The organism is Nostoc sp. UHCC 0302 (assembly GCF_038096175.1).
Taxonomy (GTDB): Bacteria; Cyanobacteriota; Cyanobacteriia; order Cyanobacteriales; family Nostocaceae; genus UHCC-0302.
The window spans coordinates 1,155,244-1,212,914 of record NZ_CP151099.1 but is presented as its reverse complement, the minus strand read 5'-3'; the positions used below and the strand labels follow the sequence as shown (position 1 = coordinate 1,212,914).

Annotated in this window: 49 protein-coding genes, 1 pseudogene and 2 riboswitches (2 of these 52 only partly in view); of the genes and pseudogenes, 33 read left to right on the top strand and 17 right to left on the bottom strand. The window is 41.4% G+C overall.

The genetic code is table 11. The features are described from left to right. The 3 genes from WKK05_RS05045 to WKK05_RS05035 form a co-directional block, all read right to left on the bottom strand. Positions 1–553, bottom strand: the 5' portion of a protein-coding gene (locus WKK05_RS05045) for a dienelactone hydrolase family protein (protein ID WP_341528683.1). Its footprint begins 302 nt before the window's first position; the window shows 553 of its 855 coding nt (coding positions 1–553); it begins with the start codon at positions 551–553; the stop codon falls past the left edge of the window. A gap of 177 nt (positions 554–730) precedes the next feature. Further along, positions 731–2,932: a hypothetical protein gene (locus WKK05_RS05040; protein ID WP_341528682.1), complete on the bottom strand. Its 2,202-nt coding sequence runs from the start codon at positions 2,930–2,932 to the stop codon at positions 731–733. 426 nt (positions 2,933–3,358) lie between these two features. Continuing rightward, the gene (locus tag WKK05_RS05035; protein ID WP_341528681.1) at positions 3,359–3,985 is read right to left on the bottom strand and encodes a class I SAM-dependent methyltransferase; all 627 of its coding nucleotides are present in this window, start codon (positions 3,983–3,985) and stop codon (positions 3,359–3,361) included. Between the two features lie 93 nt (positions 3,986–4,078). Between WKK05_RS05035 and hemH the strand changes: the two genes are divergently transcribed. Continuing rightward, on the top strand, positions 4,079–5,245 hold the full coding sequence (gene hemH / locus WKK05_RS05030) for a ferrochelatase (RefSeq protein ID WP_341528680.1): 1,167 nt from the start codon (positions 4,079–4,081) through the stop codon (positions 5,243–5,245). 102 nt (positions 5,246–5,347) lie between these two features. Here the strand turns inward: hemH and WKK05_RS05025 are convergent, their stop codons facing one another. The 5 genes from WKK05_RS05025 to WKK05_RS05005 all read right to left on the bottom strand — a co-directional run bounded on the left by WKK05_RS05025 (position 5,348) and on the right by WKK05_RS05005 (position 12,284). Further along, positions 5,348–5,905: a DUF4126 domain-containing protein gene (locus WKK05_RS05025; RefSeq protein ID WP_341528679.1), complete on the bottom strand. Its 558-nt coding sequence runs from the start codon at positions 5,903–5,905 to the stop codon at positions 5,348–5,350. A 202-nt stretch (positions 5,906–6,107) separates the two neighbouring features. After that, on the bottom strand, positions 6,108–7,403 hold the full coding sequence (purB, locus tag WKK05_RS05020; RefSeq protein ID WP_341528678.1) for an adenylosuccinate lyase: 1,296 nt from the start codon (positions 7,401–7,403) through the stop codon (positions 6,108–6,110). Between the two features lie 40 nt (positions 7,404–7,443). Next, the gene (locus WKK05_RS05015) at positions 7,444–8,004 is read right to left on the bottom strand and encodes a YetF domain-containing protein (RefSeq protein ID WP_341528677.1); all 561 of its coding nucleotides are present in this window, start codon (positions 8,002–8,004) and stop codon (positions 7,444–7,446) included. 223 nt (positions 8,005–8,227) lie between these two features. Beyond that, positions 8,228–9,241: a YihY/virulence factor BrkB family protein gene (locus tag WKK05_RS05010; RefSeq protein WP_341531022.1), complete on the bottom strand. Its 1,014-nt coding sequence runs from the start codon at positions 9,239–9,241 to the stop codon at positions 8,228–8,230. Between the two features lie 196 nt (positions 9,242–9,437). Next, the gene (locus tag WKK05_RS05005; protein ID WP_341528676.1) at positions 9,438–12,284 is read right to left on the bottom strand and encodes a CHAT domain-containing protein; all 2,847 of its coding nucleotides are present in this window, start codon (positions 12,282–12,284) and stop codon (positions 9,438–9,440) included. 158 nt (positions 12,285–12,442) lie between these two features. Here WKK05_RS05005 and WKK05_RS05000 point away from each other — a divergent pair, with 158 nt between their 5' ends. The 4 genes from WKK05_RS05000 to WKK05_RS04985 all read left to right on the top strand — a co-directional run bounded on the left by WKK05_RS05000 (position 12,443) and on the right by WKK05_RS04985 (position 16,314). Further along, positions 12,443–12,694 (top strand): hypothetical protein, encoded by a 252-nt coding sequence (locus WKK05_RS05000; protein ID WP_341528675.1) that lies wholly within the window; start codon positions 12,443–12,445, stop codon positions 12,692–12,694. A 101-nt stretch (positions 12,695–12,795) separates the two neighbouring features. Beyond that, a complete protein-coding gene (locus WKK05_RS04995) occupies positions 12,796–13,575 on the top strand; it encodes a DUF928 domain-containing protein (protein WP_341528674.1) in 780 nt (259 codons plus the stop codon). A gap of 15 nt (positions 13,576–13,590) precedes the next feature. Beyond that, a complete protein-coding gene (locus tag WKK05_RS04990; RefSeq protein ID WP_341528673.1) occupies positions 13,591–15,783 on the top strand; it encodes an adenylate/guanylate cyclase domain-containing protein in 2,193 nt (730 codons plus the stop codon). Between the two features lie 231 nt (positions 15,784–16,014). Then, positions 16,015–16,314 carry a hypothetical protein gene (locus WKK05_RS04985; RefSeq protein ID WP_341528672.1) on the top strand — a complete coding sequence of 100 codons (300 nt, stop codon included), beginning with the start codon at positions 16,015–16,017 and terminating at the stop codon, positions 16,312–16,314. Between the two features lie 252 nt (positions 16,315–16,566). On the opposite strand, the gene aroA is transcribed toward WKK05_RS04985, so the two are convergent. Continuing rightward, positions 16,567–17,850: a 3-phosphoshikimate 1-carboxyvinyltransferase gene (aroA, locus tag WKK05_RS04980; protein ID WP_341528671.1), complete on the bottom strand. Its 1,284-nt coding sequence runs from the start codon at positions 17,848–17,850 to the stop codon at positions 16,567–16,569. A gap of 502 nt (positions 17,851–18,352) precedes the next feature. Beyond that, positions 18,353–19,315: a 50S ribosomal protein L11 methyltransferase gene (locus tag WKK05_RS04975; RefSeq protein WP_341528670.1), complete on the bottom strand. Its 963-nt coding sequence runs from the start codon at positions 19,313–19,315 to the stop codon at positions 18,353–18,355. Positions 19,316–19,432: 117 nt separating this feature from the next. Between WKK05_RS04975 and WKK05_RS04970 the strand changes: the two genes are divergently transcribed. Beyond that, positions 19,433–19,999 carry an antibiotic biosynthesis monooxygenase gene (locus WKK05_RS04970; protein WP_341528669.1) on the top strand — a complete coding sequence of 189 codons (567 nt, stop codon included), beginning with the start codon at positions 19,433–19,435 and terminating at the stop codon, positions 19,997–19,999. A 62-nt stretch (positions 20,000–20,061) separates the two neighbouring features. On the opposite strand, the gene WKK05_RS04965 is transcribed toward WKK05_RS04970, so the two are convergent. Beyond that, the gene (locus tag WKK05_RS04965; RefSeq protein WP_341528668.1) at positions 20,062–20,304 is read right to left on the bottom strand and encodes a hypothetical protein; all 243 of its coding nucleotides are present in this window, start codon (positions 20,302–20,304) and stop codon (positions 20,062–20,064) included. Positions 20,305–20,603: 299 nt separating this feature from the next. On the opposite strand from WKK05_RS04965, the gene WKK05_RS04960 reads away from it, so the two are divergent. From WKK05_RS04960 to WKK05_RS04945, 4 genes are all read left to right on the top strand, one after another. Continuing rightward, positions 20,604–21,509 carry an AraC family transcriptional regulator gene (locus WKK05_RS04960; RefSeq protein ID WP_341528667.1) on the top strand — a complete coding sequence of 302 codons (906 nt, stop codon included), beginning with the start codon at positions 20,604–20,606 and terminating at the stop codon, positions 21,507–21,509. A 93-nt stretch (positions 21,510–21,602) separates the two neighbouring features. Beyond that, the gene (locus WKK05_RS04955) at positions 21,603–22,034 is read left to right on the top strand and encodes a GFA family protein (RefSeq protein ID WP_341528666.1); all 432 of its coding nucleotides are present in this window, start codon (positions 21,603–21,605) and stop codon (positions 22,032–22,034) included. Between the two features lie 249 nt (positions 22,035–22,283). Then, positions 22,284–24,722 carry a glycoside hydrolase family 31 protein gene (locus tag WKK05_RS04950; RefSeq protein WP_341528665.1) on the top strand — a complete coding sequence of 813 codons (2,439 nt, stop codon included), beginning with the start codon at positions 22,284–22,286 and terminating at the stop codon, positions 24,720–24,722. Positions 24,723–24,797: 75 nt separating this feature from the next. Further along, a riboswitch (cyclic di-AMP (ydaO/yuaA leader) is annotated at positions 24,798–25,036 on the top strand. Positions 25,037–25,196: 160 nt separating this feature from the next. Then, positions 25,197–26,474, top strand: a complete 1,278-nt coding sequence (locus WKK05_RS04945) for a glycosyltransferase (RefSeq protein WP_341528664.1) — start codon at positions 25,197–25,199, stop codon at positions 26,472–26,474. A gap of 86 nt (positions 26,475–26,560) precedes the next feature. Here the strand turns inward: WKK05_RS04945 and WKK05_RS04940 are convergent, their stop codons facing one another. Both WKK05_RS04940 and WKK05_RS04935 read right to left on the bottom strand, forming a co-directional pair. Further along, a complete protein-coding gene (locus WKK05_RS04940) occupies positions 26,561–28,975 on the bottom strand; it encodes a filamentous hemagglutinin N-terminal domain-containing protein (RefSeq protein WP_341528663.1) in 2,415 nt (804 codons plus the stop codon). 246 nt (positions 28,976–29,221) lie between these two features. Next, the gene (locus WKK05_RS04935; RefSeq protein ID WP_341528662.1) at positions 29,222–29,512 is read right to left on the bottom strand and encodes a hypothetical protein; all 291 of its coding nucleotides are present in this window, start codon (positions 29,510–29,512) and stop codon (positions 29,222–29,224) included. 411 nt (positions 29,513–29,923) lie between these two features. On the opposite strand from WKK05_RS04935, the gene WKK05_RS04930 reads away from it, so the two are divergent. The 4 genes from WKK05_RS04930 (at position 29,924) to WKK05_RS04915 (ending at position 35,179) form a co-directional block, all read left to right on the top strand. Next, positions 29,924–32,503 (top strand): adenylate/guanylate cyclase domain-containing protein, encoded by a 2,580-nt coding sequence (locus WKK05_RS04930; protein ID WP_341528661.1) that lies wholly within the window; start codon positions 29,924–29,926, stop codon positions 32,501–32,503. Positions 32,504–32,896: 393 nt separating this feature from the next. Continuing rightward, positions 32,897–33,133, top strand: a complete 237-nt coding sequence (locus WKK05_RS04925; RefSeq protein WP_341528660.1) for a hypothetical protein — start codon at positions 32,897–32,899, stop codon at positions 33,131–33,133. A 48-nt stretch (positions 33,134–33,181) separates the two neighbouring features. After that, a complete protein-coding gene (locus WKK05_RS04920; protein ID WP_341528659.1) occupies positions 33,182–33,619 on the top strand; it encodes a nitrogen fixation protein in 438 nt (145 codons plus the stop codon). Positions 33,620–34,699: 1,080 nt separating this feature from the next. Then, positions 34,700–35,179 carry a helix-turn-helix domain-containing protein gene (locus WKK05_RS04915; RefSeq protein WP_341528658.1) on the top strand — a complete coding sequence of 160 codons (480 nt, stop codon included), beginning with the start codon at positions 34,700–34,702 and terminating at the stop codon, positions 35,177–35,179. A 319-nt stretch (positions 35,180–35,498) separates the two neighbouring features. Here the strand turns inward: WKK05_RS04915 and ppsA are convergent, their stop codons facing one another. Together ppsA and WKK05_RS04905 are read right to left on the bottom strand one after the other, a co-directional pair. Then, positions 35,499–38,102, bottom strand: coding sequence for a phosphoenolpyruvate synthase (gene ppsA, locus WKK05_RS04910; RefSeq protein WP_341528657.1), 2,604 nt, complete (start codon positions 38,100–38,102; stop codon positions 35,499–35,501). A gap of 55 nt (positions 38,103–38,157) precedes the next feature. Further along, entirely contained in the window at positions 38,158–38,610 is a 453-nt protein-coding gene (locus WKK05_RS04905; RefSeq protein ID WP_341528656.1) for a DUF4188 domain-containing protein, read from the bottom strand. A gap of 875 nt (positions 38,611–39,485) precedes the next feature. Between WKK05_RS04905 and WKK05_RS04900 the strand changes: the two genes are divergently transcribed. From WKK05_RS04900 to WKK05_RS04890, 3 genes are all read left to right on the top strand, one after another. Continuing rightward, positions 39,486–40,493, top strand: coding sequence for a hypothetical protein (locus tag WKK05_RS04900; protein WP_341528655.1), 1,008 nt, complete (start codon positions 39,486–39,488; stop codon positions 40,491–40,493). Positions 40,494–40,664: 171 nt separating this feature from the next. Continuing rightward, a complete protein-coding gene (locus WKK05_RS04895) occupies positions 40,665–41,651 on the top strand; it encodes a hypothetical protein (protein ID WP_341528654.1) in 987 nt (328 codons plus the stop codon). Between the two features lie 75 nt (positions 41,652–41,726). Further along, positions 41,727–42,242, top strand: a complete 516-nt coding sequence (locus tag WKK05_RS04890) for a hypothetical protein (RefSeq protein ID WP_341528653.1) — start codon at positions 41,727–41,729, stop codon at positions 42,240–42,242. Here the strand turns inward: WKK05_RS04890 and WKK05_RS04885 are convergent. Next, positions 42,201–43,538 carry a voltage-gated chloride channel family protein gene (locus WKK05_RS04885; protein WP_341528652.1) on the bottom strand — a complete coding sequence of 446 codons (1,338 nt, stop codon included), beginning with the start codon at positions 43,536–43,538 and terminating at the stop codon, positions 42,201–42,203. The genes WKK05_RS04890 and WKK05_RS04885 overlap by 42 nt on opposite strands. A 95-nt stretch (positions 43,539–43,633) precedes the next feature. Then, a riboswitch (Fluoride riboswitch) is annotated at positions 43,634–43,720 on the bottom strand. Between the two features lie 119 nt (positions 43,721–43,839). Between WKK05_RS04885 and crcB the strand changes: the two genes are divergently transcribed. From crcB to WKK05_RS04815, 14 genes and pseudogenes are all read left to right on the top strand, one after another. Next, the gene (gene crcB, locus WKK05_RS04880) at positions 43,840–44,247 is read left to right on the top strand and encodes a fluoride efflux transporter CrcB (RefSeq protein ID WP_341528651.1); all 408 of its coding nucleotides are present in this window, start codon (positions 43,840–43,842) and stop codon (positions 44,245–44,247) included. A gap of 83 nt (positions 44,248–44,330) precedes the next feature. Continuing rightward, positions 44,331–44,585 (top strand): chemotaxis protein CheW, encoded by a 255-nt coding sequence (locus tag WKK05_RS04875; protein WP_341528650.1) that lies wholly within the window; start codon positions 44,331–44,333, stop codon positions 44,583–44,585. 19 nt (positions 44,586–44,604) lie between these two features. Then, positions 44,605–45,504, top strand: a pseudogene (locus WKK05_RS04870) (methyl-accepting chemotaxis protein); the annotation flags it as partial. Between the two features lie 7 nt (positions 45,505–45,511). Beyond that, a complete protein-coding gene (locus tag WKK05_RS04865) occupies positions 45,512–46,792 on the top strand; it encodes a CheR family methyltransferase (RefSeq protein ID WP_341528649.1) in 1,281 nt (426 codons plus the stop codon). A gap of 15 nt (positions 46,793–46,807) precedes the next feature. Beyond that, on the top strand, positions 46,808–48,280 hold the full coding sequence (locus WKK05_RS04860) for a methyl-accepting chemotaxis protein (protein WP_341528648.1): 1,473 nt from the start codon (positions 46,808–46,810) through the stop codon (positions 48,278–48,280). Between the two features lie 28 nt (positions 48,281–48,308). Then, positions 48,309–50,117: a hybrid sensor histidine kinase/response regulator gene (locus WKK05_RS04855; protein ID WP_341528647.1), complete on the top strand. Its 1,809-nt coding sequence runs from the start codon at positions 48,309–48,311 to the stop codon at positions 50,115–50,117. Positions 50,118–50,229: 112 nt separating this feature from the next. Continuing rightward, positions 50,230–51,303: a chemotaxis response regulator protein-glutamate methylesterase gene (locus tag WKK05_RS04850; protein ID WP_341528646.1), complete on the top strand. Its 1,074-nt coding sequence runs from the start codon at positions 50,230–50,232 to the stop codon at positions 51,301–51,303. Positions 51,304–51,540: 237 nt separating this feature from the next. Continuing rightward, complete coding sequence (locus WKK05_RS04845) at positions 51,541–52,053, top strand: hypothetical protein (protein ID WP_341528645.1); 513 nt, start codon at positions 51,541–51,543, stop codon at positions 52,051–52,053. Between the two features lie 186 nt (positions 52,054–52,239). Beyond that, positions 52,240–52,440: a hypothetical protein gene (locus tag WKK05_RS04840; RefSeq protein WP_341528644.1), complete on the top strand. Its 201-nt coding sequence runs from the start codon at positions 52,240–52,242 to the stop codon at positions 52,438–52,440. After that, positions 52,433–52,633 carry a hypothetical protein gene (locus WKK05_RS04835; RefSeq protein ID WP_341528643.1) on the top strand — a complete coding sequence of 67 codons (201 nt, stop codon included), beginning with the start codon at positions 52,433–52,435 and terminating at the stop codon, positions 52,631–52,633. The genes WKK05_RS04840 and WKK05_RS04835 overlap by 8 nt, the downstream gene beginning before the upstream one ends. A gap of 290 nt (positions 52,634–52,923) precedes the next feature. Then, positions 52,924–53,874: a lysylphosphatidylglycerol synthase domain-containing protein gene (locus WKK05_RS04830; protein ID WP_341528642.1), complete on the top strand. Its 951-nt coding sequence runs from the start codon at positions 52,924–52,926 to the stop codon at positions 53,872–53,874. A 439-nt stretch (positions 53,875–54,313) separates the two neighbouring features. Continuing rightward, a complete protein-coding gene (locus tag WKK05_RS04825; RefSeq protein WP_341528641.1) occupies positions 54,314–54,466 on the top strand; it encodes a lmo0937 family membrane protein in 153 nt (50 codons plus the stop codon). Between the two features lie 320 nt (positions 54,467–54,786). Then, positions 54,787–55,062: an HU family DNA-binding protein gene (locus WKK05_RS04820; protein ID WP_341528632.1), complete on the top strand. Its 276-nt coding sequence runs from the start codon at positions 54,787–54,789 to the stop codon at positions 55,060–55,062. A 175-nt stretch (positions 55,063–55,237) separates the two neighbouring features. Next, positions 55,238–55,393, top strand: coding sequence for a hypothetical protein (locus WKK05_RS04815; RefSeq protein WP_341528640.1), 156 nt, complete (start codon positions 55,238–55,240; stop codon positions 55,391–55,393). A 113-nt stretch (positions 55,394–55,506) separates the two neighbouring features. Here WKK05_RS04815 and WKK05_RS04810 read toward each other — a convergent pair whose 3' ends face one another. Continuing rightward, entirely contained in the window at positions 55,507–55,677 is a 171-nt protein-coding gene (locus WKK05_RS04810; protein WP_341528639.1) for a hypothetical protein, read from the bottom strand. A 250-nt stretch (positions 55,678–55,927) separates the two neighbouring features. Between WKK05_RS04810 and WKK05_RS04805 the strand changes: the two genes are divergently transcribed. After that, complete coding sequence (locus WKK05_RS04805; protein ID WP_341528638.1) at positions 55,928–57,241, top strand: ABC transporter substrate-binding protein; 1,314 nt, start codon at positions 55,928–55,930, stop codon at positions 57,239–57,241. 69 nt (positions 57,242–57,310) lie between these two features. After that, positions 57,311–57,671, top strand: partial view of a sugar ABC transporter permease gene (locus tag WKK05_RS04800; protein ID WP_341528637.1) — the beginning only. Its footprint extends 551 nt past the window's final position; only the first 361 of its 912 coding nucleotides appear in the window; its start codon is at positions 57,311–57,313; its stop codon lies off the right edge, out of view.

Below are 57,671 nucleotides of genomic sequence, written 5' to 3'. Positions count from 1 at the left end.
CGCCCACTAATCGCCCGTACCATGCCACGCCTGCCTTCACGTTGGGATTGTGTGCTGCGTACAGCCAAGTGATGCGCCCACCCCAGCAGAAGCCAGTTATTGCCAATTTATCGGCATTACCATTAGCTGATTTTACACCCCAGTTGACTGTAGCATCAAGATCAGATAGCACTTGAGCATCAGGTACTTTGGCTACTACTGAGCGAATTTCGTCAATATTACTTAACTTGGAGACATCGCCCTGACGGATAAATAATTGAGGTGCGATCGCTAAATATCCCAACTTGGCAAAGCGACGACAGATATCCTGAATATGCTCGTGTACACCAAAAATTTCCTGAATAACTAAGACAATTGGGAAATCTCTACCCTTTGCAGGAACTGCTCTGTAAGCAGGAATTTCACCATCTGTAACAGGAATTTTTACTGCACCTGCTACTAAACCCTTAGCATCAGTGGTAATGACTGCGGCAGAAATAGGTTGCACAGCTAGAGTAAAACCTGTTGCTAAAGTGGCAGTTGCGATAAAATTGCGACGCGTTATTTCTTTCATGATCTTTATCTTCAGCTATCTAGCCTTAATCTTACTGTTTCAGGAAAATTGCTTCTAAATTATTGATAACTAAGTCAATACTGACTTTTTGTATTGATAGAAAATTTTCTTTCTTAACTTTAAAATCCTCAATTTTGGGTATGAAGCGTTACTCCAAAAGCTCACCTGAGCTGTTTTTTAATTTTGGGCTAAAATCAATAGTTCCTGAAAATTAATTGCCATTAGTCTAACATCATTAGGAGCAAATGTAGTGTTATGTTTATTCCAGTCTTTATATCTAAAAATAATTTTATTCAATCCTACAGTCCCTTGGAATTTAAAGCTATGCTCAACCTGATCTCCCACTTCATAAGAATTTTTATTTATTGCGACTCCATTAATCTCTACATCTACATTTTGAGAAGCAATTAAGTTGATAAACTTGAAATTAAGTTTTAAAGGTTGAGATTTTGCTAATTGAAAACTAATTACAGTTTCTGGGCCTAACGCCCAACGCCAGCTATTAGATTTATTATCTTTTTCAATGTCACTTAATCCCTGGAGTGCTAAACTACGAGGTGAGTTGATTTTTATCAAATTAGATTCAGATAAATCTAGCAGAGGTTCAAACTTCAGGCTAGCACCTAATGTTAAGTTAACTTGATTTCTTAAATTAGATGGTTTTGGAATAAATTGTACTCTTCCTGCTGAAGGTACTACTGTTTCTATAACCGGAGTACCAAAACTTTTGTAGAACTTAGCAATACAATCCTCCGGTAAAAAATTTACATAAAGATTTATGCCAGCAAAGTCATTAAATTTATAAAAATCTGTAAGGAAAGACCATTCTTCTGTTTTGAAACAACGCGTTTGACGGCTCGCTTTAAAAATATCTCTGCTATCAGGGAAAAATAGCTTATCCCAACCAGCTTGAAGATATGGTTCTATTTGAGAAGGATGTAAACGTCCAAAGTACTGTCCCATCACTTTCTTTTCATGAAATCTCCTGAGAGAGAAAACTCCGGAATTTAGATGATAGTATGGGCAAAGGCTTGCAGAGCCTACTCCATTACCACCTGCTACACAGAATGGCCAATCTAATACAGCTTCTCCTGGCTGTTTCTTAATATAGTTCATATAAGTAAAAAAAGTTTTATCAAATAAGAAGTTTTTGTCTATTGAATAAGGATTATAGTTCAGCTTAATAGAGTAAGCAGTATAAACTTCAGTGCAAGCCAAACAGACTAAGAGTACTGAAACTAGCTTTCTTTGATGCTCGTGTAATCCATTTAAATTAACTTCCAGAGCAAAAAGACCAAGTATCACTGGATAAATAGAACTAATCGGTTTTCTATTAAAAGCAAGCCAGGGAAATATATTAAGTGTAGGGAAGTTGATGGGATGATAGAAAACAAAAATTATAAATATTAGAATTAATGGTAAATAGATAATAATTTTTTTATGTGCTTTCCATAAACCCATAGTAGCCACAATGAGTAAAAACCAGCCAGGGCTTCCAGCACCTATATTTTCTGGTATGTCACCGAATAATTGTTTGAAATCAATATTTGCTGGATTAAATTGTGGGAAAAAAGGTATAAATAATCTTAAAGGGTGAACCCATAAATATCCACTACTAATTCCTGTAAAGTCAAAATTTTTAGTTTCTCTCCTAATCTGTAAAATTAAAGGTATATAAATATATGCCGCAATAGTAGTTAAGATAATTAGGAAAAATGATATACGCGGATACATCCAAAATTCTTTTTTATATCTTTTAAGAATTAACAATAAGTGGTTAAAAACTAATTTACTTTTGAAGTATCTGTAGCAAACTACCACTGTAATAAAAAGGGTGGAAACTGTAAAAGAAGTTAGGGAAAAGCCAGCTATATATCCCAAATCTTGACCAAGAGATAGAACAAGCAAGCAAACTCTTACTAAAATTAGTCTTATAGATAAAAACTCTCCTAAACAAACTCTCTTAACTATTAGAAAGTCAGCTATAAAACTAAGTGTAGTCCAGTGAAGTACAGCTTTACTAATATGCACTGGATATTCTAGTACTGCATAGAAATTACCGTAGGTAACTAAATATCCAAAGCTCATAGCACGAGCATAACCATAATCTCGAAAGAGTAATATAAAGCTTCCAAATGCTGTAACTAATATAGTGAGCAGATAGTAAATTTTTAACCAAGGGCCGCTAGAAAATGAATGTAGGATAGCGTACAAAATATCTCTTTCAAGCGCCCAAGGTTGAAATACACTATTTGTTCCATAAGGGTATAAAACTTGATTATTATTTAAATTTAGTTTAGGAAGTGGTGAAAAACTAAGATTTTTATTTACATAAAATCCTATATATTCCCAAATATCTACATCGCTACCACCAGCCAAAGGTTCGGTTAGATTATTAATAAATAGCAAGCCAAAAATGCAAGTACTAATTATAAATAATAATACTAGAGCTATAAACTTGGCTTTAGTATACGAACATATCTTCATTAATTAATTTTTTATTTAAGTGGCTTTAATCATTAAAACATAGTTAGAAACGCTATAAAAACTCAAATATTCAAAAGATTTGTGTGATGTTGAGGCGAGATATAATAATGGACATAGCCGAAACTCTCATTTTTATCAGATATTTTTAGTCTCGGCGTTTTTTTGTGACTTTTTTGCTGATTCTCAATCTAACTTAGTCATCGCAACACCTGCTCGGTTTCTCATGTTTCATATCTAGCAAGCTTTTTGCCGTTTTCTAACTTTCGAACTCACGTGATTTTAGTCAAAAATCTTTTTAATTTTACCTTTTGGTGCGATTTATCTCTTCCTCGCTTGGATTACCTGCAAACTACCACCTGCATACAAAGTTGGCTCGCTCGCATCAAACCCAGTCTCACGCAGCAACAAAGTCAAGTCAGTTTTCAGTAACTGCCAAGCTGTCTCAGTCTCAAACAACAGTAAAAACAGTGTTATCCCAGGCCAAAATATCGGATTCGTAGGAGTGTGGAAATCTACCAGCGTGAACACTCCTCCTGACTTCAATACCCGATAAACCTCTTGAATAATTTTCCGCAATTGCTCAGGTTGCATCTCGTGCAGTGCAGTACTGGTATGCACCACATCAAATAGATTATCTGCAAAGGGCATATCCTCCGCAAAAGCTTCTACATAAGAAGCAGTAGGCACATTCTGCCGCGCCCGTCGCAAAGACAAAGGTGAAGCGTCTAAGCCTGTAACATTTTGTGAATGTTTTACCAAAAATTGCGTTGCTTGACCACTACCACAACATAAATCCAAAACCTGAGTATCTGAGTCAATTGTTAACCCTTGTAAAGCTAATTGCCGGAAACGCCCTTCACCGCCTACACTCAAGGCTGCTAAACGCGAGATACTATCATAAAGCCACTGATAGCGGTAACTCCAATCCCTTAAAATTGTTGCCATTCAACTTTTCCTTGCTGTTAAGCTTTATATTTAATAAAGATATATTGTTAACATTAGTAAAAAACCTGAAAAGATTGGGGGAAAGTAACTGCTATGGGTCGTGTAGGCGTCTTATTACTCAATCTCGGTGGCCCTGATAAATTAGAAGATGTCGGGCCGTTTTTGTATAACCTATTTTCCGATCCGGAAATCATTCGCCTACCGTTTCGCTGGTTGCAACGACCTTTAGCTTGGTTCATTGCCTCGCGGCGAACCAAAATATCTCAAGAAAACTATAAACAAATTGGTGGTGGTTCTCCATTAAGGCGAATTACGGAAGCCCAAGGGGAAGCTCTGAAAGAACAACTGGGTTATTTGGGGCAAGAAGCAAATATCTATGTAGGAATGCGTTATTGGCATCCCTATACCGAAGAGGCGATCGCACAGCTGACTCAAGATAATATAGAACACTTAGTAATTTTACCACTGTATCCCCAGTTTTCCATCAGTACCAGTGGTTCTAGCTTCCGGCTGTTAGAAAAACTTTGGCAAGAAGATCCAAAACTTCAGCGAATTGATTACACCGTCATTCCTTCCTGGTACAAACAATCAGGTTATCTCCAGGCAATGGCGGAACTCATAGCTCAAGAACTAGATCAATTTCCCAATCCTAATGAGGTTCATATCTTTTTCAGCGCTCATGGCGTTCCTAAAAGCTATGTTGAAGAGGCAGGCGACCCCTACCAGCAAGAAATTGAGGAATGTACTGCTTTGATTATGCAGACCCTCAATCGAAGCAATACTCACACACTGGCTTACCAAAGTCGCGTCGGGCCTGTAGAATGGTTGCAACCCTATACAGAAGATGCGCTCAAAGAATTAGGCGCAAAAGGTGTGAAAGATTTGGTAGTCGTGCCGATCAGTTTTGTTTCAGAACACATCGAGACACTACAAGAAATTGATATTGAATACCGGGAAGTCGCCGAAGAATCGGGAATTCATAACTTTCGCCGCGTACCTGCTCCCAATACCCATCCGGTATTTATTAAAGCATTAGCAGACTTAGTGATTGATGCACTGCAAAAACCCAGTTTCAAGCTTTCGCAAGCTGCCCAAATCAAAAAAATGGTGAAAATGTATCCGCAAGAAGGTTGGCAGTGGGGTTTGACTACTAGTGCTGAAGTATGGAATGGTCGTATTGCCATGCTGGGTTTCATTGCCTTAATCATCGAGATCATTACCGGGCATGGCTTATTGCATATGATTGGACTTTTGCAGTAGAGGGTATTGTGTACTGGGGACTGGGGGCTGGGTATTGGTCAGGAGTCAAGGGTCAATAGTTATTATTCTTCCTTATTTCCTTGTCCTCCTAATCCCCAGTCCCTAATCCCTAGTCCCCAGTCCTTGTCCCTTCCAATACCAGTCATACCATTGCTTAGCACTACGAAGTGCAAACCATAAGAGGACTAAAGCAATCAATCCTCCTTGCCAAGGAGCATCGAAGGCAAACAGCACGAGAGCAACACCCAAAGTATCTTGAAGGAAGACTGCCCACAAGGGTAAACCACGCAAGCGATAGAACCAACCAACTTGAACTAGCTGGAGTACTAAAGCTAACAAACCACCAATTAAAGCAATGAGCCAGTTTGGTGTTGCTGTTGCCGAAGCTACTGCTAAGCCCATGATTGCCCCTACAAGGGGAGACAATAACAACTGAACTACTTGTAGTACTCTTTGTCCTGTAAGCTTTTTTGAAGCAAATAGTTCAACTAGCGACCAGATGGTAAGTAAGCCTAACAAGACTGGCGGAGAAATGTGCGATAAAATTGGCACTTGTGACCAAAAATGACTGCCCTGCAAGAGTCCAATTATCAGCAGAGGTATGCCGATTCTCATTCCTGCTGCCGCTGAGGCAGAAAGCGTGGCTAAGATTTCAATCATCTGGGCGCTCAAAGGGCTAATAAATAAGCCAGGATTTGTTATTTATACTACCCATTGCTGCCGATAATTCCAGCACTTCTTTTTAGGGAGTGGGGAGTGGGGATTGGGGATTGGGGAGTGGGGAGTGGGGACAAGGGGGACAAGGGAGAGAAGAATGACCAATGACAAATGACAAATGACCAATGACCAATGACAATTAGAACTAAATTCCTAACCTCTGGTAAACTGCTTCTAGATGCTTAAGATGCTGCTGGGGGTCAAAAGATATTTCAAGTTCTGCTGGAGACAACTTTTGAGTAACACGCGGGTCGTTGCTAATCAATTCCTGGAAGTTGCCTTCTGGCTTATTCCAAGCAGCATGAGCACTTTCTTGGACGATCGCATAAGCTTCTTCGCGTTTGAGTCCTTTATCTATCAACGCTAGTAGCACTTTCTGGCTAAAGACAACGCCGCCATAGCAGTTGAGATTTCGTTCCATGTTCTCAGGATAAACTAGCAGGTTTTTCACCAAGTCGGTTATTTCTACAAGCATGAAGTGCGTCAAAATGCAAGCATCTGGCAAAACTACCCGTTCTACAGAACTGTGAGAAATGTCTCTTTCATGCCACAGGGCAACGTTTTCTAAAGCTGCGCCTGCATGACTTCTGACGAGTCGCGCCATTCCTGTTAGTCGTTCGGAACGGATGGGGTTACGCTTGTGCGGCATGGCACTAGAGCCTTTTTGACCTTTGGCGAAGAATTCTTCGACTTCGAGAACGTCTGTTTTTTGGAGATTGCGAATTTCGACAGCAAAACGTTCAATAGATGCGGCTATTAAAGCTAATTGCTGCACATAGTCGGCATGACGATCGCGGGAAATAACTTGTGTTGAGGCTGTATCAGGTTTAAGTCCGAGTTTTTGGCAAGCGATCGCTTCTACGCGTGGTTCAATATTGGCATAGGTTCCCACTGCACCAGAAATTTTCCCGACAGCGATGGTTTCCCGAAGAATTCTTAAACGTTCTTGATGGCGCAATACTTCCGCTAACCATCCAGCTAGCTTAAAACCAAAGGTAATGGGTTCAGCGTGGATACCATGCGATCGACCAATCATCACCGTATGACGATGTTCCTTTGCCTTTTGGCGAATTGCCTGAATCAAATCTTCCAGATGTTGCCACAACACATCTAAACTGGCAACTAATTGCAATGCTAAAGCCGTATCCAAGACATCCGAACTTGTTAAACCCAGGTGAATATAACGTCCAGCATCACCCACGTATTCGTTAACATTGGTTAAAAAGGCGATGACATCGTGGCGGACTTCAGCCTCAATTTCCAATACCCGTTTCGGGTCAAAATCTGCCTTTGCCTTAATTTCTTCAACCGCCTCAGACGGAATGTAACCTAATTCAGCTTGAGCCTCACAAACAGCAATTTCTACTTGCAGCCAAGTTTTTAGCTTATAGGTTTCACTCCACAGATTACCCATTTCGGGTAGAGTATAACGCTCAATCACAGTTTGGCACAGAATACAACCGTCATATTTTACAGTTTAATTAGTGTAGATCGCTTTTTAACTCTATTTTTGACTCAGCTTTTTGCTCAGCATTGGAAGTACTTTTTGAGTCTAAGGTGATGATACTAATGCTACCATCAGCCTCCATATATGCCAGTTTCACATCAGTGATAAATTCTACACCTTGCTGACGTAACTTACTCATCAACTCTTCTTGTGTGATCAACTCCTGTTGCAGATGGCGCTGAATCATCCGACCATTTTTTACCAACAGCAACGGCGGCGGATTAAGAAAGCGCTGGAACTGAGGAAGTTTATAACCCAACCAATTGAGCAAGTAGCTCCAAAAAATGACAGTTCCTACCAGGATAGCCCCTTCAGTAATCGATGTATAGTGACTTGCCATAGCGTTTTGGGCGGCTTCCGCAAATAGCACAACCACAAGTAAATCGGTAATTCCTAAAGTTCCTAGTTGCCGGCTTGGAAGGAAGCGTAACACTGAGAACAGTGCTAAGTAGACCAGCGATCCACGTATAATTAACTCAAAGACGCTGATACTAGGAATAAAAATTGCCTGCCAATCGATAAAAAACCATTCCATTAGCGATAATTTCTCCCTATTTCAGGCTTAAGCTTTATTTATAAAACTTGAAAAATCTGATTTTCCTTTTGATTTACAGCAACTTTAATTAATTTGATAGCAAATCTTAGATGGTGCGGCACTTGGCGACAACACACCCTACAAATATGTTTACACTAAAATTTTTCGTTTTATTTCATTTTCAAATATTACTTGGAATGGATAAATTGTCAGCATTGAGTAATTAAAACCGCTGATTTTTTTTCTGTTTTAAGCGCTTGGGCTTTCTAAAATACTGAATAAAGCGATTCATTAAGTTAGAAGAACGCTTTTTCTTCGTAGGCGGTTGCTCAGTCTGATTAGTGCTATTGAGTTTTGCATTATTAGCAAGAGGTATGGCATTTTTATCTGGAACTATACCGCTGCCGTATTTTCTGGCATAAACTTGAGTAAATTCAGCACCAAAAAAGAGAATCTGGGCGGCATAGTTAACCCAAGCTAAAATCACGACTAATGAACCAGCAGCACCGTAGGCTGAACCAAAACTGCCATTACCTAAATATTGTCCTAATAAAAACCTACCTATTGAAAACAAAAATGAGGTGAGAATAGCTCCAATTAAAACATCACTCCAAGTAATTTTGACATCTGGCAGTACTTTGAATATTAAACCAAACAGTACGGTAGTGATGCTAAAAGAGATGATGAAACTGACCAGTTGCCAGAGAAAATCAACGCCCGGTAGCAGATTACTAAAGTATGTAACTATTGCTGACAACGCTGTACTAATTACTAGAGAAACTAAAAGTAGAAACCCAATACCTAGCACCATCGCAAAAGACAGAAAGCGTTGGCGGACGATGTTGTTGACGCCACGTCCTGGTTTCGGTTTCACCTCCCAGATTGTGTTGAGGGAATCTTGCAACTCGGTAAATAATCCAGTAGCACCTAATAGTAAAAGTGCAAGACTAATAAGTGAGGCGATCGCACCTGTTTGGGGTTTGTTAGCGTTGGTAATCGCCGTTTGGATCAATTCTGCTCCATCTCTGCCAACTAAACCTTGAATTTGTTGGACAATTTGACCTCTTGCCGCCTCTTCTCCAAATACTGCGCCGGCGATCGCAATTACAATAATTAGCAACGGCGCTATCGAAAAAATCGTGTAATAAGCTAACGCCGCCGCTAACCGTGAAGCTTTATCTTCACTCCATTCTTTAAATGTTTCTTGAAACAACTCCAAAATCGCCTGCAAATTCATCCCATCAGTCTCCTTATCAGAGGAGAACGCTAATTTACCTGATATATTTGATACTGATTTACTATGTAAAAGCATCTTCCCAAGGGTATTTGTCAAGCATCCTTGAGACAGAATTTAACGGAGTATTTAATTTGTTTGACGGGATTGTCTGCAAATAATGACTTTTTAGTAAGCTAAACAATTGAGATTAAATTTTTTACCTCCATTCACCTTGTAAAGTGAAAGCAGCCCAGTAATAAGGTGCAGCATATTCTTGAGTACGCCATATTTCTAATTGTGCTGCCCGCAACGCTGCGGCAGGCTTTAATCCTGCTTTTAGCATTTTGTTGTAAAAAACCTTCATTAGTTCCGATGTTGCTTTGTCATCGACACTCCACAGACTCACCACAACTCGCGGACTACCTGCATACATAAACCCCCTCGTTAACCCCACTAATCCTTCTCCTTTGACTTCCTCACCCAGTCCGGTTTGACAGGCGCTTAGTACCACTAGTTCTGCTTGGAGGTTGAGGTTAAAAATATCGTGCAAACGCAAAAAGCCATTTTGCGGCATTCCCTTGTCGTCGAATAGTGATAACACTACTCCTGATAATTCTGGATGCTTGCTATTAAGAATGCCATGAGTGGCAAAATGGATGATACGATATTGACTTAAATCTTTGCTACTGGCTGTAGTGCGACTAGCAGTAAAGTCAAAAGCTTGTTTGCGATCGCTCGGTGATACAAGAGAAAGAATTTGCTCGGCTTCTTGGCGCGTAAAGGGTAAACGCTCAAAATTAATGTTGGAATCTTTAGCGGATCTTGTTAAAGTCAGGCTATCTAAATTGCTTCCTGATTCAGGTGCGCGAGATACTTGTACTTTACCTTGGAGTCGCTCATCATCACTACTAAAAATTGCATCTGCTAACACAACTAATGTTTTCGGCGCAGATTTGCGTTCTTTGTGTTCACGTCTAAGAATAGCTACTGTAGAGGCTGAGGGTAAAGTAATTATTTCATGGTTGAGCAGTAATGGTTCATAGTTGCTTCCCTGCGAAATAGATGTAGTTAATGCAGCAAATGGCACATACTGCAAAGCACCATCGCTGACGATTACTAAACGTTTCTTGCCTAATTGTTGGGCTACTGGTGCGAGTATTAACTGAGATAGAGCATTTATAGATGGGCTATTTTTGAGATATGGCGTGGTTATAGCTTGACGGAACTTTTGGACGCTAGCTTCAATGTCTGCACGCTTAGGCAATTCATAACTAGTAATGCTCTTATTTGTAACTGCCCAAAGATAACTGTGCTTTTCTCCCAGAGAATATTCTAAAAGCAAGGTATTTTCATCAAGGACTTGCTGCTGAATTTGTGCCATTGAAAGAGGTTGAGGTTGAGTTAGTGATGCATAACGTGGACTAGTGGCGCGAATCTTTGATTGGATTTGCTGATACTGTTCTAGAATTGCCTCATTTTCTTTTTCTAAAACTTGCACTTGCGCTTCAGTATATTTGCCACCCAATAACTGTATGCGACGTTTTTCTAAAGTATCAAGTTGTTGCTGTAAGTTGCGCTCTTGCGAAAGTAACTTTGGTTCGACACCTTGACGAATATCGGCGTTAGCTTCTGTGAGCAGTTCCAAAAGACTACGGGCGCGGGCGCGTTCGCTGGTTTGCAATGCTAACCCATCATATCCTTGAGATGGTTGCTGTTTGTGCAGCTGCATCAGCAAATCGATATAGAACTGGTAATAATTCTGCACTGTCGCAAAATAGGAAGCGCGAAGTTCCTGAGAATCAATTTTAGTACGTAGGTCTTCAACAATGTTGATTACTGTTTTGATCTGAGTTAGGGCTGCATTAAGATTGCCTTGATTGCGTTGAACAGAGGCGATGTTATGAAGAGTTTGAGCTTCTCCTCCTCTGTTCCCTAACTTTTGATATAAAGGCAGAGATTGCTGGAAGAAATCTAGTGCCTTTTGATGTTCTGCCAAATTTAAGTAAACTCTACCAATGTTATTGAGGTTAGCAGCTAACCCTAATTTATTTTCCACAGATTGAAATAGAGGTAAGGATTGGTGGAAAAAATCCAGTGCCTTTTGGTGTTCTCCTAAATTTAAGTAAACTGTAGCAATATTGTTAAGGATACGAGCTTCCCCTAATTTATCTCCTATCTGTCGTCTAAGAATCAGGGATTGTTGAAAATAAGAGAGTGCCTTTTGCTGTTCTCCTAAATCTAAGTAGACTGTACCAATATTGTTGAGGGCGCGAGATTCTGCTGACTTGTCTCGCAGTTGTTGATGTAAAACCAAGGATTGCTGGAAATAATCTAATGCTTTTTGTTGTCCTCCCAAATCTAAGTAGACATTACCAATATTATTAAGAGTACGAGCTTCTCCTAGTTTGTCTCCTACTTGCTGTCTAAGTAACAAAGATTGTTGGAAATAATCTAATGCTTTTTGCGGTTCTCCTGAATCTAAGTAGACATTGCCAATGTTGTTGAGAGTAATAGCTTCCCCTGCTTTATCTCCCATTTTTCGCTTGAGTACCAAAGCTTGGTGAAAAAAATCTAGTGCTTTTTGGGGTTCTCCTATATCTGAGTAGACATTGCCAATGTTGTTCAGGGTAATAGTTTCTCCTGTTTTATCTCCTATTTGTCGCCTGAGTAATAAGGCTTGATTTAAATAAGAGAGTGCTTTTTGCTGTTGCCCTAAATCTGAGTAAATTTTACCAATGTGAGCAAGGGTAAAAGCTTCTGATTTCTGGTCGCCTATTTGACGATATAGTGAAAGTGCTTCTGTAAATTTGGCGATCGCTTGCGTTAAAGATTCTGCTGTTCCTTGCTCATATAGTTGCTTTGCCTGCTGATATACTTGTTCAGCAGCACTAGTTGCATCTGGCGAAGTTGTCTGTGTTAACTGTGCAATATTTCCCGAATACTGTTGAGCATTTACCACACTCGATTTTGAAAAGAACAAGATGCTGGCAAAGACAACAGTACGAGCCGCTACAAATGGAAGAAATTGCCATTGTATTGAATCATTTATCTTCCATTTACTCATAAAGACACCTTTATTCTCTCGCGATTTAATAACTTCTTAGATTTAGAATTCCCAGAAGCAAGAGAAAAACTGCGCCAATTACATCCTTGTCTACTGTGAGTAAAAGGAGCTATTGGCTTTGCCATTTTCCTTTGAGCGATCGCCCAATTTGAAAATGGGTGTACAAATATAAAGGTATAAGAGATATTGCTGTTTTATACATGACGGTAAAAGCTTATGCCAATGCATCGCTTGGTTATGCCAAAACATCGTTTGGTTATGCCAAAACATCGTTTGGTTATGCCAAAACATCGTTTGGTTATGCCAAAACATCGTTTGGTTATGCCAAAACATTGCTTGGTTATGCCAAAACATCATTTGGTTATGCCAAAACATCGTTTGGTTATGCCAATGCATCAGTTTGTGGTTGAGTGCAAAATCTAGTCTTGCTTTTGGGAACACTTGATTTAGACAGTTAAAATCTTGACTGCCTATCATTGCCAGGCTAGAACCAATACACTCCCAGATCCAAATGAAATTGCTTCAGCCATCTTTATATCTTGCAACCTTATCCTTGAGTTTAGCTCTTGTTCCGCTGAGTGCTGTTACAGCACAGGTAGACAGTCACTCATCTCAGACGATCAAAACTTGGCAAATTAGTCAAACATTTAAGCCACCAAAGCGGGGAAATCCTCCTGCAAGTGCTGGTGGTTCAACTCGCGGTTCTTCTTGCTTACCAAGGAACAAAGCTATAACCCCTTTAATACCTGCAAATAAATTAGGGCTGACATTTGCTCAATATCCAACATTTTTCTGGTACGTACCTAGAATTACAGTCAAAACAGCCAAATTTCTAATTCTGACAAATAAAGATCAGGCAGTATTTTATGAAACATCTTTGACGCTGCCGAATAAACCTGGAATTATTAGCTTGACACTTCCTAAAAATACACCTCCGCTTGCAGTAGGTAAAACATATCACTGGTATCTAACAATTGTTTGCGATGCTGAAGACTCCAGCGAAAATCCTAGTGTAGATGGCTGGGTAGAACGCACTCAACCAGAATTATCTTTATCCCAAGCACTAAAAAAGGCAGATTTGCAGAAGTTACCCACTATCTATGCAGAAGCTGGAATCTGGCATGAAGCGCTAACTTCTCTGGTGCAGCTACGCCGTACAGAGCCAAATAATATAAAAGTCAGACTTGATTGGAGACAATTTTTTAAATCAGTTGGTTTGAGTGCGATCGCCTCAGAGCCATTGCTCGATTGCTGCACATTTGAGAATTCATCACTACAAAAGATGCGATGAATCGCGTCTCTATTTATGAAACCGCAAATCTGGAAATGGCGGGGTATTATATTTGCAGTTCCTAATATTACAGTTTTAGTAATTGCATTACGCTTGAGTGGACTGCTGCAATTATTGGAATTGGCAGCGCTAGATCAATTTTTTCTTTTCCGTCCACCAGAACCAATTGATAGCCGCATTGTCATTGTTGAGATTAATGAGGCAGATATCCGCAAGCAAGGACAGTGGCCTATGTCTGATAAGTCACTCGCTAGCTTATTAAAGAAAATCAAACAGCAGCAACCAAAGGCGATCGGTTTAGATATCTATCGTGATTTACCCATAAATCCCGGTCATCAAGACCTAGTTAAGGTGTTTGAATCTACTCCTAATTTAATTGGAGTGCAAAAATTTTCTGATACTATTGATAGTTCTGCGGTTGATGCACCTCCAGCTTTAAAACAACGTCATCAAGTTGGGGCAAATGACATACCTTTAGATGGGGATGGCAAAATTCGCCGCGGATTGCTATACGTAAATTTAAAGAATGACGAAGTTATCGAAAGCTTTGGCTTAAAACTGGCATTACTATACTTGAAACCTCAAGGTATTATTGAACAGCCAGCAAAAAATAACTCAAATTACTTGCAGTTAGGTCGCGGTGTTTTCCCTACTTTTGAAGCTAATGATGGGGGTTACGTCCGAGCCGATGCTGGTAGCTATCAAGTACTGTTAAACTACCGAGGCAGAATACAGCAGTTTAGCAAAGTTTCTCTAACAACTGTGCAAGAAGGTCGTATCCCAGCAGATTTTATGCGAGGTAAGGTAGTACTAATTGGTGCAACCGCTGAGAGTTTGAAGGATCTGTTTTTTACGCCTTATAGCAGTAATGTATTTTCTGAGCCAGAACGGATGGCGGGTGTAACAATTCATGCCAATTTAATTAGTCAAATTTTGAGCGCAGCTTTAGATGGTCGTCCACCAATTAAAACTTTACCTGAGTCACTAGAATGGCTATTGATTTTGGGCTGGTCAATCATTGGTGCTACCTTGTGTTGGCAACAACGCCATAGCAGCAACCAGAAGACTTTAATGGTTGTCAGTCTGGCGGGTGGCGGTTTACTTAGTGGCAGTTTTCTAGCGTTTCTTGGCGGTTGGTGGATTCCCGTTGTACCTTCACTACTGGCATTTGCAGGATCAGCGATCGCACTCACTCAGTATATTGCCCAGAGTGCTGCCGAAATGCGAAAAACCTTCGGTCGCTATCTCACTGATGAAGTAGTCGCCAATATCCTAGAAACTCCTTCTGGGTTAAAGCTAGGAGGAGAACGCAGAAAAGTCACAATTCTTGTGTCTGATTTAAGAGGGTTTTCTGCTATTTCTGAACAGTTACCACCTGAGCAAGTAGTGAAAATTCTCAATCTTTATTTGAGTGCCATGACAGATGAAATTAATCGCTATAAAGGCACGATTAATGAGTTTATGGGTGATGGTATACTAGTAATGTTTGGTGCGCCTATAAGCCGCGAAGATGATTCTCAAAGAGCGATCGCTTGTGCTGTGGCGATGCAATTAGCAATGCAGCAGGTGAATGAACAAAATCAGCAAATGAATCTACCAATCCTAGAAATGGGAATTGGAATCAATACAGGCGAAGTTGTTGCGGGAAACGTTGGTTCTCAAAAACGCGCTCAATACACAGTTATCGGTAGTCATGTAAATCTGGCTTCTCGAATTGAGTCCTATACTGTAGGAGGACAGATTTTGATTTCCGAAAATACCTGTAAAGATGCCAATATTGATATCAAGATTACTGGACAACAACAAATAGAACCCAAGGGAATGAAAGACCCTGTGACAATTTATGAAATTCGTGGCATTGGCGGTAAATATAACTTGTTCTTGCCTGAAGATAATGATTTGATGATTAGCTTGAATCAAGTAATACCTGTAGAGTACACCGTTTTACAAGGAAAACACGCTGTTGGAACAGTATATCAAGGGGAATTGATTAGCCTCTTAGAGAAAGGAGCGCAACTGCGAGTGTTAGATTCCTTAGAACTTTTGAGTAATCTTAAACTCAAGTTATTGATACCGGAACTGACAATAGAAGATGCATACTTCTATGCCAAGGTGATGAAACAATCGCAAGTTGACGAGCATGATTTTCTGATTCGTTTTACAGCGATTTCTCCAAAAGCGATCGCAGTTCTCAAAGCACTTCGCTAATCTGGATATTACACCGAATCTCTATGCAATAGGTCTATTAATTTATCTTCGTGAACTAATTGATACTTTCTAAATATTCACCTGATCCTCGCCTGCAAACGGTTATAGTTTAAATTTACTAATTTTCTTATATATCTATATACCAACATTCTATCTGTATTTACACTGTTGCATCTGCTATATATCCTTGCGTATTATGTAACACCATACCTTTTTATTATCTTAGCCACTGTGAAATCTATTCTACAGACCTATTTAGAACAAGACATCTGGATACTAATACGAGATAAGTGGTATTTCGCTACAGTTATTGGAGTTTGGGATGATTTGTTATGGTTTAAACACAGAACTTACAACAAAGAAACAGAGGAAGATACTCTATGGGAAATGGTTACAAAAATCAATGAAGTAATTGCTATTGATAAAGTTAAGTCTGTTGTTAGTAGAAAACCAGACGTATTTATTTCCCGATTGCTAGAGGCTGATAAAGGTACAAATAGTCTTCATCCAGACCATGACCATGACAATTAATTAACGTGAGTTCGACAAACCTCTCCCTGCCTTGAACTAAAGTTCAAGTCTGTCCCTCTCCGATTCGGAGAGGGACGGTTTTGCGTAGTAAAACCAGGGAGAGGTTTCTTTATTAAGCTAATTAGGTGCTTACTACATGAGCTATCGAACTCACTTTAATTAGCTAAATAGTCAAAATTCAGGAGTTAGGGTAGACACGCTAACTCCTGTAGAGACGCGATTCATCGCGTCTCTACTCCTAACTCCCGCAAATTACTGTTCTAACATTTTAAAGAATCGGGTAAAGTAATCAGGAAAAGTCTTTGCTGTGCAACCTGGGTCTTTAATCACAATCCCTGGAACTTTTAAACCAGTGACAGCAAACGCCATCGCCATTCGATGATCATGATAGGTTTCAATCGCAGCTGGAGTAATCGGACTAGGCTCAATCTTCAGTCCATCTGCAAATTCCTCAACCTTGACTCCTAAGCGACGCAACTCGGTAACAACGGCGTGAATGCGTTCGGTTTCTTTATATCGAATATGTTCTACATTACGAATAGTAATTGGTGAATTGGCAAAAGGTGCGATCGCTCCTAATGTTTGCACTAAATCTGATATATCATTCATATCAATATCAATACCTTGCAATTGCTTCGGGCCGATGACTTCGGTATAAGTGTCAGAATCATTAATCTGACAACCCATCTGTTCTAAAACATTTAGCCAAAGAATATCACCTTGACAGGATTGTTTGGTCAAATGGTTAACCCGAACCCGTCCACCTGTGACAGCCGCGGCTGCAAAAAAATAAGAGGCATTTGACGCATCGGGTTCTATTGTGTAATTTCGACCTTGATATAACTGACCCGATTTAATCTGAAATTGATTCTCTTTAGTTTCAATCACCTCCACGCCAAAATCTGCCATTAAGCTACAGGTCATTTTGACGTAAGATTGGGAAACTAGCGTACCCTCAACCTCAACAAGTGTGTCTTGTTGAGCATAAGGAGCAATCATCAGCAATGCCGAAAGTTGCTGACTCGTTTGGTTCGCCTTCAAGCGAAAATTTCCACCGGAGAATTGCTGACTGTAGACGGTGTAAGGCATAAAGCCTGGGTTCCCATCAAAGTTAACAGTCGCTCCGCCTGCTTGCAGTACATTGAGCAAATCGCCCATTGGTCGTTCCCGCATTCGGGGAACACCATCTAAACGATATTCGCCGCCATTCCCCAACGCTACCAGTGCGGAGATAAACCGTGCTGTAGTCCCTGATAAACCCACAAATAAATCTGCCTGCTTAGCTGGAATATCACCACCCTTTCCCGCTACCTGGATTTGAGCCTGATTAGGATTGAGTGTAATGGGAATGCCTAATTGCTCTATACATTTGGCAAAATACTCGCTATCTTCACTAAATAAAGCATTTTCTAAAATCGAGTCGCCTTGTGCTAAGGCAGCAACTAACAATGCTCGATTCGTAATACTTTTAGAACCGGGAATTTCCACCGTGGCATCCACTGGGCGATTCACAGTAGGGATTGCAATGGTATCCACGTTAAACCTCTACACTAGTGACCACCTACAGTTTACATAAAAATAATTCATAATTCGTAACGATGCTCCGCCTTGCTACGCTAACGTAATTCGTAATTAAATCCTGTTTTACATGAGGATTTAGACCCCGACTGAAACAAAATCACATACATACAGCAGAATTCAGAATTCAGGTGGTCGCACCTCGGCTACGCTCGGTGGTCGCCGAGCGTAGCCGAGGTGAGTCAGAAGGAAAACAAGCTTTCTACCTAACTTTACTTCGACTACTTCGGCTGCGCCCTTCGGCTACGCTCAGGACAGGCTCAGTACAAGTACGCTCAGTAACCATGAGACCTATATCGTGTACTTCATCAACTTGAAATCTGCTGTATATACCCCAGATTCCGCAGGTTAGTTAGTAAATGATATTTGGTTGTAGTTTGATTTTGTTGGGTACTGCGATCGCCAATGATTTATTTATAATAGTGCGTGGCAACTCGAAGAATTGATCAAAGCGAGTTAATTACTTACGATGAGCAAGGGCAACCCACTCGTTCAATCGTTCACAATCGACAAACTCAAATCCTGCCTCTGTTAAAGCCCTGTTAACATCTTCCTCATGATCAGTGGTAAAACCAGATGTAATCAGTAGTCCTGATTGTGGGTTAGTTTGACGCAGCGCCTTTTGGTAGTCATTAGCGAGGGCAGTATGCATCCGTGCCAGGATATTGGCGACTACGACGTCAAATTTCTCTATAGCTTCAATTTTTGGCACATTGTTGATGCTATCTCCACCCATCCAATGCCCTAATTCGCTGCCACATCCCAAACTGCCTTCCATGACTGTTACTTGCTGCTCTACTTTGTTAAGATGTACAGCGTCTTGAGCTGCTTGCACAGCAATGCTGTCATTGTCTAGTGCTAAAACAGTTGCACCTAATTTTGCGATCGCCACACTCAGAATACCTGAACCTGCTCCTAAGTCGAGAACATTCATCTTAGGGACAATATGCCGCTCAATTAGTTGTAGGCTGAGAATGGTTGCTGGGTGGAGACCACTACCAAAAGAGAGACTAGTCTTGAGTCTCAAAATTATTTCATCTGCTGCTTGAGACTGATAAAGTACATCAGGAGCTAGCACAACGAAACGTTTTCCTATTCGATGAGCAACAGGGTTAAGTACATCTGCGTTTGTGAGTTTCTCTTCAACCACAGTTGTTTGAATTTCTGTTGTTAGTCCTGTACGGTACAAGGGTGATAGTAGATTAACGATTTTTTCTACACGCAGCCGCGAATGCACATCGTAGGCTAGATACAAGCGAATCGTAAAACTCCAGGGGGGATGTGCTATGTCCTCAGCATCTAAGTTCTGTGCAGCATATTTTGTAATATGAATATCATCAATATTAATAGTTTCAGCAACCAGCGTCCGAACCCAATCAACCGCCTCGTGTGTTGTGTCAAGGCTCAATTCTATCCACGGCATATTTTCTTCCTTTGGTGCTGTCTAATTCACTTCTGGCTTTGCGCGTACACCTGTTAGAATGGCGCATTTATCCTAAATGGTAGTATTTTTATGCCTTAAGCTTTAACAACTAAATTAATGAATAATCCTGAAGTTAACTCTGAGCATCATGTCACGGCTGTGATTACCCATTTAATTAAACCAGGTAGGGAAGAGGGATATGAAGAATGGATGAAAGGAATTATCCCAGTCGCCAAAACATTTAAAGGACATTTAGGAGTCAACATCTTGCGACCGCAGAAGGGACTGCATCCAGAGTATATTATAATTCTGCATTTTGACCATCACCAGCATTTACAAGCTTGGTTAGATTCAGATGTGCGTCGCGAGTGGATTGAACGAGTTAAACCCTTGATTCAAGCATCGGAAGATGTACAAATTCTTACAGGTTTAGAAACTTGGTTTAGACTGCCAAGGCGATCGTCACAATCGCCACCGAAACGTTACAAAATGGTGTTACTCACTTGGTTAGCTGTATTCGTGACATTATCAACGGTGAGATATATTTTAGCTCCCTTACTTGCGCCTCTTCCTTGGTTACTCGCGCAATTGATTACTGTTGGCATCGTCGTGTGTTTACTCACTTACATTGTCATGCCTCAGTTGACTCGGTTGTTCTACAAATGGTTGTACCCAAACTCCTAAACAACGTTATGCCGATTCAATGGGGAACAAGGAAAGGGTGAGGGGAAAAGGTTCTTCCTGGATTACTGAATTAGTGTTCTAGCCGATGCATTGGCATAATGAGGCGATGCATTGGCATAACGGGTGATGCATTGGCATAACGAGGTGATGTATTGGCATAACGGGTGATGCATTGGCATAACGAGGTGATGTATTGGCATAATGAGGCGATGCGTTGGCATAACGAGGTGACGCATTGGCATAACGAGGTGACGCATTGGCATAACGAGGCGATGTATTGGCATAACGAAGCGATGCATTGGCATAACGAGGCGATGTATTAACAATGCAGCCGGAATGAAAAAATTTCACAGCCATGCATAAACCAAAAATATCCCCTGTACTCTTCCACCTCTTCAGCGCCTACACTAATTTTCTAGCCGAAATACATAAAATCAGATAAATTATGTATTGTTCCCAAAAATGGCAATTACAATAGGTTTCATTTATTTAGACCAGATTTTTGCATCTTTGTAACGGTATGCGCTAAAAAAAATTCATTTACCTGAAAATAGCTGTAAGTCTGGTGCATCTGCTTAGATTTTTCATAAGGTAAGTAAGAGTCATGTCAAAGACAGACCACCATCAATCCTGTGCTGTAGAAACAGCAATATTAAAAAGCTTTAATCGTCAATCTTTACTCTGCAATGACAATTCGGGTTGGAATGGTATCCGCTTCCAGTTCACTCATAGTAGAAGCGCCAGTGCATTACCAGAAGAGATTATCTTTCCAGAGAATGCGATTCATATTTATACAGAGATGCCGTCTGAGTATGCTGTGGAAGCGCGAATTAATGGACGATTGCAAAAAAGCTCTCTTGTCACAGGCCATAGCCTGATTATTCCACGTGGTACAGCTTATTGGCAATCAGATACCCAGAAAAGCAAAGGCATTACCTTGGGTTTTAACTCCGATTTTCTTGCCCGCACTCTCTCGGCGGAATCGATTGACATAGGTTGTCTAGAACTGCATCCTCAATTTCCAACGTTTGACCCGCTGATTTATCAAATTGGACTGGCGCTGAAAGCTGAACTAGAACAAAATCGGCATTCTAGCCGCTTATATGCAGAATCTGCCGCCACGTTTCTCGTTAACCATCTTTTCCATCGTTACGCTCTTCGTAAACAAAAGCAGCAAATCACAAACAGTGGTTTGCCTAACTACAAATTACAACAAGTTATTGATTACATCCACGCCAATCTTGACTGTAATATTGGCTTGACTGAATTGGCTGATATGGCTCAGATGAGTCTTTCGCATTTCTCTCGATTATTCAAACAATCGACAGGATATTCACCCCATCAATTTGTGATTAAATGCCGGGTTGATCGCGCTAAAGAACTCCTCGTTAAAAGTGACTTATCAATTGCGGATATCACTTATAAAGTTGGCTTTGCCAATCAGGGACATTTAACCAGTCATTTTAAACGCCTGCTGGGAGTCACGCCGAAAGTGGTTCGAGAAAAATAGCAGAAACCTGTAAAAAAAGCAAAAACTTGTAAGACTAAATAAGGTGCGATCGCTACTTTATAAGTTAGAACGCTTCCAAGGATAGATATTTTTATGGCTACAAAATTTACAGGTGGTTGTCTGTGCGGTTCTGTTCGCTACGAGTGTTCAGCCGAACCCTTGGCGATGGGGAATTGCCACTGTCGCGATTGTCAACGGGCCACAGGAAGTGCTTATGCATCCGGGCTTCTCGTGCCGCAGAAGGCAGTCACCATTACCGGAGATGTCAAATACTATGATGTGATTGGCGATAGCGGTAGCACTGTTGGTCGAGGCTTTTGTCCAAACTGCGGTTCCCGATTATTTAGCAAGCCCCCGATTCCTGAACTGATGGGCATTTTAGCAGGGACTCTCGATGATCCCACCTGGTTCAAACCTGCAATGGACTTTTACACAGCTAGCGCCCAGCCGTGGGATTACATGAACCCAGATTTACCCAAATTCGCCAAGATGCCATTGCCGCAGCAAAATAGCAAATCAGAATAAGTTGAAAATCAAATCTATAGACTTATAACCAATTGATTAGTTACTCACAAAAAATCCTGCCCAGGATCAATTCACTTTTTGCCTCAAATTAGCAAATTATTGAAGAGTTAAACTTTTCTTGAAAGTAGACGCCAATAAAGTGGCTTGCCTTTTGCTGTCAAGCATGATCAAAGGATAGGGCAGGATGAAACAGCAAATTTTATCGAGACCCTTTAGTCTACATCTAAATTTGCGTACTGGAGCATAATCATGATAGATAGATTTAAGCAAATCCAATTAAAATTTAAGTATTTAGTTGGTTCATTATTCTATTTGAGCTATGCTCCAAAAGCATTTTTGTACACTCGTAAGCGAGACATCATAGAACGTCAGTTTACACTTGCACCCACTGAAGAAGGTTTTGAAAAACCAGGAAAATTACTTCGTGCTGAACCGAAATCTACAGGTGCTAACTTTTACTTTGAACTTGCAGAATTAGAAGTTTCTTTTCTTGCTGAAGATTTAGTTCGAATTGACTGGAAACCCGGAATCCCGCCAATCCCCTACGGAATTGTTCGCCACGAATGGCAGGAAGTAGAAACTCAATTGGCACAAACTGGTAGTAACTACTCTGTATCAAGTCGTGAGTTAAAAGTAATTATTGAAGTAGATGGTAGCCTGAAATTTTTAGATAATTCTGGGCAAATCCTGCGGGAAGAATTACCACCACAAAGCAAAGGTGAGGGATGGATTCATCAAGCACAACTCAGACCAGAAGAACACATCTACGGACTAGGAGAACGGGCTTCTTCTCTCAACTTACGCGCAGCCAAAGATGAGCAGCAACAAAGTAAAATTTATCGGATGTGGAACTATGACGCTGCTGGCAAATATACTCCTGGTGCTGATCCCATGTATCTCTGCATTCCTGTATATTTGGGGTTTCACTCATCTGGTAGTTATTTAATTTTCTATGAAAATTCTTTTGATGCCAATTTTACTTTTGCTGAAACTGCCACAGCTAACTTTACAGGAGGAGCGCTACGTTACTATTTTATTACTGGCTCACCCGCGCAACTCCTAGAACGCTACACTGAGTTAACTGGACGCGCTCCCTTGCCTCCACGTTGGGCATTAGGTTACCACCAATCTAAATGGGGATATCGTACCGAACAAGCAGTTAGAGAAGAAGCTAAAGCTTTTCAATTTCATAATATACCTTTGAGCGCGATTCATTTAGATATCGATTGTCAAGTTGGCAACAGAGCATTTACAATCGACCCAGAACGCTTTCCCCAATTAGCAAGTTTTACACAAGAACTTGCAGAGTTGGGAGTGCAATTTATCGCAATTCTTAACCCTGGAATTAAGTACAGCCGTGATAGCAACTTATTTCTTGAAGGACAGATATTAGATGGATTTTGCAAACTCCCTAATGGAGAACTAGTAGTTGCACCTGTATGGCCTGGTTGGTGTGTATTCCCTGATTTTACCAATCCCAAGGTTCGCAGATGGTGGAGTCGGCAGTATGCATACTTGCTAGATGTGGGTGTAGCAGGATTTTGGCACGATATGAATGAGCCAGCTGCTTTTATTATTTCAGGCGATCGCTCTTTACCCAAAGTCACCCAACACTTCATGGAAGGCAGAGGCGGGGATCATCGCGAAGCACACAATGTTTACGGTTTACTACAAGCTGAAGCAGGCTACGAAAGTTTGCGTCAATATCGCTCCGAACAGCGTCCTTTCATTGTTTCTCGTGCAGGTTGGGCAGGACTTCAGCGCTATGCTTGGACTTGGACTGGCGACGTTGAATGTAGTTGGCGGGCGTTGCGCCAAACTATATCAACCATAGTAGGGTTAGGGCTTTCCGGCATTCCCTATAGCGGCCCAGACATCGGTGGTTTCCAAGGAAATCCTGGTGGCGAACTTTACCTGCGCTGGTTCCAGATGTCAACCTTTCTCACTTTTTGCCGCACCCACTCTTCCAATAACGTAGAACACCGCACACCGTGGACTTATGGCGAACCTTATCTGAGTATCATTCGTTCATTTCTACAATTACGTTATCGGCTGCTTCCCTACTTTTATACTCTGTCTTGGGAAGCTACACAAAAAGGTTATCCTCCTGTGCGTCCCGTGTTTTGGTCTGCCAGTGATAACGCTGCACTTTGGGATGTCGAAGATGCTTTCTTGTTAGGTGATGCGTTGCTGGTTTGCCCAATTGTTGAAGCAGGGGCAGACTCACGCTCAGTCATTTTACCCCCAGGATGTTGGTATAATTTCTGGGATGATACTGTGATTGAGAATCAGCAACAAGTACATCTGCAAGCACCACTAGACAGGATTCCCTTGTTAGTGAAAGCGGGGAGCATCTTACCAATGGCAGAAGGCAAACAACTAACTCTGCATATATATCCACCTGTACAGGATACCAGTGTGAGTCAGCTGTACAGTGATGCGGGTGATGGTTATGGTGCATCCCGATTGGATCAATTCCAGATCACACAATCGGCAAACGGTTTAGAAATCACTTGGCAGGAACAGGGTGATTATCCTTTTCCTTACACAAGTGTGCAACTACATCTGCATGGCATGAAGCTACAGCAAGCTTGGGTAGACGATGCAGAAGTCTCTTTTGAGGGACAAAAATTGCAGTGCGATCGCTTTGGCAAAGTTCGCCTAGAAGCATTATCAGTAACTGTTTGAAGTGATTGTAATCACACTTTTTTTGTTCATCCGCTTGACTAAGCATAAGAGTATACGTTAATGTATGAACAAATATAAATCAGTCTGCCTAATCCACTATCTACCCTAAACATATTTGTTTACAAGAGTAGCCAGGAGCGGAGGAACCAAGTTTGGGGCGTATCTGGGGAAAAGTAAAGAGTTAGGAGTGAAGAGTTAGAAGTTATTAAATATGTAACTGGCAACTCATAGCTTGCAACTCACAACTTTTTGAAGAAGGACATCTCTCAGTCCTAGCCCGTCAGCTAACTTCGTAGGCATTGAGAGGAGATTGAACGAGCAGCATTCTTACAAGTAATGCCCTGTCCTCGTCAGTGTCCTTGGCTGGTAACTTTACGCTTCGTTGTACCTGCCCTTGGCCTTGAGAAAAGGCTAAAATCACCTTAACTTCTGGCGTCTGAGGCAGGATTAGTTGCCTTGAGGTAAAACTAGACTATGTTCCAGAATGACAGATACCGTATTGCCCTCATTTCAGTTGATGGCGACCCAGCCGCTGAAATTGGACAAGAAGAAGCTGGGGGTCAAAATGTCTATGTGCGTCAAGTAGGATATGCACTAGCGGAACAAGGTTGGCAAGTAGATATGTTCACGCGTCGCAGTAGTCTTGAACAAGCTGCGATCGTTCAACATAATTCAAACTGTCGTACTATTCGGTTAAAAGCTGGGCCAGCTGAATTCATTGGACGAGATAACTTATTTGAGCATTTACCTGAATTCATCACTCACTTTCAGCAATTCCAGCAGCAGCAAGGATTTTGTTATTCCCTAATTCATACTAATTACTGGTTGTCCTCTTGGGTGGGAATGGAATTGAAAAAGCTGCAACCGCTAGTTCAAGTTCATACTTACCACTCTCTAGGAGCAGTTAAATATAGAAGTATTAGTGATGTTCCCTTAATTGCTACCCAACGATTAGCTGTAGAAAAAGCCTGTTTAGAAACAGTAGACCGCGTAGTTGCAACCAGTCCGCAAGAGCAGAAAGATATGCGGATACTTGTTTCCAGCAAGGGACAAATTGAAATGATTCCTTGTGGTACTGATACTGATAAGTTTGGGAAAATTGAGCGGTCTGACGCACGAGAAAAGCTAGGAATTGCCCAAGATGCCAAAATGGTTCTTTACGTTGGTCGTTTTGATCGACGCAAAGGCATTGAAACCTTAGTAAGAGCCGTTGCTAAATCTAGTTTAAGAGGAGAAGCTAACCTCCAGCTAGTGATTGGGGGTGGTAGCCGTCCTGGTCAGAGTGATGGCATAGAACGCGATCGCATTGCCAGTATTGTCGCAGAGCTTGGGCTAGAAGATTGCACCACATTTCCTGGTCGTCTAAATGAGGCTATCCTCCCCTTCTACTACGCTGCTGCCGATGTCTGCGTAGTCCCAAGCCACTACGAACCTTTCGGTTTAGTTGCCATAGAAGCAATGGCTAGTCAAACTCCAGTAGTAGCTAGTAACGTTGGCGGATTGCAATTTACTGTTGTTCCAGAAGTCACTGGCTTACTTGCGCCCCCTAAAGACGAAGTAGCATTTGCTGCTGCCATAGACAGCATTCTCGCTAACCCGACATGGCGAGACCAGTTAGGTAAAGCAGCGCAGCAACGGACAGAAATCGCCTTTAGCTGGTATAGTGTAGCATCCCGATTGACTCAACTATATACTCATCTGCTGGCTCCAGCCGCATCTGTACCGCAGAGCCGAACTCGGATTGCAGCTTAATTTATACACATACTTAGTGTCTTAGTGGTTCAACAAATTTGTTATCGAACCATTAAGACACCAAGACACAGAGAAAACTTAATAGTTCAAGACGATGCTTGAGCTACATCACAATCAGTTGATTGTTGCCAAGAAGTATGGGGCGTGACGCTGGATGCATTAGCTATGAGAACTACCTCTCCCTTAGCATTGACTTCCCAACCGTTAGCTTCCACAATCGCTTCTGGGCTGGCTTGAGTGGGAATATTAGCGTTACTCACATTTTGATTAGAGGCACTTTCATTAACTTTATCGAGAGTAATCCAATCTGCTAGAACAGCATCAGCACTTAGGGGTTCTGTAGGGCTAGAAGGCACACCGCCGCGTCCAGTGATAGTAAAACTATTTTGATTTCGACCTACATTCGCTTTACATACTTGAGCTAGCTTTGGCTGAACCAGTTGAGTGGGCAAGTTGATTAATCTCTCGTTAGGGTTAACATCGGGGGTGGTGATTCTAATTACACCGTTTAGCCCAACCTGAGAACTGGCAGTAATATCACTAAATTGGGTCGGTTTTTTTCGAGGTTGCGTGCCGTAAATCCCAAAAGCTTTGATATCGACATTGCCACCTTTGCCTCCAAAAGCATTAGCGCTGATATCGCTATTTTCATCAGGTACAGCAACAATAAAACCATCAGGGGTATCAATTTTGATATTTCCTCCATTTCCACCACCACTATCATCAGTGCCTGCTGTAGTAGAGATTTGACTTTTATTGCGTAATTGCAGTAAGTTTTCTACTTGTAGTTTAATATTGCCACCATTACCTGATGTGGTTTGAGCAAGCAGTTTTCCTTCTCTATCTAGACGGATTTCGTCGGCTATGATTAACAGGTTGCCTGCATTTCCTCCTTCTAAAGCACTCACCGTTACTTGAGCCTGATCTCGTACATTCAACTGTTCTGTAGTAATAGAAATAGAACCTGCATCTCCACTACCCAAACTTCGCGCAAACAAGCCACTGGTATTGTCACCAACTGGTGCTTTTCCGCTTAGCTCTATGAAGTCAGAAGCATTTATGCTAAGAGTTCCTCCATTGCCTTGGCTACCTGGTTGAGTTCCTGCTACTATCTGCGCTCCATCCTGGACAATTAACTGCCTTGTCTTAATCGTTAAAGAACCTGCATCGTTGCTACCGTAAGTTTGAGCAAACAAACCGCTAGGAAATTTAGGAAGTGGTGAACCGCTCAGTTTTATTAAATCAGCGGTTACTTCTAAATTTCCTCCAATACCTGCGCTACCTTCGCGAGCAGATGCTGCTATGTTTCCCCCATTTTCAACAATTAATCGTCCTGTTTCAATGGTCACGTCGCCTGCCGCACCTTTACTATAAGTCTCAGCAAACAAACCACTTGGTTTAGCATCTGCATTAATTCCGCTCACTTCCACAAAGTCAGTTGCCTTCACCACTAAACTTCCCCCAGTACCCTCTCCGTAGGTGGAAGCATTAACTACTGATCCATCTTGGATGGTTAACTGCTCTGCCTGAATAAAGATTCCTCTGCCGTTTTGACTACCTAAAGTCTGTGCGTCAACTCTTGACCCATCTTTGAGCGCGATGCGTTTACCCTGTATCTGGATATATCCGCCGCCCTCACCTGTGACATCAACTATGGTCTGATTGCTGAATGATACATCTGCTAATGCTACGTTAGTAGGAAAGCTTAAAATCTGGTTGTTGCTATCCGCATTCTCTAGGTTCAGTCCGATTGTTCCTGCTCCCAGTATTCCTCCCAAAGCAATCTGACCATTTGGTGCGTAGAGTTGTATTTGATCACCTCTTCCGCTCAAGCTGACATTGCCGCCCACTAATGCCAAGGTCTTACCTGGTTGCACTTGGAGATATCCTTCCCCATCAGTCTGCCCGTCAATCTTAATCTCTCCACCAGCCCCCCTAAATTGCAACCCAATCGGTACACTCACTGTCAGTAGAGGCGTTGTTGGAGGAGCATTGTCACTAAAAGCACCATCATTAAATTTGATGCCGTTAGCTGTACTAGCCACAAACGAACCACTAACATTTAATGTAGCTTTCGCCCCAAAAACGATCCCGTTGGGATTAATTAAAAACAGATTGGCATAAGAACCAAAAGTTCCGATCTGACCCAGAATGTGAGAGGGCTTACTACCCGTTACCCTAACCAGAATATTTTGAATATCACTGCTAGGATTCAAAAAAAATGCAGATTGTCCTTCACTAACGTTAAATTCCAAAAAACTATGAAACAGATTGTTGCTGCGACGTGTTCCTCCTGTCAACACTTCAGTTGTAGGATCACCGCGGTAATTGTTTATAACTTGAGATTTATTTTCTAATGTGTCATCAGGAGTGATTGCACTTTGAGCAAAGGCAGAATTTACGAAAGGAGAGGTGATACTGAGAGACAATAATGCTCCAGCAGTTGCTAAAGAACTTGCTAAACCTAATTGCCAAGAGCGGCCTTTGCCCCTTTGAGTCATCTTAGAATGTGCCTCTGAATTATGAACTACCAAATTGGGTTCAGAAAAAATTGTACTCACTAATAAATATGAAAAAACCTTATGCGTAAACCTCTCTTTGGTCACAGAGATGAATAACTTTAATTTTCACCTTTCCATACCCCTCTATGGTTTCACTATTTCGAAGTAAATCAAGAGGGGTGGAGGGTTTAAAGGTGGGATAAACTGATGTCTTTATAGAAGCCTAAACTTATTGAATGAACTGGATTAAATCTGGGAAACACTCGAAGAGTTAGATGAATCTTCAGATTTACTAGAGGTTTTTAGTGTGGAGGTCGATACCTTTTTTATGATGTCTGAATTTATCAGACCTGCATTATTGCCACTGGGCTGTGGTAATGGTGGTGGCGGTGGTGGTGGTGGCGGTGGAAGTGGTGGAAAATCACCAAGTGCCTGTAGGGTTAGACCAGAAGTTTGTGTAAATTCTTGCTCTTGGGAAGTTGTGATCGCTTCCTCATTATTCCCTAAATTGTTTGATAGCCCTGATGTGTGAGTCATATGTAAATTTCCCTTTTGCAAAAAACAGCAATTGAGTTCAATATTTGAAAACTCATTACTGAGGATTTACGCAAACAAAAAGCAGTCAATCATCTAGAAACTTTCCAGATGGAATTTTGTGTCCCTGATCTATAACTTCACTTCCTCATCTAGGCTTTACGCAAAAACCGAAAGATTGTTACACAAGTTTATACTGTCTTGAAAATCGGGCATTGGGCATTAGTTATTCTCCCAGTCTCCAGCCCCTTTTTGAAGAAATTGTTACTTTAACTAGAGGATTGGGAAGTATGTATACAGTACCTCCACAAGCGTTGCCAGTCTACTAGGTAATCGTTACAGTGGGTTGGTCATATCTGCGAATCCTAAGTCGCGGGTTAACTAGAGCTAACGCAATTTCAGATTGGATATTCAATGAGACAAGGTAGTTGTGAGGAAACCGCCGATTTGATTATTGGTGTTTGCAACCAAGAAAACCTCGACTTACAAGCAAATTCTGCTCCTGTGGGCGCTCTTGCCAATAGACAAGGAACTATTTCTACGTTTCTTGCTCCCCTGACTCAGGATACTTTTAAGCAGGTTGTTAAAGATGTCGAGCAAAAATTACAGATTGTCCATCAAACCCTGTCGATGCTGGATTCTCATGGGTTTGAAACAATTCTGCAAGAAATGTTGCATTCAATTACCTTAAAAACTGGTGAATTACTAGGAGCAGACCGCACAACAATATTTTTATTGGATGAAGAAAAACAAGAACTCTGGTCAATAGTAGCTGAGGGAGAGGGCGATCGCTCTCTCGAAATTCGCATCCCAGCAAATAAAGGTATTGGTGGTGAAGTCGCCACTTTAAAGCAAGTTATCAATATTCCTTTTGATTTTTATAACGATCCGCGATCGCTTTTTGCCCAAGAACAAGAAAAAAGAACTGGTTATCGTACTTACACCATGCTGGCTTTGCCTCTGTTAAATGAACATGGGCAATTAGTCGCTGTGGTACAATTACTGAATAAATTAAAATCTGCTAATAATTCGGATGCCCCTTTGGCAGAACGCATTGATACCAAAGGCTTTAGTAGGGCTGACGAAGAATTATTTCAAGAATTTGCACCTTCAATTCAACTAATTTTAGAGTCGTCCCGCTCTTTTTATGTAGCAACCCAAAAACAAAGAGCCGTAGCGGCGCTAATGAAAGCGATAAAGTCACTTTCTCAAAGTAGCCTCGACCTAGAAGACACCCTGAAGCGGGTGATGGATGAGGCGAAAGAACTAATGGATGCTGATCGCAGTACCCTATGGCTAGTAGACCGCGATCGCCATGAGTTATGGACGAAAATCACCCAAGATGATAACTCAACTAAAGAGCTGCGAGTACCTATAGGTAAAGGGTTTGCGGGCATAGTAGCTGTTTCTGGCAAGAAATTGAATATTGCTTTTGATTTATACGACCATCCTGACTCTGATACTGCTAAACAAATTGACCAGCAAAATGGCTATCGCACTTGCAGCTTGCTGTGTATGCCAGTATTTAACGCCGATCAACAATTAATTGGTGTTACGCAGCTAGTAAACAAAAAGAAATCCGGGGAGTTTCCACCTTATAATCCAGCTAATTGGCCGAAAGCTCCTGACTGCTTCCAAGCTAGCTTTGACCGCAATGATGAAGAGTTTATGGAAGCTTTTAATATTCAAGCGGGAGTGGCGTTGCAAAATGCTCAGTTGTTTGCCACAGTCAAGCAACAAGAACAAATGCAGCGGGATATTCTGCGTAGTCTTTCCAATGGTGTGATTTCTACTGATAAAGCTGGGTTGATTATCGCCGCTAATGAGAGTGCCAAGCGTCTACTAGGACTTGAAGTCGAAGACCGTTTAGAAGGGCAGTTAGTTAATGATGTCATCGGCATCAAAGAAGGCGACTTTAACAAGTGGTGTCAGACTGCTTTGCACGCAGCTGACTTAAAACAGCGCCAGCAGTATTACCCCGATCGCACACTCATCTCCACTGGTACAGAACAGCATAGTATTAATTTATCGATTAACACCATTGCTGATGCCAGCGACCAACAGCAAGTCCGTGGGGCGCTAGTGGTAATGGAAGATATTAGTGATGAAAAGCGCCTCAAGAGTACCATGTACCGCTACATGACTCAGGAACTAGCGGAAGAATTGCTGAAATTGGATGATGCTAAACTTGGAGGCGATCGCAAAGAAGTTTCAATTTTATTTTCGGATATTCGTGGCTACACCACTTTGACGGAAAACCTAGAAGCAGAAGAAGTGGTAAGTATGCTCAATGAATATTTTGAATCAATGGTGGAAGCTGTCTTTAAACATAAAGGCACTCTAGATAAATATATCGGCGACGCCATCATGGCTGTGTTTGGTTCTCCCCTACCCTTGGAAGAACACGCTTGGATGGCAGTCCAAACATCTTTAGAAATGCGCGTTCGCCTGCACGAATTTAATCAACGTCGCTACGCAGCTAATAAGCCTAGAATCAACATTGGCATTGGCATCAATTCTGATACCGTGATTAGTGGCAATATTGGCTCTAGTAAGCGGATGGAATTTACCGCCATTGGCGATGGTGTTAACCTTGGTTCTCGACTAGAAAGTGTCAGTAAACAGTATGGTTGTGACATAATCATCAGCCAAAACACCTATCAACCTTGCCAAGATAATATTTGGGCTAGGGAACTAGATTACATTCGTGTTAAGGGCAGAAATGAGCCAGTGGCGATATATGAACTTGTGAGTTTACGTTCTGATCCAATTAGTAGCGAAAAATTACAAGTGATTGAGCATTATCACAAAGGACGAGAGTATTACCTGAATCGTCAGTTTACCTTTGCTAGAGCTGAGTTTGCCAAAGTTTTGGCAGCCGACAACCATGACAAAGCTGCTATGTTGCATCTCCTACGTTGTCAGCATTGGTTGCAATCACCTCCATCAGAGTTAGATTGGGATGAGGGCGTCTGGACGTTTAATGAAAAATAAGCTCTAGTAACATTACCCTATAAGAAGCCATATCTAACGGTAGGAATAAACGTGACTATAAATTTTGATAGACAATTGAAAATAGTTTAGTTACGTTCAGTCTGAGGTTTTAATTTTTGGTTAAATAAATTTTTCAGTACCTAAAATTGTGAATAAGGTTGAGGCAATAATCCTTTTTATTCCTTATACCGAATTCAAGACGGCTAAGTTACTAACTGCAAATAAAAAAGAGATAGGTTAAGTAGTAATACGTACATTGATACAGCTAGCTTATCTTAAGTTACTTAACTTGTCAGGCAATTATTAAGTAACACTGATACTTCATCCTACCTCTGATTATTCTTCACTGAATAATGTTACTAACTCAAGTTCAAAGTTAGGAGGAATATGGACATGGAAAGGAAACACACAATTGAAATTACAGACTTAATCGAACAAGCAGTAGAAAATGCAATAGCGAGACGGAACAATTCTTTACATTCAGAAGCTCCTTTGAGTTTATCTGATGAGGAAGCAGCAAATCTTGTTGGTGGTTTAGTATTACCAGGGTTGAAGCCTGTTCATCAAACGATTAAACCGCCAGTTACAGTTGGGATAATTGCACCGCCACCAGATCAATTACTAGCTTAATTGTCAGCCTTCAAGTTTAAAAAATACTTTTTGTTGGAGGCTCCATCAATGGATAACATTAATACTAATAAGACTACACTTTGCCCCAGTGCTAGACCAGAAATAGCGGATAGTGTTGTCTTTGGTCTAATCACTGGGACGGTGACAGAACCTAGTGTCGCTTATCTCAAGCAGCCAATACCTGTCACTGATGAACTGATGGCGAAGGCTAGCCCAGTTACACCCACTGAAATTTTTCGGACAGCGGCAGCTTGCGCGGCTAAGGGTTGCCAGCATTTTGATAGCAAAGATTGTCGTTTGGCAGTGCAAATCGTCGAGAAATTGCCTGCGGTAACAGAGAAACTTCCCCCCTGTTCTATACGCCGAGATTGCCGTTGGTGGCAACAAGAAGGTAAAGCAGCTTGTATGCGTTGTCCGCAAGTAATCACTGATAACTACAACCCCTCAGAACTAATACATCAGGTAGGGACACCTAAAGCTAATTGATTAACTCTCTATAAATATATTTGGTTATGTTTGACTGAGAGATGAGTGCAAAGCCGAAAGCTTAAGCTTTCGGCTTTGATCTAGTTGCTAAATCTACTAAGCTAAAAAATATCAAATACCAATTCTTTAAATAAAAGCAACACATCGTTGGTATTAGCGCTTAATCACAATTCCTTGCCTGATTGAAGCTTCGGCTACTTCGACTACGCTCAGCACAAGTGCGTCCTTCCCTGCGGGACGCTACGCGTAGCTTGCTTCCCCGGAGGGGTACGGCTACGCTCAGTGTTGAATCTGTTGTCATATTTTAGAAAAACAGTATAATTTTCATCAAATTACTGTGTGGTAAGCATTTTGCCCGCCCAGTATATGCAAGTTAAGTCTGGAACAGGTTAATATGAAATATTTTTATTTAGAGAAAATTAGTATAAATTCTTTCTAATCTTTAAAAGCATCAAATATACTGTTTTTAAACTCTTAGTTAAAAGGCATCAAATATGCTGTTGTTTAAATAAAAATTTTTACATCTAAAGTGTAAAATTTATGTAAAGTATAGAAAACAGTAATTTCTCGGAGTCAAAGTATATTTCCTAAAACAAGTTAAGCAAAAGAGAATTGGGCTTTTACATCTTTATTAGATCATCTTATTATAAAGTTACGTAAAAATAATTTTTAAAGTTTCGATAAAATCTCAGTAAAAATACGAAGAATCAACTAAAGTTTGATGCTAGACTCTTCTATTATGGATTTAAGGCATTAATTAAAACAACGCCTACAAAATATTATCATCATAGCTGGAAGTTGATGCTGATAGCTATCTGATGACTCTGCCCTTAAAGGCTAAGGCTAAGATTTTGATTTGCCCAATTTTGGTACTTAAATCATTTCTGATTGAAATTTAACCTTCAGATAAGTGTTTTTCAAGCCAATACTTCTCACATAGAAGCTTCAAGTTAGACTCTGCTTCCCTTAATTCTTAGTAGTTCAGTAAATTTAGTGTGTTATTTAATCCGTGTGTAGTAAGTATATAGGCGTTAGTAGACATAACAATGCCAAGAACTGACGTGTCAAAGAATATCGCTTATGGGATGCCGATTAAGGATTTTTTTAACTGAAGAGGAAAAACTGACTCTAGAAGAATTAAGGCGAGCCAAAGATGTTCCTCAACGAACTAAAGATCGCGCTCAAGTTTTATTGTTGAATGCTCGTGGCTTAAAAAACGAGCAAATTGCTCAAGGCTTGAACTGGGCGATTTCAACAGTACGCCAAACCCTTCATCGCTGGGACAAGATGGGGTTAGCAGGTCTGTGGGATGCTCCGGGTCGAGGTGGAAAACCCCGATATTCTGAATCAGACTTGATTTATCTCGAAAACTGCTTAGTTCAAGAGCCACAAACTTATAATTCTAAACAACTAGCAAAGAAACTGGCATCTGAACGTCAAGTTTACTTGAGTCCCGACCGACTACGACGAGTATTAAAAAAAAGGGGAAGGAGGTTAGGAAACACACATAAACCCAAAAATCCAAAGCAATTAGCTGATAATCAAAATTGTTTGTTCTAATTCTCAATCGAGAGTTTGCAGTACAATCAATTATTGTTTACACGTTGAGCAGAGTAGATAGCCTTTATCTCCTAAACACTCGATGTTTTATTCCAACCTCACTTTACTGTTTTTAAATATACGGATTAAACATACGGAAATCATGCTCTTTACCCTTACCATGCGAGGTACAGATGATTTTCCTACGGCTTCATAGTCTGGATAACGCTTGAATTAAGCCGCGCCGATAAACGGCGCTGGCTTGAATGAATTGTTAGGCTACCATGTTAATAGAAAGATTAATCCTCAATATTTAAAATCCAATTTTGTAATTTTCGTTTTAATATAAGATTTCTACATAGCCTTCCGTTCCATTAACCCGAATTCTCTGTCCTTCATTGATCAGTTTGGTAGCGCTTTCTACTCCGACAACTGCTGGTAAGCCATATTCACGTGCGATCACTGCTCCATGAGTCATCAGTCCACCAACTTCGGTCACTAGGCCTTTTATGGATACAAACAATGGTGTCCAGCTAGGGTCAGTAAAGGAGGTGACTAATATATCTCCATCTTCTAGATCAGCATCTTCCATGTTTAAGATGACACGTGCTCGTCCCTCTATAACTCCGGAGGAAACAGGTAGACCTACAATAGCTTCGGCAGGGAGATTTTCTCGTTTGTACCGACCTGCAATGATTTCACCATCAGAGGTGATAACACGTGGGGGAGCTAGTTTTTCATATAATTTGTACTCGTCTTTTCGTTTGCTGATAATCTGGTAATCAAGTTTATTTGTGCGTACAACTTCGCGGAGTTCTTCAAAAGTGAAATAGTATATATCTTCTTTTTCATAAAGAACGTTGGCTTGTACGAGTTGTTCCGCTTCTTTCAGTAAAGCCTGCTTATAAACAAAGTAGCGATTAATCATGCTGTATTTTGGATATTCACGATAACCGATGAAATTCCGAATTAGGCTGATCATTCGTTTTGTCTCTTCGGCCTTTTGTTCGCCATCCGGTAATTGCTTCAATTGAGCTAATAACTCTTGTTCTTTTTTCAAAGCTGACTGTTGCCCTTGCTCAAATTTCCGATTGCTGGCATTAGGCTCAAAGTTTTTGATGTTACTGAGAATCAGGGGGACAAGTGTAGTTGGTTTTTCACTCCAACGAGTTTTAGTAATATCGATTTCTCCGGCACATCGCATTCCGTATTTGTTGAGAAAAGCATAGATAGCGTCTTGGGTTTCCTTTCCACCATTAAACTTAACCAGTTCATCCAAAAAGCTATCATCTTTTACATATTGTAAATAATTAATTACTTCCGGATAAGGGCGAATCACATCTGCGACATCCAATAGTTCCAGACCCATAGACGAAGTAATATTGTTGGGTACAGATTGAGAAAGCGTGTCTGCTACGTTTTTTTCATCTAACCACTCCTTCATTCTTTCATTGATCCATGATGAAGCATTCATAGCAGTCATAATTACACCCAAACTTTGTGGATCGAATAAACTCTTCTTTAATTTCTGGACATCTTCCAAAATAAAATCAATTAGATCCGCTCCTGATTTCGTTTGGATGTTATGTTTTAAATTGTCTATCGATGCTTGATTACTTTTAATCAAATCAGGAACGATTGTCGGATCATATTCGATTTGTGTTTGAAAATTTGCAGGCGATATACCTTTATTTAGTTCTTTTTGATCATTTGGGAACGATTTTATAAAATCTCCTCGCTCTATGATGGTCATAAGTGCGTCTTTGATGAGCGGATCGGATTTTCCTAAGACATCTACTAGAATTTCTCTTCTAACAGGTGAAGCCAGATCGTGTGTGATATCAACAAACAACCTTCCACCAGCTTTATACATGGGTCGAGCAGCTGTTAACTGGAATAAAGACAATCCCAATGGTTTCATGGGGTCAGTCATCATTTGTTGATGACCAACAGATACATAGACGTGATTTTCGCGATCGCTCGCTTCAGGGATCGGGTATAAAGTAGTGATTGGCCGACTCTGGACAATATAAAATGTATTATCCACTAAACACCATTCAATGTCCTGGGGGCGGCCGAAATGTTCTTCGATCTTTCTGCCTATGCGCTCAAGCTGTACAATCTGTTCATCCGTCAGCGCTTGCCTGTTCTGTCTCTGTTGCTCAATCTCCTGTTCTTTCGTACCGCCATCTTTTAAGGCGTAAATAGCCAGTTTCTTGGTGGATATCTTCTTATCGATAACCTTGCCGTTACACACTTTATAGAGATCAGCATTCACAAGGCCACAGACGATGGCCTCGCCAAGTCCGAAGCTGGCATCAATGGATAACACCTTCCTATTAGAAGTGACGGGATCGGCAGTAAACAAAATTCCTGCCACCTGCGGAAAGACCATCTTCTGAACAACCACAGACAGGTGGACTTTACGGTGGTCGAAGCCATTTTGAAGGCGGTAAATTACTGCCCTCTCGGTAAATAGCGATGCCCAGCATTTGCTGATATGCTGATAGATTGCCTCCTTTGAGATAATGTTCAAATACGTATCTTGCTGGCCTGCAAAAGAGGCTGTCGGTAAATCCTCAGCAGTTGCGCTGGATCGTACTGCATAGGCATTTTTTTCTCCAAGCCTGGAGAGAAGGTGGGTGATCTCTTCATTAATGTCTTGAGGGACAGTTATCCCTTCGATGAAAGAGCGAATCTCACCGCTAAGTTCACTGATTTTATCCCGGTCTTCCACCTTTAGAAGCGATAGCCGATCGAGTAATTCGTTAATCGACGACGTTTCCCCAATGATTCTTTTAAAAGCTTCAGTAGAAATACAAAAGCCATCCGGTACGTAGATTCCTTCAATCTTGGATAGTTCCCCCAAGTTCGCGCCTTTACCCCCAACAACCTTGAGTTTTGTTTTATCAATATCTTGAAAACAAAGCACAAATGAACTCATTAGTTTCCCTCCTTTGGCAATTCATAGTTTGGTAATTTTGACTGCATCACAACCTCTAGACTCTCGACGATCGGTGTGCATGGGCGTTGTTATGTGGCGATCGCATAAATGGTTGCCATACCTTGCGGTTCATTGATGTATTTACCACTATGTAAGCGGCTGTATGTCTCGTTGTAAAGACACAGGCTCTGAGAATTTTGGCAATAAACTGCATCATCTGTCGATTAGGTTCACCCCGAAAAAATTCTTTCAGGCTGTTTTCTGAAACCCAGTAACTCACCACGATCGCTTCATTAAGACCACAGATACCTGCTTTGACTTGCATACAGTCTTTAGCTTTAGCAGTCACGTTCTTGATCCGCCAAAGCTGTTTCCACATCCAGAAAAAGCCAGCGCGATCGCCCTTGGCGCAAGCCGTACCCGGCTTATCGCGAGCCACAAAACCATTTACAAAAACGATTGCTTCTGGGCTTTCTGGAAGATTGATTCGGTAAACAGAATAACTCATACATCAATACTCCTAACCGTTACAAGTAGGCACAAGCTAGATGGACAAAACAAACATTGCCAAATTGCACGAGTTAAGCGTAGACGCTCTTAGCGGCTTGTCAAAGACATCATCTGCCTAAATCACGATACATAATGACACGTTGATCGATGGGTAATCCTGCCTTAACTTCCTTGCACCTAATCTGCTGAAAACCAAAGCTTAGTTCAACTTCAGGCAAAATCTGGAAACCAAGTTTTGCATAGAATGGGGCATTCCACTCAATGTCGAGAAAGGTCGAGAGTAATATCCTGTGATAGTTCTGTTTTTTTGCCCAAACACAAACGCGCTCAACCAGTTCGCGTCCAATGCCTCTGCGTCCATAAGCTGGATGGACATCAATTTCTTGTAGATAAGCAATCCAAATCCTAAATCTTTTTTTCTTGGTTAAGACATTACTAGAGGTAAGAGAATATCGCGATCACTCCTGAGTTAATGTTTGCAGTTCGCTACACATATGTGGATTCAAAGAATATTATTAGCGGGATAGGATCATCTAAACTGATGGGTATTGGTGTAGTAGAAGGAGATTGTCCCGGCCTCTTTACCCTACGCGCAGAGGTATTTTTTCTAGTAGTCTTTATATGGTCAAAAAACATAAAAAGCTGTTGGAACCATGTTTTTTCAATTATTTACGAAAATTCGTTCGATTTTGAATGAAAAATTGATATTTAGATGGAGCTTTAAGCTTTTTATCTGTATCAAGAGAGACAAAATTAGATGCACTTACCCTATGATTGAATAGAGAAGCAATCGCTATAAGGCTTCTCTCAAATCACTTTATGCTTGTAAAACTTTTGTCTCTGTTTATAATAATTTGTAAAGTGTTTACCTGTTTGACCTTGATTATAATTTTGTGGTCATTTGTTGAAGGATCTGAGGTTTTAGCAGAAACGGTTTTATCACCTCAAACTTGTAGAACTGGGATTTTTGTAGCATCTCTGCGTGACTTGAATTTAGCAGAGAAAAAATTTAGTACAGATTTCTACTTGTGGAGTGTCTGTCCTTTTAAGGAGTTACAGCCTCTAAAAAGTATGAAAGTTTTAAATGTTGAAGATTATAAGTATTTCAAAACAGCTTACGATAGTACTTTAGAGCGAAAGGATCTACCGAAATGGTTTTATCCAAAAGAAAATGTTTATTGGTCAGGGCGTAAAATTCGAGCAACTTTGTATCAGAGCTGGAATGTTAGTAATTTTCCCTTTGATCGGCACACCTTAACGATCGCACTTGAGGAAACAACCAAAAATTCTTCGCAGTTTGTTTATACGCCTGACTTTGTGAACTCAGGATACCAGCAAAATATGGATTTGGACAGATGGCAAATTACCAGCTTTAAAATTGTAGAACAAAAGGTTCCTTATGCAACCACCTTTGGCGATCCAGATTTGGTTTCACCGCAGGATAGCTACTCGCGCTTAGTGATTTCAATTGACATCAGGCGCGTTAAACTTTTCAGTTTTTTAAAGCTGACTATTGGTGTTTACATTGCCTTTGCAGTCGTCATGCTGTCTTTTTTCTATGACTCCGATCAGACAAGTCTAGCAAGCCCTAGAAGGGCAATCTATATAGGTGCATTGTTTGCAACGTTACTGAATATGCGGGTACAGGAATCCATCTTAGGTCGCACTGAAGATTTAACTCTAGTAGATCAGATTCACATTGCCACCATTCTCTATGTTTTTGGTACTGGCGTTGTATCAGTTTACTCTCGACTAACTTCTGAAAGCGGTAAAAAAAAGCAAGCAATGTGGCTTGATCGCCGCGTTTTTTTTAGGCTATTTACCCTCTCTTTTATCGTGTTTAATGTAATTGCGATCGCCCATGCTATTATCGTAGGCTAATACTTAGGCACTTGAGCATTTCTTATTAGTTACTAAAGTTACTAATAAGGATATCATTAAACACATTGATTACAGTCTTTAGACTGCTACTTTATATTAAGCTTACTCTCCAGCAGGGTCATGATTTTGTACTCAAGGGCTTGTAAATTTGTCACTGTATTGATCATAATCGTGGCCGCATGGTTGTTTACAGAAGTTCCATCTGTTTTAGCAGAACCTGTTAAATCTCCTCAGACCTGTCGCGTAGGGATTTACATTACCTCTTTACGAAACTTTAAGTTTGCAGACAAATCATTTAGGGTTGATTTTAGGGTATGGAGTGTTTGCCCTGAGAAAAGCTTAAAGCCTCTAGAGAGTATGGAGATTATTGATTCCTTAGAGTTTGAGGAAATTTCTGACAGTACATTTGATAAAAAAAATCGTTCTAGCTCCTTTTTCACAAAGGGAGAGGTTTATTGGTCTCAACGAGACATTAGCGCCGTTTTGAATCAGAATTGGGATGTTCAGAACTATCCCTTTGATCGCCATACCCTAAAAATTTCTTTAGAAGAAGCTACTCAAGATGCCTTCGGGTTTGTTTATACACCTGATTTTAAGAACTCTGGTTACCAGCGTGATATGAAGCTAGGAGGATGGAAGATTACGAACTTCAGCCTTCAAGAAGAAAAGGTTGCCTACCAGACAACCTTTGGCGATCCAGAACTGGTTGATCGAAAAGGGGTCTATTCTCGCTTGATAGTTTCAATTCCAATCCAGCGAGTCAAATATATGAGCTTCTTTAAGCTGACTACTGGGGTGTACGTCGCTTTTGCTGTAGCGATGCTGTCCTTCTTCTATGAAACTGGACAGCCAAGTTTGGTTAGCGCCCGCACAAGTTTACTGGTGGGTTGTTTATTTTCAGCATTGATTAATATGCGGGCACCAGAATCAGTTTTAGGACGCACGGAGAGTCTAACGCTGGTTGATCAAATTCACATTGCCGCGATCGTTTACATCTTTGCCGCAGCTCTTGCAACCGTCTTTTCACGATTAACAACAGAAGCAGGGCAAGCAAAGCAGGCAATGTTGCTAGATCGTCGGCTTTTGTTTCGGGCTTTTACAATTTCGTTTATCGTTCTCAACGCGATTGTTATCTCCCATGCAGCGATCGCAGGTTGATAGGTAATTAACGAGCTTTCTGCAATAATCGTTTGCTTGGTTATATTAGAGGTTACTTAACCAGGGAGTTGATGAGTGAGGGAAGATGTTTCTAAACTGCATCATCTTGCTATTAAAGCAGTTATTAAGAGAGTACATCTAATTGGTGGCTTGCTTCTCGCCGCTTTTAGCTGCTGGCTTTTTCAAACTTTGCCAGTTCAGGCAGAGGCTGTTACATCTCCGAAAACTTGTCAAATTGGAGTTTACTTAACATCCTTGCGGGATTTTAATCCAGCAGAGCAGTCGTTTTCTGCAAACTTCTGGGTCTGGAGCCTTTGTCCTTTTGAAACTCCAAAACCCTTAGAAAGCCTGAAGGTGATTAACAGCAAAGAAGTTAGCACGAATTACAACAGTTTTTCTCGAAGCGAAAATCTGTCGGATACATTTAAGGCAAATAAATATGTGTTCGTGTCTGAACAGGAGATTAAGGCAACTTTGTATCACAACTGGGACACCAAAAATTATCCATTTGATCGCTATAAACTGGAAATTCCTCTTGAGGAAGCGAAATTAGATGCTTTTACTTCCTCTTTCTTTGCCATCATCAGGTAAATCAATTTTTGGCTTAACTTTTTCTCGTCCATAATTAGCTAAAGTCACCCCTTCTTCTAAATATAAAGCAGAGTATTTACTCAACCCAATACGCTGTGAAGTATAAATTCCGGAATGACCTGAAAATAGGTAGCTCACTACGCAGCTAATAGCAATAAACAGCCCCGATTCTAGACCAAATAGCTCAATTCCCATTAGAATCGATGCTAAAGGTGTATTTGCTGCACCTGCAAAGACACCCACAAATCCCATTCCTGCTAATAGTGGTACAGGTAATGCCAAAAGCAACGACAAAGTATTACCTAAAGTTGCACCAATAAAAAATAAAGGGGTCACTTCTCCTCCTTTAAATCCAGCACCCAAAGTTAAAGCAGTCAGACCCAATTTTGCTGCAAAATCCCAAGGAGGTAGCTGAGTGGAGAAAGAATCAACGATAGTTGGAATACCAAGCCCAATGTACTTAGTTGTACCACTCAATCCAACAATTATTGCTATCAGCGCACCGCCCATCAAAGGATGCATTGGAGGATAGGATATCTTGGTTTTAAACAAGTGGCTGATTTTGTGAGTTATTTGAGCAAAAAATCTTGCCACTATTCCAAAAATTGCACCTGCAATAATGGCATAAATTAGTGCCAAAATTGTAAGCGGCGGTATAGAGGGAGAGTGTAAGTATGCTATATGATGTAAACCCAATAGTAAGGTTACTTGATTTCCAACTATCGCAGCAATTAAAGAAGGGAAAAGAGCGTCGTAATTAATTTTACCAATCGCTAAAACTTCCAGACCAAATACAGTTCCAGCTAAGGGGGTACCGAAAACTGAAGCAAATCCCCCACTTATACCTGCCGTTAACAAAATTCGCCGATTGGCTCCTTTAAAGCGCAATATTTTAGTTAACTGGTCTGCCAAAGAAGCACCCATTTGTAATGCTGTACCTTCACGACCGGCTGAACCACCAAATAAATGAGTGAGGTCTGTTCCTAATAAAACAAGAGGAGCCATACGGAAGGGAATAATACTTTTGGGATTATGGATTTCTTCAAGCAAAAGGTTATTTCCAGCTTCTACAGTCTGACCAAATTGATGATAAATCCAACCGCTCAATAAGCCACCCAGTGGCAGCAAGGCAATGATCCACCGATGCGATTCTCGCCAATCAGTTGCCCATTCCAATGATACCAAAAGAGCCGCAGAAGCTGTTCCAGCAAGAATACCCACTACAAAGGAAATGGGCAACCACTTGATCAGGTGGGGTAATGCAATAAACGGTTCAAACTGACGAAAGTGTTTCATACCATGACTCCTTGAGATGCAATTTGTAGACTTACACTTTCTACAAGGGAGTCAGGTAATGCATTTAGCAAAGCCCTACTCTACCACAGTAAGTCAGGAAAGTAGGAGCCATCAGCCTTCCAGTTATGAATTTAACCTATACTGGAAAGGCAGTTATGGCGAGCTCCATCGCCATAAATAATCGTAAATAATATTCAATAAATTCAACAATATCATAATCCCATTCAGGTTGGAATCCACCTGAGAGCAAATTTGAAAAAGGTCTTTACGAAAAACCATACACGTTTTTAGGTAAAAAACAATGAATCTTTTAAGAGGACGTTATCCCCTAGCTGTGGCGATTGGGGCAATTTTTGGAGCGTTGAGTCGTTTTTATGGAACCGAATTAGCAAAAGCTATTTTTGGCAAAGATTTTGGCTTTTACGGCACATTCACTATTAACGTGACTGGCTGTTTAAGAATTGCTTATATTTTGACTCTAGCAACCGAGAATCTTCGCATCATCTCGCCGGCACTTCGCCTGATGACGACAACAGGCTTCTGCGGTGCATACACTACTTTTTCAACCTATGGTTTGGAATCAAAAGGTTTCTTAGATAAGGGCGATATTACAACGCTGTTAATTTATTTTGTTGGCAGTGCGATCGCTGGAATGATTGGTATCCAAATCGGTGTTTTATTGACCAGAGCAAGCGCTCAAAGCTCTTAAATTAAAACTCAGAAGAAGATGTAGTGCAAAGTGCTGCCTCTTCTTTCTGTTTGTCCTAATTCAATGAGAACTTATCATTAAAAGTGCTAATTTTACTCTTCTACGCTGGGAAAGACCTCTACGCGATCGAGAGTTCTCACATCGTTGAGGTAATTCCGCGAGTGAGTCTTAGAAAAGTACACCATGTACCAGAATACGTGCCTGTTTTATTTAACTACCGAGGAGCGATTTTGCCCGTGATCGATGTATGTCATTTGATTCAAGGGACACCCAGTCGATCGCACCTCAGTACCCGGATCATTATCGTCAAACATCCCTACCAAACAGCAAACAATTGAGCCAAGCAATGATGGCAGCGAAATTGGGCAGTTGCTGAGTGCGTTTCACTCCATGTCTAAAAATCTGAATTCGCTGAGTTTCCAGATGCAACAGTCTGGAGTGCAAATCAGTACCTCTGCAACTCAGATTGCGGCAGCTGGTAAAGAATTGGAAGCCACGGTTGCAGAACAACTCGCTTCAACCAATGAAGTGAGTGCAACCTCGCAGCAGATTGCCGCCACCTCTAAAGGGCTGGTAAAAGTGATGGATCAGGTGGCGCTGATGGCACAGTCTACAGCAACTTCTGCCGGTGCAAGTCAAAATGACTTAAATCGCATGGAAACCGTGATGCGCCATCTCTCAGATGCAACCACCTCCATTGCTACCAAGCTTGGGGTGATGAATGAAAAGGCAAACAATATTAACAGTGTTGTAACAACCATTAATAAGGTTGCCGACCAGACTAACCTGCTGTCACTAAATGCGGCGATCGAGGCAGAAAAGGCTGGAGAATACGGAGCAGGCTTTGCAGTTGTAGCACGGGAGATCCGCCGATTGGCTGACCAAACCGCCGTCGCCACTCTAGAAATTGCCCAGATGATTAAGGAGATGCAGTCAGCTGTTTCTACCGGAGTCATGGAAATGGATAAATTTAATAAATCTGTTGTTGATAGCGTGGCGGATGTCAGCAAGATTAGCGATCAGATTGCTCAGGTGATTCATCAGGTGCAAGGATTGACCCCACGCTTTGAGCAGGTGAGCCAAAGCGTTGAGGAGCAATCGCAGGGAGCGCAACAGATTAGTGAAGCGATGGGGCAATTAAGTCAAGCATCTCAGCAGACAGTGGATGCTTTGCGAGAGACGAACAATGCTGTCGCGCAGCTTGATGGGGCGGCAAATGGATTGCGATTAGAAATTGCTCGGTTTAAAACTGCATAGGCTGACAATGGTATTATCTGCGATCGCCACATTGCTGAACCAAGCCATAGGCTTAGATCCCGATACAGTTGGCTCCAACCGGATTGCCAGAGCTGTCGAGAATCGTCGCCTCGACTGTAAATTGCCTGACATAGAGAGCTATTGGGCGCGGTTACAAACCTCCGCTTTAGAATTAGAGGAGCTGATTGAACTACTCATCGTGCCAGAGACCTGGTTTTTCCGAGATGGTAAGCCGTTTGATTACCTAAAAACCTACGTCACTGACCAATGGCGGCTGTTGCCAAACCGCAATACACTGCAACTGTTGAGTGTTCCATGCTCTACTGGTGAAGAACCTTACTCAATGGCGATCGCTCTACTAGAAGTCGGTCTGCATCCGCAACAGTTTGCCATTGATGCGATCGATATTAGTCATCGATCACTGGCAAAGGCAAAACGCGGACTATACACCAAAAACTCCTTTCGTGGCGAAGCTTGGAGGGAGCGAGAGCGCTACTTTCAGCAAACAGCGGAAGGTTACGAACTATGCCAATCTGTTCGTGAGCTAGTCAATTTTCAGCAGGGGAATGTTATGACCTCTCTAGTACTGACTCAAAAGCAATACGACATCATCTTCTGCCGCAACTTGTTGATTTACCTACAATCAGAAGCGTGTTTACAAGTGTTAGCAGCGATTGATCGCCTACTTAGACCAGGAGGGTTACTGTTTGTGGGAGCGTCTGAAACCGGAAAAATTGTCGCAGACCAGTATACTTCTATCCGTCAGCCTTTCACATTTGCTTATCGCAAGTCAGAATCATCACTGCCACAATTGGAATCACTTAATATTATTCAATCTCAATCAGCAACTCCTCAAAACCCTGTCAAGCAACCTTTAGGAGTGAAAAATTACTCTGCGTTCCATAGTCAGCAAATCCAAAAATCTAATATATCTGCAAGTTTAAACGGTTCAAGCTCTCAATCAACGCCATCTGTTGATTTACAAACAGTGAGAAAGCTGGCGGATGAAGGGCGATCGCCAGAAGCAATGACGCTTTGTAAGTCATACCTTATTCATCATCCAACCAGTGCAGCGGCTTATCTTATTTTGGGAGCGCTGTATCAGGCTGATCAGCAGAATCACCAAGCAGAGCAATGTTTTCAACGCGCTATCTACCTAGAGCCAACCTCATATCAAGCGTTAGTTCACCTCGCTTTGTTGAAGGAACATCAAGGTGATACAGTCGGGGCAAAAATTATTCAACAACGAATCCAGCGCTTGCAGTCCGGTCTTAGAACAGAAGCTTAGAAGAGGAAACCTGAGATGTTTAAAAATCAATCCATGCAGGCACGCCTCATCTTTGCATTCATCTTCATGGGGCTTTTAGTGCTGATTGTGGCGTTGGTGGGTCTGAGTGGCAGTTTTCGGTTGAGTCAGCACATCGACACCCTAGCCAACAACAGTGTACCCAGCATCTCTGGCTTGTGGAAAATCAACGCTGGCCAAACCCAAATTGAATCGTCAGAACGGGGTTTACTGGATGTCAATCTAAGTAAGGATGGGCGGCAAACAGAAATCGATCGCATGGATAACGCTTGGAAGCAAATTCAGGAGGGGTTTCAACAGTATGAAGCTACTCCTAAGTTGAAAGAAGAAAAAGAAGCATACAAAGACTTTTTAAATAAATGGGATGCGTGGAAGAAAGCCCATGAAGAGTTTTTGAGACGTAATCTCCAGTTCGAGAGTTTGGGAGTTTTCAATTTATTGGAAAATCCAGCAGGAAATGCTAGTGTGGCGATCGCTGCCCACAAAGAGCTTGAAAAGCAAGTTGAAGCCAACCGTCAACCTTGTACAACCGCAACCGTTGCGTTGATGGAGGTGTTGAAAATGAATGAGGATTTGGCAGGTGAAACAGAACACGTATCAGCAAAAGACATTTCCCAAGTGGGATTTTGGGCATTTGTGGCAATCCTGATTGGCCCGGGAACTGCCGTCTTATTTGGAATTTTCTTTAGCAACACGATCGCCAGACCTCTGGGAGCCAAGATTGCCGGGGTAGTTGACATTGCTCAAAAGATTTCCTCTGGAGATTTAACCAGCCAAATTTCACTCGCTGATCAGCAAGATGAAGTCAGTCAATTGCAGAATGCTTTTTACACCATGAATAAAGACCTGAATGCCCTAGTCAATCGCATTCAACAGTCAGGTAATCAAATTACCAATTCTGCCGACCAAATTACAGCATCTGGCAGAAACCTAGAAGCAACAGTTACAGAACAGGTTGCTTCAACTAATGAAGTTACAGCAACGGCTCATCAAATTGCAGCAACATCAAGGGAATTAGTGAAAACAATGGAGCAGGTTGCTGCAATGGCTGAACAGACTACAGTGGCAGCAGGTAACAGTAAAGACAATCTAAACCACATTGATTCTGTAATGCATCAGTTGTTAGCAGCCACTCAGGTAATTTCCTCCAAGTTGGAAGTCATGCATGTACGAGCCAACAATATCAGCCGAGTTGTGACAACCATTACGGTTGTGGCAGATCAAACCAACTTACTTTCGCTCAACGCAGCATTAGAAGCCGAAAGAGCCGGAGAATATGGTGCAGGCTTTGCGGTTGTGGCGCGGGAAATTCGCCGATTAGCCGATCAGACTGCTGTTGCAACTTTAGAAATTGAGCAGATGATTAAGGAGATGCAATCAGCAGTTTCTATCGGCGTAACAGAGATGGATAAGTTTACAAAGTCTGTAGTTCACAGCGTCGAAGATGTAGACAGAATTAGCGAATTTTAGTGAGCGTCGATTATCATCCTTAGTGACGGTGGATCACAACTCGGCCCTAAGTCAAAGTGTTCGCCAAGAGAATGTTACTTTTGAAGCAATTACAACGCCAACTGACCGAGTAGTGCGCGTCACCGCCGAGAATTTGAACCGGATTATGGGGCTGGCGGGTGAATCGCTGGTTGAGGCAAATTGGCTGCAACCTTTTGCTGATTCCTTTACAGCGCTCAAGTCTCGTCAATCAGAACTTTCTCGACTTCTGGAAACTATTCATACTACTTTAGCAAACACTCCAGCTAGTTCCGAGAGCTTGCAAGTTTTAGATACTGCTCGACGTAAAGCCCAAGAATGCCGAGAAATTCTGGGCGATCGCTTGGGGGAATTGGAACTTTATGCCCGTCGCACGACAAACTTGAGCGATCGCCTCTACCGGGAAGTGATTGCTTCTCATATGCGCCCCTTTGCTGATGGAGTACAAGGTTTTCCGCGAATGGTTCGTGACCTCTGCCGACGCTTGAATAAGCAAGTCAAGTTAGAGATTGTCGGTCAGTCAACCCCGGTAGATCGCGATATTCTCAAAAAACTGGAAGCACCCCTAACTCACATGATTCGCAATGCGATCGATCATGGAATTGAACCGCCAGATCAGCGAGAAGTAGCTGGTAAAGTGATTGAGGGTACTGTTCGCTTAGAAGCCTTTCATCGCGGCGGTATGTTGGCTATTAGCGTTTCTGATGATGGTAGAGGCATTGATCCCGATTTTATCCGTCAACATATTGTCGAGTCCAATTTAGCTTCACCCGAAACGGCTGCTCAACTCACCGAAGCTGAAATCATTGAATTTCTGTTTCTACCAGGATTTTCTACTACTAAGCAGGTAACTGAAATTTCCGGGCGGGGTGTCGGATTAGATATTGTTAAGAGCATGGTGCAAGAGGTTGGAGGCACGATCCGTGCCATATCTCAATTCCGAAAAAGTACCAGTTTCTACTTTCAGCTTCCCCTCACGCTTTCGGTCGTCAGGACGCTGATTGTCGAGATTTCTGCTGAACCTTACGCCTTTCCTCTTGCACGGGTGGATCAGATTGTCAAACTAAACAAATCTGATATCTATGTGGTAGAAGGCCGCCAATATTTCACCAAGGATGGTCGAAATATTGGCTTAATTGCTGCTTCTCACATTCTAGACTTGCCAGAAACTCTATCTGTTAACGATGAACTCTGTGTAGTTGTCATCAGTGACCAATCCAACGCTTACGGTTTATTGGTAGACCAATTTCTGGGCGAACGGGATTTGGTGGTGCGCCCCCTTGATCCGCGTTTAGGCAAAGTTCGAGATATTAGTGCGTCTGCCCTCATGGACGATGGTTCGCCTGTGTTAATTGTGGATGTTTCCGATTTAGTGCGATCAATTGACAACATGCTTAATAGTGGTCAATTAAGACCCGTTAACGTGAACAAAGCGAAAAAGGTGTCAAGCCGCAAACGCCTTTTAGTCGTGGATGATTCCATTACCGTGCGCGAAATGACCCGTAAATTGCTGCAAAATCGAGGCTACGATGTTGATGTTGCCGTAAATGGCATGGATGCCTGGACAGCCATTCGCAGCAATTCCTATGATTTAATCCTCAGCGACATTGATATGCCTCGCATGAACGGGATTGAACTTGTCAGACAAATCAAAGAGCATCCCAAATTACATTCGCTGCCAGTGATTATTGTGTCATATCGCGATCGCGAAGACGATCGCATCCAGGGTATGGAAGCTGGGGCTGATTACTATATCACTAAAAGCAGCTTCCACGACGACACATTAGTTAACGCGATCATCGATCTGATTGGACAATAGCTATTTCAGCAGAGCTAGCGAAGGATTAAGGGTAGGTTAAAAGCTCTGATTTTCCGGTAAAAACATCTACAGTGGATATATCCCCGATTCGGATAATAAGTCTGGACTTCTAATGAGAATTGCGATCGTCAACGATACGGCTATGGCAATGGAAGCACTCAAACGTGTGCTTCTGACGGTTCCAGGTCACGAAATCTCATGGATTGCGCGAGATGGTATAGAAGCGGTTGCCCGTTGCGCCAGAGACACTCCTGACTTAATTCTGATGGATTTGTTCATGCCAGTCATGGACGGTGTGGAAGCTACCCGCCAGATTATGAAACAGTCTCCCTGCGCCATAATAATTGTTACCGCAAGTGTCAGCAAGAATGCCGGAAAAGTGTTTGAGGCGATGGGATATGGTGCCCGCGATGCAGTGAATGTTCCTATCTTAGGAACTCAAGAAAGCTCGGAATCTGCACAACTATTACTAACAAAAATTACCACAATCGCCAAGCTTATTGGCAAATCATCTCCAACCTCAAGTCTTAAACCCCAAACTTCAAAGCTAACTTCATTCTCCACACATTCTACTCTGCTTCCTCCCCTAGTGGCGATCGGCTCCTCAACAGGTGGCCCAAAAGCTCTAGCAACAATTCTCTCCCGCCTTCCGGCAAACTTTGGGGCTGCAATTGCGATCATTCAACATGTGGATATGCAGTTTTCTGCTGGACTGGTTGATTGGTTAAATCAACAAACTCCTCTAACTGTGCAATTAGCAACAGTGGGCGATCGCTTAGAGAAAGGGATCGTCTTAGTTGCAAGCACGAACGATCATCTAAGTCTTCGTTCTGATCTGACTCTGCATTACATAAAAGAACCCATTGACTATCCCTATCGCCCATCAATAGATGTGTTCTTCAAAAGTCTTGCCCAGTACTGGAACCACAAAGAAACTGCTGTATTACTTACTGGAATGGGACAAGATGGGGCCCAGGGACTTAGCCTTTTGCGATCGCAGGGATGGCATACAATCGCTCAGGATGAAGAAAGTTCAATTGTATATGGAATGCCCAAAGCAGCAGTTCAACTAAATGCAGCAGTTGAAATTTTGCCTCCTGAAGCAATCGCTACTAATTTAATTCAGCAAATAATGTTTAGACAATCTGGCATACCTAAGAGCGATACTCGTCAATCAAATCGATGAAACCAATTCACACTCTTGCTACGCCCCGTTTCGCTTTATGCAATGACATGATGCGGCGGCTGCCCTACCTTGCTACCAGAGTTAGCCTGTCACACCATTAACATCTGCTATTGGTAGTGCAAAAATTTTTCATAGATACTGGCTAGTATGACCCAAGCTTATAAAGCCATATCAACTACATTTTATATAGCTTTATAATTCAAGCAGGAAAGCGAAGCAACTAACTAAACAATAGCGATGCTTGACTTAACGAAAATCCAATCGATTGCTCAATCTTATTCTCCTCAAGAACTTTTTGCAGCCTTGGTTTGGCAGCGTCAATTTAATCAGTTTGATGGCGAACAAGTGATTATTGACCTTGCCTCCCATACGGATTTATGGGCAAGCTTTCTGTTTACAAAACCGATTTTTGCACCAGACGAAAACGGTCTGAGCTTTAGTGGTGTCATCGATACTCTCTTGGCAATGGCAAATTATCGTCCTATGCCTGAAACTAGCATTATCCATTTCGTTGCTTATCCTGCGGATACTGTCTACATTCTTGCCGAAAATCAAGACACGAAGGTATCTCAACTTTTGGACTTAGGAAAAAAGTGGCAAGCTGATTCTGTGGAAGTCACTGATGGTACGAATGAAGACTACAGTTTCCGGCTTCAGCGTCGATTGAAAACTCGGTTAGAAGGAGCGCTATGGGGTGAGGAGGTTCAACAGGATCGTGATGCAGTTATTGTTACCTATTGGTGGGATTGAAGTAAGTAGCACATTGCTAGAGTAATAGGTTACAACCTCAGTTTATCAGTCATGAGACAGTGTGTATACTCAATGCTTGTGACCAAGATGCCTATGTGGGTAAAAAAATATCTCTTATTGCAATTTCATCTACACCCTATTAGGGATTGAAACAGAGCCACAGATACTCCAAAAATAGAGTAACATTTGCCTAATTCAAGTCTTACCTGGAGTAAATATCAGTTTACAAAAAAGCTGGAAAAATATGCTGATAACATTGTCCAAAAGGAAAACCCAGCTTCAGCAACAATCACCGTTACCGCCATTGAAGTTCCAGAATTAACAGAGGTAGAAGAGAGCGATCGCCTTCATCTAGAACGCAAGGTAGAACGAGCCTTTTTTGAGTGAGGCAGGAAAGGCACTCTCTGAATTACGCGATGGGTTTACGCCCCGCCTTTTTGCGATCGCTGACTGTACCGCTCAACTCACCATACTTTTGAAGAGTATTGCCGAGTTCGTCCTTGGCGTTGGCATTCGCGCAGTGTCTCCGCTAGGAGAAGCTATCGTTTTGGTCACAATCGCCAAAAGTCGAATTACTTGATTGCAGCAGCCGATGTCTACGAAAATTTGACAACAAATAGTTTCCAAATCCTGCCTACTAGTAGTCTGCCAACCCAAAATTGTTGGGTTAGGTTTAGGAAAAGGAAAAAGATTAAAAGGTAAGGGATTTAAAACATGAGGCCCTTTCTTTTTTCCCCATCAATGGAACTTGGCGAACTGCTTAAGGATCAGTGATGCATTCGCCGTTTAGCACCGTCCCACAAAGTAATCTGGATCTCATAATGGACTAATCACAGTAAGCTACTAGATACTGCTGTAATCATCAACTGTATGAGCAAGCAAAAGCGCCCAATCAATTTAATTATTTCGTTGTTGAGTCTTTTACTATTTATTTGTGCTGTAGTCACAATTATTCAACAACTAAAAAAGTATAATTGCTGGGAATTAATCAATAGTATCAAAGCAATTACAAGTATTCATCTGTTGTCAGCGTTGGGATTAACAACTCTCAGTTATTTAGTACTTACACTCTACGACGTCTTAGCTTGCTACCAAATTCGTCAGAGACTGCCTTATTTAAAAATTATTCTTGCAGCTTTTTCGGGTCATGCTATTAGTAATAGTGTTGGATTTGCTGTATTAACAGGTAGTGCTGTTCGCTATCGGCTTTACTCTAACTGGGGATTATCAGTTGTTGATATTGCACAAATAATTGCTTTCAGTAATCTCAGCTTCTGGCTAGGCTTGTTCGCTATCGGCGGAATTGGATTTATTATTGAACCACTGACTATTCCGAAATTACTGCATTTGCCTTTCACTTCTGCTCATTCTTTGGGGTGGATTTTTCTGGCTCTAGTAGTCTGCTATGTATTAGGCAGCTTTCGACTAAAGCAACCGTTGAAAATTCGCTCTTGGAGAATTTCGTTTCCATCTCCTAAATTTGCTCTGATACAGTTAGTTATTGCTTCTGCTGACTGGGTGTTAGCTGCTGGTGTTCTCTATATTTTACTTATTGATGTTACCGATTTCTCATATCCAAGTTTTTTCAGCATTTATTTCTTGGCTCAAATAGCGGGAATTATTAGCCATGTTCCTGGAGGTCTAGGTGTATTTGAGACAGTAATTTTATGGTTTGAGGCTGATAATAACAATATGGCTACAGTTTTTGGTATTTTGTTAACTTACAGATTAATTTACTATTTGCTGCCTCTGGGTGTCGCTATTCTACTGTTAGTTTTATACGAACTATACCAACGCTTCAAACTTCATAAACAGCAATAACAATTCAGGAGAATATTTATCAAGCAGAATTCATGAGCCAGAATTCTGTTTGAATTATAAGCTCTTTTTAGACACCCACTAAATCTATGATTTAGTGGTCTTCAATTAGTGGCGGGTCTGTCTTATCAAAGTTCAGATCAGAGTCAGCCTCCGCTCTGACTTTGCGCTGAATTCCCCACTAATTGATTCTGACCGGAGGCGGAGCATCTCCAGCTTTAATCCTGTTAGCGTAGCGAGGTGCAGCCCATTCTGACTTCTGAATTCTTCAATAATATTGACTTGGGAATTCAGGAGGAGATAAGGTTCTAACCAATACTCCTCACCCAACATTAACAGCATATCTGAATTTTGACGACGACTTGTAAACTATTATTTATAAAACTCAAGTGAGACGATAAAATGTTGGAATAAGTAAAAATTACTTGACTGGAGTAAAGATATGTTAAGTATACTTTGGGGCATTGTTGTTGTATTAGTTGCTTTTTGGGCATTAGGACTGGCACTGCATATTGCCGGAAATTTAATTCATGCAGTGTTGCTTTTAGCCATTGCTCTTGCAATCTATAATTTTTTCAAAGCGCGTGATGTGTAAAAGTTATAACTGATGACATAGTTATAAACATCAATAGCAGAACTAATGTTGAGTTTGCTGCAATATACAAAAGCTATTGATTTTTATTAGCAAGCTCTGGCAAATTATGATACTTCATGGAAATTTAAATACATTAAGGCTGTTGAGTTCGATAAAGCTCGGACTGTACAAAAATTGGCCCAGTGTCTTGAGCAATTATTAGATTACGAAAAAGCATTTTCGTGTTATCAAACAGTAATGGAAATATTCAATCGCTTGTTACCAGCAAGTGATAAACATATTAAGTCTGTAGAACAACAGAAATCTATTCAAAGTAATTTATGAACAAAGGCGAACTAGTGGATGCTGTAGCAGCAAAGGCCAACATCACAAAAAAGGAAGCATTGGAGGTGATATCAGCTTTTTTAGAAGTCGTTACCGAAGCTGTAGCGAATGGGGATAAGGTAACGCTGGTTGGGTTTGGGTCATTCGAGCGACGCGATCGCTCCCAGCGTGAAGGGCGTAATCCTAAAACCAACGAACCAATGACCATTCCAGCTACCAGAGTGCCTGCGTTTTCTCCAGGTAAGCAGTTTAAAGAAAAAGTAGCACCATAGATGAATTGCTTTACCACAAGCAATCATAATCACTGCTCCCGCTGTCGCGTTCGCTGTTCTCAAGACAGTATAGGGCAACAGCAGGGGACAAACGTGAGTGTTAAATTGCAGATGTTACACAAGCGCGATCGCTGTGTTGATTTTGGGCATTTAATTGTGTTTACTGAATACAGTCATGTTTAAAGGATTTGGTCGCCCAAAGAGAAAACCAGTGTTTGAGGACAATGAACTGACCACAGGGATTGTACAACATCCAGTAACAAGACTTTGGCAGACATGGATTACATTTACTGGACATGATATTCAATGTATTACTGCTCATGCCAAGTGAGAGGATGCTGATAAGGTAGCGAAACAGATTGCTGATGCTCGGAGTGGGGGAAATATAAAACTGGGTCAGAGGTGACAGCTTTTATCAAATCTCTGCCAACTGATTGTCATAGATCATTGACCCAAAATACTGTGATGCAATTGAGCAAGCAGGCATTGCAATCGCTGTTCTTCAGACAGCATAGATAACGGCAGGGAGAACGTGAGTGTTGAATTGCAGATGTTACACAAGCGCGATCGCTGGGCCAACGCCAAAGGCGAACGCGCTTCACTTGCTGAGTCCAAATTTACTTAGATACTAAATAATTTTTGTAAACTTTTTGTATTAGTAATACTCTCAAGATACTACGCTTATCTAAAATAAATTTGGTTATTACAAGAACAGCTTAATATTAAGTTCATTAACTTTATTAAATATTATTTTATTATTTATTGCTGAAGCATTTTTGTTAAAAAGTAGTATTGATAGTTATCTTAAAGGTGCCATGCTGTTATTTACTAATAATAATTACCATTAGTAATTGCTAAGTTAATAATGTTGTACCGAAAGCCAATAAATAAATTGCCAAAAATTATACAAAAACAAAGTTTTTTGCATATAGGAATTTTTTTGGCAATTTTGCTAAGTATCACATTGTTTAGTTGGGTAACACTTTCGCAGCAAGCAGTTACCCTAAATATGTTGATTACTGCACCTGATGCCCAACCTTGGAAACAAGGTTTAATTAAAGACTTTGAAGCTGAGAACCCAGGCATTCGCATTAACTTGGTTGAGGGGCCAAATGCGACAAATTTGCTTGAAGACCTGTATACTTCGTCTTTTATCTTAGGCGAATCCCCATATGACCTGGTTAATATGGACGTTATCTGGACATCTAAGTTCGCTGCTGCTGGATGGTTGCTACCTTTAGATGATCGTATTTCCAAGCAGGAGTTAGCAGCGTTTTCACCCAAGGATGTAGAAGGGGGACGTTACCAGGGCAAGCTTTACCGCATTCCAGTGCGTTCTGACGTAGGAATGCTTTACTATCGGGAAGATTTATTAAAAGAAGCAGGATTGCAACCGCCAGAAACTTTTGAGGATTTGATGCGAATTTCCCAAATCTTGCAGAAGAAAGACAAGGTGAATTGGGGTTATGTTTGGCAGGGGCGCCAATATGAAGGCCTCGTAGCGATGTTTGTGGAAATCCTTAAAGGCTTTAACGGCTTTTGGGTTAATCCCGATACGCTCGAAGTAGGGCTAGATCGTCCAGAAACATTACGAGCCATTGAGTTTTTACGTAGTACCATCAGTCAGGGCATATCTCCTCCAGGGGTTACAACTTATCAAGAAGAAGACACCCGGCGCTTGTTCCAAAGTGGTCAAGTGGCGTTTTTACGCAGTTGGCCTTATGCGTGGCCTTTAGCCCAAGCAAAAGGTTCACCAATCCAAGGCAAAATTGCAATTAAACCAATGGTTCATGCTCCTGGGATGGCTGGAGCGGCTTGTCTAGGGGGCTGGGGTATAGGAATTTCTAAATCTTCTAAACATTCCGAACAAGCTTGGAAAGCAATTCAGTACTTTACCAGTGAAGATGCCCAGCGGCGATTCATTTTGAGTGCAGGCTATGTACCAAGTCGCCGGGATTTGTTTACAAATCCAGAGATTATTGCCAAATATCCTCACTATCCGCAATTGCTAAAAGTTGTAGATAATGCAGTTTTACGTTCGCCCATCGCGCAATACGCCCAAACATCAGATATTTTACAGCGTTATCTCAGCGCTGCGCTATCCGGCCGGATAAGTCCGGAACGAGCAATGAAAGCTGCTGCTAATGAAACTCGCCGGCTGCTAGAGGCTGGGGACTAGAGACAAGGAGGACAAGGGGAATAATTAATGCCTAATGACAAATGACTAATGACAAATGACTAATAACTAATGACTAATCTGCATACACTTCGAAATAGGGAACAACAGACGGCTTGGATCTTGCTAATACCAACATTGCTGTTGTTGTTGTTTGTATTTGGCTACCCGATTTTACGAGCATTCTGGCTAAGTGTATTTACCAAAAATTTAGGGACAGAGTTACAACCCGTATTCTCTGGTTTGGACAATTATGTGCGGATGGTAGGGGATGGCCGTTTCTGGCAGAGTTTCTGGGCGACGACCGTGTTCACAACAGCATCTGTACTTTCAGAACTAGTGCTAGGACTCTTGATTGCTCTGGTTCTCAATCAAGCGTTTTTAGGACGAGGTATAGTGCGTACAGCAGCCATTCTACCCTGGGCTTTGCCTA

What these genes read in the sequence shown, in the direction of transcription:
- WKK05_RS05035 (WP_341528681.1), bottom strand. Translation starts at nt 3,985, where the DNA reads ATGGCAACAATTTTAAGGGATTGGAGTTACCGCTATCAGTGGCTTTAT.
- hemH (WP_341528680.1), top strand. Translation starts at nt 4,079, where the DNA reads ATGGGTCGTGTAGGCGTCTTATTACTCAATCTCGGTGGCCCTGATAAA.
- WKK05_RS05025 (WP_341528679.1), bottom strand. Translation starts at nt 5,905, where the DNA reads ATGATTGAAATCTTAGCCACGCTTTCTGCCTCAGCGGCAGCAGGAATG.
- WKK05_RS05015 (WP_341528677.1), bottom strand. Translation starts at nt 8,004, where the DNA reads ATGGAATGGTTTTTTATCGATTGGCAGGCAATTTTTATTCCTAGTATC.
- WKK05_RS05010 (WP_341531022.1), bottom strand. Translation starts at nt 9,241, where the DNA reads ATGAATTTGCAGGCGATTTTGGAGTTGTTTCAAGAAACATTTAAAGAA.
- WKK05_RS05005 (WP_341528676.1), bottom strand. Translation starts at nt 12,284, where the DNA reads ATGAGTAAATGGAAGATAAATGATTCAATACAATGGCAATTTCTTCCA.
- WKK05_RS04995 (WP_341528674.1), top strand. Translation starts at nt 12,796, where the DNA reads ATGAAATTGCTTCAGCCATCTTTATATCTTGCAACCTTATCCTTGAGT.
- WKK05_RS04990 (WP_341528673.1), top strand. Translation starts at nt 13,591, where the DNA reads ATGAAACCGCAAATCTGGAAATGGCGGGGTATTATATTTGCAGTTCCT.
- WKK05_RS04975 (WP_341528670.1), bottom strand. Translation starts at nt 19,315, where the DNA reads ATGCCGTGGATAGAATTGAGCCTTGACACAACACACGAGGCGGTTGAT.
- WKK05_RS04970 (WP_341528669.1), top strand. Translation starts at nt 19,433, where the DNA reads ATGAATAATCCTGAAGTTAACTCTGAGCATCATGTCACGGCTGTGATT.
- WKK05_RS04965 (WP_341528668.1), bottom strand. Translation starts at nt 20,304, where the DNA reads ATGCCAATGCATCGCTTCGTTATGCCAATACATCGCCTCGTTATGCCA.
- WKK05_RS04960 (WP_341528667.1), top strand. Translation starts at nt 20,604, where the DNA reads ATGTCAAAGACAGACCACCATCAATCCTGTGCTGTAGAAACAGCAATA.
- WKK05_RS04955 (WP_341528666.1), top strand. Translation starts at nt 21,603, where the DNA reads ATGGCTACAAAATTTACAGGTGGTTGTCTGTGCGGTTCTGTTCGCTAC.
- WKK05_RS04950 (WP_341528665.1), top strand. Translation starts at nt 22,284, where the DNA reads ATGATAGATAGATTTAAGCAAATCCAATTAAAATTTAAGTATTTAGTT.
- WKK05_RS04945 (WP_341528664.1), top strand. Translation starts at nt 25,197, where the DNA reads ATGTTCCAGAATGACAGATACCGTATTGCCCTCATTTCAGTTGATGGC.
- WKK05_RS04940 (WP_341528663.1), bottom strand. Translation starts at nt 28,975, where the DNA reads ATGACTCAAAGGGGCAAAGGCCGCTCTTGGCAATTAGGTTTAGCAAGT.
- WKK05_RS04935 (WP_341528662.1), bottom strand. Translation starts at nt 29,512, where the DNA reads ATGACTCACACATCAGGGCTATCAAACAATTTAGGGAATAATGAGGAA.
- WKK05_RS04930 (WP_341528661.1), top strand. Translation starts at nt 29,924, where the DNA reads ATGAGACAAGGTAGTTGTGAGGAAACCGCCGATTTGATTATTGGTGTT.
- WKK05_RS04925 (WP_341528660.1), top strand. Translation starts at nt 32,897, where the DNA reads ATGGAAAGGAAACACACAATTGAAATTACAGACTTAATCGAACAAGCA.
- WKK05_RS04920 (WP_341528659.1), top strand. Translation starts at nt 33,182, where the DNA reads ATGGATAACATTAATACTAATAAGACTACACTTTGCCCCAGTGCTAGA.
- WKK05_RS04915 (WP_341528658.1), top strand. Translation starts at nt 34,700, where the DNA reads ATGGGATGCCGATTAAGGATTTTTTTAACTGAAGAGGAAAAACTGACT.
- ppsA (WP_341528657.1), bottom strand. Translation starts at nt 38,102, where the DNA reads ATGAGTTCATTTGTGCTTTGTTTTCAAGATATTGATAAAACAAAACTC.
- WKK05_RS04905 (WP_341528656.1), bottom strand. Translation starts at nt 38,610, where the DNA reads ATGAGTTATTCTGTTTACCGAATCAATCTTCCAGAAAGCCCAGAAGCA.
- WKK05_RS04885 (WP_341528652.1), bottom strand. Translation starts at nt 43,538, where the DNA reads ATGAAACACTTTCGTCAGTTTGAACCGTTTATTGCATTACCCCACCTG.
- crcB (WP_341528651.1), top strand. Translation starts at nt 43,840, where the DNA reads ATGAATCTTTTAAGAGGACGTTATCCCCTAGCTGTGGCGATTGGGGCA.
- WKK05_RS04865 (WP_341528649.1), top strand. Translation starts at nt 45,512, where the DNA reads ATGGTATTATCTGCGATCGCCACATTGCTGAACCAAGCCATAGGCTTA.
- WKK05_RS04860 (WP_341528648.1), top strand. Translation starts at nt 46,808, where the DNA reads ATGTTTAAAAATCAATCCATGCAGGCACGCCTCATCTTTGCATTCATC.
- WKK05_RS04850 (WP_341528646.1), top strand. Translation starts at nt 50,230, where the DNA reads ATGAGAATTGCGATCGTCAACGATACGGCTATGGCAATGGAAGCACTC.
- WKK05_RS04845 (WP_341528645.1), top strand. Translation starts at nt 51,541, where the DNA reads ATGCTTGACTTAACGAAAATCCAATCGATTGCTCAATCTTATTCTCCT.
- WKK05_RS04830 (WP_341528642.1), top strand. Translation starts at nt 52,924, where the DNA reads ATGAGCAAGCAAAAGCGCCCAATCAATTTAATTATTTCGTTGTTGAGT.
- WKK05_RS04825 (WP_341528641.1), top strand. Translation starts at nt 54,314, where the DNA reads ATGTTAAGTATACTTTGGGGCATTGTTGTTGTATTAGTTGCTTTTTGG.
- WKK05_RS04820 (WP_341528632.1), top strand. Translation starts at nt 54,787, where the DNA reads ATGAACAAAGGCGAACTAGTGGATGCTGTAGCAGCAAAGGCCAACATC.
- WKK05_RS04815 (WP_341528640.1), top strand. Translation starts at nt 55,238, where the DNA reads ATGTTTAAAGGATTTGGTCGCCCAAAGAGAAAACCAGTGTTTGAGGAC.
- WKK05_RS04805 (WP_341528638.1), top strand. Translation starts at nt 55,928, where the DNA reads ATGTTGTACCGAAAGCCAATAAATAAATTGCCAAAAATTATACAAAAA.